Below are 57,262 nucleotides of genomic sequence, written 5' to 3'. Positions count from 1 at the left end.
CAAGTGATGCATCAGCAATGTCATGCTTTGGAAGAGTTGAAGTAACTGGAACGTTCACGTAAATCTCCTTAATTGGTAATCAAAGTATTAATTGGATACCTAAGGCGTAGGGCTCTACTGTGCTAGGCGGTTATAGGCATAGGTTACTGCCCTCTTGTGAAAAGCTCGTCATGGAAAACGGGGGTTAGCGGCGTATTAGTGCGAGAACCGCATCACGTACCGACTCCATTTGAGCCTGCGTAGAAGCCTCAACGTTAAGTCTTAGGAGAGGCTCGGTATTTGATGGGCGAAGGTTAAACCACCAGGTATCCCCATTGACTGTCAATCCATCAAGTTCATCAACCGAAACATCCTGAGACTGGTAACTCTTGCGAACATCCTCAGTTGCTTGCTGGGTATCTGAAACTTTTGAGTTGATTTCACCACTTGAGCTGTATCGAATAAATGGAGCTAGTAGCGCTGACATGGTGGCATTGCTTTCACCAAGGGCTGCGATCGCATGCAGAGCGGCAAGTGCGCCACTATCTGCCATCCAAAACTCTTTGAAGTAGAAGTGACCAGAATGCTCGCCACCAAAAATCGCGCCACTTTCAGCCATCATCTTCTTGATGTATGAATGACCAACTCGGCTACGTAAGCCTGTCCCGCCATTTTCTTGAATCACTTCCGCAACCGCACGGGAAGAAATCAAGTTATAAATAATCTTTGATCCTGGTCGCTTCTTTAATTCTCGTTGTGCAATCAAAGCGGTTAAAGCAGATGGGTTAACTGCGACGCCTCTTTCATCCACTAAGAAACAACGATCTGCGTCGCCATCAAAAGCCAAGCCAAGATCGGCTTTGTGATCAATCATCGCTTGCTTGAGATCTTTCAGTGTGGATTCATCCAGTGGGTTAGCTTCATGGTTAGGAAATGAACCATCTAATTCAAAGTACATAGGAATAACTTCACAGTTGAGTCGAGCAAAAATTGCAGGAGCGGTGTGTCCAGCCATTCCATTTCCAGCGTCAACAATGATTTTTAGGGGCCTAATCTTTGTGACATCAACTAACGATAAGAGATGATCTACATACTCATTGAGCATATCTCGATGCTTTTCAACGCCTACATTACGCAATGCAATAGGTGAACCCTCTCGAACAAAGTTCTCGATAGTCAGCAATCCTGACTCTTTACCTATCGGACGCGCTTTGCTTAAACACAATTTAATCCCGTTGTACTGAGCAGGGTTGTGGCTCGCAGTAAACATCGCCCCTGGCAGCCCCAGTTTTCCGGATGCGAAGTACAACATATCTGTTGAAGCTAAGCCGATTCGAATTACATCCATGCCTTGTGAAGTAACACCGGCAGAGAATGCTTCGACCAGTTCTGGAGATGATGGACGCATGTCCTCACCAATAACAATAGTTCCGGGTTCTCGCTCGATTTGTAAAAATCGGGCAAATGCCATTCCCGTTGCAAAGGCAAAATCTGCATCAATTTCGGTGTCTACTAAGCCTCTGATGTCATAAGCTTTAAAAATATTTGGAATTAGATCCATGATTTTTTATGAAGGAACCGCTCGCAAGTGACCACGGCGACCAATTTGTTGTTGCGCAGATGTTGATGGAGTTGGCGTAATTGGCTCCACTTCTTTTGAAGCAACTTCTCGCACTGCATCTGCAATCGCCATCAAGTCATCCTCACTTGGTCCTGGAGAAACACCATCAAGCTCCTGCTTGATAACACTCCAACCATGAGGGACCTTCAAGCGAGTTCCGTGAACTGCACACAAGTCATATGCATGTGGTTCAGAAAAGGTAGCTAATGGTCCAACTACAGCCGTTGATTCGGAATACACATACGTCAAGGTCATGGTTGCAAGAGATCTGCACCCTGCACGGGAGCACCCCCGCCCACCTTGAGTTCTCATAAGAGAAACATTAGTGGGAGCAGGTAGGAAAACTTGGGATTATCAAGGATTTAAAATGCGAATATTTGAATCAGGTACTTCAACTCTAGTAAGTACGCTTCCAGGTGCAATTGGGAAATAGCCATAGCCATTTACAGAAGACACTAATGCACCTGCATAAGTCTGCTTACCTACCTTAGTGATCGTAAAGGAACGAGCAGATCCTGGCACTTTCCATGTAACGATATCCGCCCCCTTGATGGCTTTCCGAACTACCTTGCCATTAACTAAAGTCACATCGACTGCCACGTTTATTTGCGCTCCTGTAAATGCAATCAAGGGTGCAAGACCCGTAACGGCCATTGTGAATGCAGATAACTCAGGTGCCGGGGTACTCCACGTGAAGTCTCTTCTTGCTCCTACAGCAACTGAGGATTCAACTGCAGCAACAACCGGCTCAGTTGAAGTAATTTTCAGTGCAAATACAGGTGAAGAAACACTTGGAGAAAAACTAAATTCAGTTACCAACCCTGCCGCAACATTTCTCGAATTAAGACCAACAGGAATGAAAACTCCATCTGCAGAAAGAAGTTCCACCGTGATGCTTGCATCAACTTCACCTGGAGTTAAAACTCTCAGAACATTAGTAGATCCTGTATTTTGTCCTGGCTTTTTCTTTTGATTAGGAATCGCTGGAATAACGAGAGTTTTGCTTGCAGAGGTTACTGGATTGATCAAATCTCCACCTAGTGCCCTCAGACCTTTACCCTGCTCATCTATCATGAATGAATTAATTCTGCCGGAGCGAGGTAGAACGTTGACAGTTAAAGTCTTGTCTCCGGGAGCAAGTGAATCAACAGGAATAACCAGATAGTTTTTAGATGGAACATTTAAAGTACGAAGAGGTTGCTTTCCATTTTCTGTAAACACAATCACATCAACCACGGCATTACTAAGCCCGCTGTTTACAACTATTAAACGACCTTTGGTAGTGATGTCTGCACTAGCCCCGACAAACCATTGCGATGAAGCAGGACCTGAACACAGTGCTCCTCCAGCCCAACTTCCAGAACGGCTTTGCCAAACCACGGGAGTTGAACCCTCTGAATTAAAGAGTAGAGAATCCTTCATGACAGGTAGGCGCAAAACCTTTACAGCTTTAGTTTTCGTGCTTCGATCCTGCAAAGTTTGGAACTGCGTTTTCTGCGAGGAAAGTGAGATTTGAGAGGCAAGACCAGGGAGAGTCGGTGGACATACAACAGCTGGATAGTTTTCAGAAAAACTCTTCTTAGTTACGGCAACATTGAGCGCCAATGCGATGGTAATCGCAGCTGCTATAAATGCAATAAAACGAAGCGGGCGGGAGAAGTTCATGCCAACTCCTTTTCTGAAATTTCACTCTTGCGACGACCCGCGGGAAGAGCCATTACAAGCACAACAACAAAGAAAATCAACTGCAATGACAACCAGGCACGACGCGTAGTTCCATCGTGGATTAGAGAGATCTCTCCGGCCTCAGTGACTTTAAAGGTTGGTAATCCCTGTTCATTCTTGCTTCGTTCTAATCGATATCCATTTTCAAGTACCTGCCATGAGCGGTTATATGTTTCAGTCAAAATAAGTGTTCCCGCAGATGGGACATAAGTTCGAGCCCCAACTTCGCCTGCTTGCAACTCTTTGCGAACCCCGTCTGTGCCAACAAACATCAGTCGTGAGGCAGGAGCAGTAACTTTCCATACAACACCTAACGAGGTTGCCGAGGTTCGTGTGAAGCCACCTAAGCCATCAATAGATCGAATGATTTCTCTTTTAAAGGGCGCTTTTACATAAAGATACTTCACGCCAAAATCACTAAGTGTTGAACTACTTGTAACGCCAGATCCATCAATTAGTCCACGCGCAGCTTCTGCAATCGCAGAACTTTGTGCAGGTGCAACATCAGGTTCTCCGAGTGAAATATCTTTACCCCGTGAAAGATGGTATTGAATCTTCCTTTGATCTTCACTTCCAACTTCGCGCAAGACAAGGATCTTGGTATCACTTTCAACGCTTAAGAATGCAGGCATTACAGTTTCGCGATTTGCCTGAACCAAAGAATCGGCACCTTTAGTGACTGACCAACCAATTGCTGCAACAGAATAAGCAAAAGTTGTAAAAAGAAGTAAAGCTGAAAGAATGTGACGATAATGCACATGGCTCAGAACTAATGTTTCACGTAATCGATCCAATAGCACCGTTCCCGCTGCGATCGCTGCAAGAGTCACTAAAACAATTACAGGACCTGACCAAACTTTGGAAGAAGCTTCATTTCCATGTGTTGAAATAGAAAGTGCAGACAGGATTACCGCTAAGACAAGTGCGCCGACGCCATATTCGGCGATGCGTCGTGCATGAGTTGATGAGAATAGTGAAACTATCAACACTAAAAGAATGGGACTTACTAACCACATTGGTAATGCATTTGCCCCACCTGGATTACCCAGTAAGGCTGAAATTGGACCTCCACCTGAAATAAGCAATCCAGGCTCAACTAACAAGCGACTTGGGTGAACCAACGCCTCTAGCGAATACGGCACATTCATCAAAAATGGGATGAAGATCAACGATGCGCGCTTTTGCAGGCGAAGTAAGTACAACTGTGGATTTGCCTCTTTTGCATGTTTCTCATAATCGCTCAATGTTGAAACCAAGCCCGCGACGAAACCAATCACAAAAATCATTAATGAGAAGCCATAAAGGGCTGCCAATAGCAGAGAGATGCCCGCAATCTTTCTCCAGCTAAATTGCTCAATCTTCTCAATATCGCGAAGTAAGAGCGCTGCATAAGGCGCAAGAATCAAGAACAGGACAGTTGCAATGTGGCCAGTAGAAACTGCTGCAATGGCAACCGGTGAAATGGCGTAAAGGAATGCTGCAGGAATCGATATCCAAGGGTTCTTGGTCAACTGCTTCAGTAGTTTCGATGCTGTAAACATCATGATGACAGGAGCCACCAAGAAGAAGGTTGTGATTAAGAATTGGACCTTACCTAAGAAAACAAGAGATGCCGTTGCTGTAATTGCAACCCACGTCGGTGTGGCAACTGAAGAACCCATTCCAACTTGATGCCACGATTGAAAATATGTTTGCCAAAGATCGGTGGCACCTGACGGAGAGATTGGTAGTGCTCCCCCAACGAGTGCGCCGAATCTATTGCGTGAATTAAGAATAGAAATTATTGCAATAAGTAGAAAGCCAATTACTTCAGGGCGCTTGAATACTGCAAACCAGTGAGTTGTATCTACCGGAGAAAGTAAATCTTCATCTTCGTTAGAGTCCAACACTGTTGGTTGAGAAACCTGTGCATTTTCAGGAAATAACCTTGAGCGAAGCGCATCAATAACACCTTCGGATGCAAGTCGAATCTGAGACCATCGTGGTGGAATGAATTCGGCAATAACTCGTGCTGAAACAAATCGTTGCTTTCTTCGAATCTTGCGAGCAGTGATCAATGAACCCGGTCGAATGATTAACGCTCCGACTGCCAAGATTTCATCAGCGGCATACCCTGGAAGTTTTGCAATTAAATACCCAATGGCCCTTGCAATTGCACTGCTAAGGATCTGAATAACTAGCCAAGGCAAAATCCACCAAGAAGAGTTCGCAAGCAATACATATGCAGCATTGCGTCGATCCAAAAGCAAAGGTCTGTGCAGGAAAGCGCCATCAACTTCTACAACTCTGCGCTCTGTAGCAGATGCTTGCGCGTGAAATGCAACTGCTCCGGTAGCAACCATTACTGAGTGACCAGCTGCGCGGGCACGCCATCCGAAGTCAACGTCATCCCTAAACAAAGTTAAATTAGGGTCTAGGCCACCTAGTTCTTCAAAGACATCACGACGAATTAGTGCACCGGCGGTGCTAACAGCCAAGACATCATAAATTCCATCATGTTGACCTTGGTCATATTCCAAAGGTTCAAGCCCTGTCCAACGTGCACCATTGCCAGCAATACTTATTCCGGCTTCAAGCAAATGTGTACGGTCATGCCATCCCAATAACTTTGGGCCAACCATCACAACTTGTGGGCGGTCATCAATTGCAGCTAGTAACTCTGCGAGTGCAGTTGGCGCTGGTGCGCAATCATCATGAATAAGCCAAATCCATTCATGATCTACAGCCCTTGGTAATTTATCGACGGCTAAAGAAACCGCTTCACCAAAACCTGTTTCAACATCAGCAGCGATAAATGGAATTCGTGCAGATTTTAAAAGTTTTGTAGACGCATCCTGCGATCCAGTATCGACTGCAGTAATGAGATCAATCGGACGAGTTTGCGAGGTTAGCGCTGCAACAACTTCGGGTAACCAAACCGCTCCATTGTGTGAAACAAGAACAGCGGTTACGCGATGCTTATCGACTGCGGCTTGGGAAGCCATAGTTATAACTCACTTTCTCGTGAGAGAAATGTGAACCTTACGCAGTGCGACGCTTTAAGCGACGACGTTCGCGTTCTGAAAGACCGCCCCAAATTCCGAAGCGCTCATCATGAGCTAGTGCGTACTCAAGACATTCGGAGCGAACATCGCATGAAAGACATACGCGCTTTGCTTCACGAGTTGAGCCACCCTTTTCTGGGAAGAAAGCTTCTGGATCAGTTTGCGCACACAGAGCGCGCTCCTGCCATGAAAGCTCCATGTTTTCGCCAGATGCGAGTGTGATTGTTGGACCTGAAGTGGGGATTGGGGAGTTCTGGGCTGCGGGTTGAATCGGCATAACGTCGATGCTCCATTAGCTAGATCTTGTCTCATCCCTCTTGGAAAAGACTTTCTTAAGAGTGAATTACACGCTTGTAACTCGCTCATGTCAAGCCCGAACAGAGCAATTCACGCTCGCGCTACTGAGGAATTGGAAGAATTTCACCTTTTGTGACAAATGTTGACCCTATTTTTGCTCCATCAGCGATGATCGCACCAGTGGCAACAAATGAGTCCTGGATGTCAACATCGCGGCCAATCACAGCTCCGGCCTCAACGATAGAGCCATTGATTCGAGTCCCAGCCCCCACTGAACTACCCCGGCCAATGCAGCTGCCCCCAGTAATCACAGCAGTGGAATCAACGTGAGCATCTGGCATAACTAAGCCAGGGCCACTGCGAAGGACGATATCTATTGATGCTTTGAGCAAAGCTTTTGGTGTTCCAATATCCAACCAATATGCATTTTCCAGATATCCGTAAATCTTTGCACCATTACTTACTAACTGCGGAAAAGTTTCACGCTCTACAGAAACAACTGTGTCTAATGGAATCGAAGAAATGACACGTGGATTAAAGACATAACATCCTGCGTTGATCTGATTTGTAACTGGGTTATCCATTTTTTCAAGAAATGCCGTAACACGTCCTTCTGAATCAGTTGGAACGCAACCAAAAGCACGAGCATCTTCCACTTGAGTTAAATGCAAAGTTACATCTGCATCATTAGCTTCATGACGGCGAATCTGTTCTGCTAAATCGTGAGCACTCAGTACATCTCCATTTAAAATCACAATAGATTCTTCAGAATCAAGCAACTGCGCAGCATTAGCAATTGCACCACCAGTGCCAAGGGGCTCTTTTTCAACAGCATATTTAATGCTCATCCCCCATTTGGAGCCATCTCCAAAATAGGGTGTAAAAACTTCTGATAGATAAGAAGTCGCCAAAACAATCTGTGTAATTCCAGCTTTTTTCGCCATCATTAATTGATGTTCTGTCACAGGAATCCCGGCAACTGTGAGCATGGGCTTTGGGGTATTGCGGGTTAATGGCATTAAGCGGGTGCCAAAGCCACCAACTAGAAGAATTGCGACAGCCATTATTAAGCCTTCAAACGTTGAACTGCATCTGCAATGTGGGCATCAGATGCGGTCATTGCAATGCGTATATGGTTTTTTCCTTGCTCGCCATAGAAGCTTCCGGGAGTTGCCAAGATTCCACGTTCTGCAAGCCAGGCAACGCTGGTCCAAGCATCTTCATTACGTGTGCACCACAAATACAAACCCGATTCGCTGAACTCAACTGTAAATCCTGCACTGGCCAAAGCTGGACGCATCGCATCTTTACGAGCGTTATAGCGAGCGCGCTGTTGGGCAACATGTTCATCATCAGCAAGTGCAACCGTCATCGCCTTTTGAACAGGAAGAGGAACCATCATTCCGCCATGCTTTCGAATCTCACGGATTCGAGCGATTAACGCACTATCTCCAACCATAAATGCTGCGCGATAGCCCGCCATTGATGAACGTTTGGATAATGAATGCACCGCAAGAATATTTGTGTTGTCACCGCCTGTTTGAGATAAGACTGAAACAGAGTGTGCATTTTGATCAAACTCGAGATAACACTCATCGGAAATCAAAACTGATTTGTTCTGACGGGACCATTGAATACAACGATTTACTTCTTCAACGCTATGAACTCGTCCAGTTGGATTAGAAGGCGAGTTCAACCATGCTAAATCAGCAACTGGCCAACTTTGTGCATCAATTGCAACCGGAACAGAATCAGCACCAGCCAGAACTGCTCCTACGTGATACGTGGGATAAGCAATTTCAGGAATTAATACACTTTTTGATTCAAGATATGTGGGAAGCCAAGCAACTAACTCTTTGGATCCAATAATTGGCAACACATCAAAATCACCAGTTGCACCTAAACGTTGCATTGCCCATTTTTTAATTGCGGCGCGAAGTTCTGGGGTTCCGGCGGTCACTGGATAACTTGGTGAGTTTGAAGCATCACGAAGTGCTTGTTGAATAAATTCAGGTGTTGGATCTACCGGCGTTCCTTGAGAGAGATCAATAATCCCTTGCGGATGGGCACGGGCTTTGTCACCAAATGGCGCTAACGCATCCCACGGAAAGTCTGGGAGCTGGGCACGCAATGGTTACTCGCTCTTTGGTGGGCGGGCTGCGATTGAAGCGTGATCGGTGCCGGTTGGGCCAACCTTGCTTGCACCACCTGGTGAACCGATTTCGATAAAGAATTCGGTATTGACCTTTCCAAACTCTTTCCATGGGCCAGGGACATCATCTTCGTAATAGATGGCTTCTACTGGACACACAGGCTCACACGCACCGCAATCCACGCACTCATCTGGCTGGATGTAGAGCATGCGATCGCCTTCATAAATGCAATCCACCGGACATTCTTCGATGCAGGATTTATCTTTTACATCGATGCATGGGTCTGCGATCACATAGGTCACGAGCTGCCTCCAAAGTGTTGGACATGGTGTCTGGTGAGGAATTCTAACGCCAAGTAACGCCGCTGCGCGATATTTACCGCTAGTTGATAATTGGCGGTGGTCGATATTTAACGGTGGGTTTATCGTTGTCTCATGCCAGAAGAGCTCGAATCACAATTCACTGAACTCATCGGCTCACGGGTAAGCATCAGGCTGCACGAGCCCGATGGGGGCTTTCGTGACATCTTGGGCCATCTGGTTACCCCACATTCATTGCGTAAGAAAAATGGAGAAGTTATCGAATTCTCTTATAGTGAGATTTTCGTCTGGAAGCAGGTGATTGAGAAGGTATGAAGTTATATGACACTCAATCCCGTCAACTAAAGGATATCGACGTATCGCAAGAACGTATTCGAATGTATTGCTGCGGACCAACGGTATATCGCGATGCACATGTCGGAAATCTTCGTACTTTTTTACTGTCAGATTTAATCGCCCGAGTAGTACGTCTAAACGGGTCGGTTCCATACCTGATTCAAAACATTACTGATGTCGGACACATGTCTGAAGATTTTGTAAATGATGACAAGATGTTGAGTCAAGCAAAGTTAGAAAAGATCGATCCATTTGAAATTGCTCGTAAATACGAAGCTAGATTTCATAACGACTTAGCCGCACTCAACATTGAACCTGCGGCTGCATATCCAAGGGCAAGTGAAAGCATCCAAATGATGTTAGATCTGATTGGAAGATTGATTGAGGCAGAGTTTGCATATGTTGGTTCAGATTCTTCGGTTTACTTTAGCGCTGAAAAATTTGCAACGTACGGCGCAATTAGTGGTAACAGACTTGATTCATTAAAGCCTGGACATAGATACGAATACACCGAAGACGGCGCAAAGCGATTTCATGCCGACTGGGCATTGTGGAAAGCAGCTGGAGATCGAACTGAGATGGTGTGGGATTCACCGTGGGGAAAAGGTTTTCCCGGATGGCATATCGAATGCTCGGCGATGTCATTAGAACTCTTAAATGGACATGTTGACATTCACGTAGGCGGAATAGATCTACGTTTCCCACATCATGAAAATGAGCGGGCACAGTCAAATGCTTTGATTAATCAGGAAGCCGTGGATCTCTGGGTACATGGTGAACACCTGCTTTTTGAGGGTAAAAAGATGTCAAAGAGTTCTGGCAATGTTGTCTTGCTCAAGGATGTCATTGAGCGCGGTTTTGATCCTTTAGCAATTCGGCTTTGTTTTCTAGAAAACAAGTATCGCTCACAAATGGATTTGACGTGGAATGCAATAGAAGCAGCTGCTGAGACTTTGAAGCGCTGGCGAATGAAGATGGCACAATGGGGAATAAGCACAGCGATCGTTAGCGATCCTGAAATTGAATTGGCACTTAACACAGATTTAGATACATCTCGAGTGATTATCCGATTGCGTGAAATTGAGAAAAGTTCCTTGCCAGACAAGGGTGCGATCTTTAAATATGCCGATCAAGTTCTTGGGTTAGATCTGGGGCGTCCAATAGTTGAAAAAGTTTTAACTGTAGAGATGCAGAAACTGCTAGCTGAACGCACACTTGCTCGAGCAGAAAAGCGATGGAGTGATAGTGATCAACTTCGCGGCGAATTAGAAAATCTAGGCCTAGAAATTAAGGACACTCCTGAAGGACAAAGCTGGAGTTAGAGTGGGGTAATTATTCCGATGACGATCGCAATAAAACCAAAATTAATCAAAGACTCACCAATTGCATCGCCTTGAATTAAATACTCCTCGTTAAGGCCTGGAAACCCTGCTCGAAGAACAACAAAGCCCCATGCGATTGAGGCAATAAATTTATAAGAACGCTTGCCCCACAACCTGCCGGTTGCCCAAATTCCAACAACGGTGGCAAAAAGGGAAACTATCAAACCGACCGGTGGATAAAAGCTATAGATAAAAACTGAACTTGCGCCCAGTGCGGCTCCAAATAACAGTGAATAAATGCCTTTTGTCACAGAGTTATGCCTGACGTTAAATCTGTTTCGCGGCCCTTAGTATCAAATGGTTCGCACTTATTGCCCTTAACTAAGGTGTAGTACTCATCGCCCCAAATTTGTAGTCCCAAATTGTTTGATAACGCAAAGAAGGGACCGTCCAGCGCAATCTGAGTTTCATGTGCCTTCATTGCCGCCATCTTTGCATCGACATATGCCCCGCCATCAATCAAAGTAGTTACAAACTCATCATCTTTAGCAAATGGAAGGTCATCAACACTTTCTGCACCAAAGAAATCAGAACCAATTTCTTTCATCTTTGAAATACCTTCAGCTAAAACTGATTTGGGCATTGTGTTCCAATAAATCTTTTGAATTTGCCAAGTAGCTAATTCTGATGCTCTCATTGCAACACGATGCGCTTGAATATGATCCGGGTGTCCATATCCGCCAATTTCATCGTAAGTAATCAAAATGTGTGGCTTAATCTCTTCAATTACTTTGACTAAAATCTGTGCAGCGGAATCAAGGTCTGCTTGCCAAAAAACATCTGGACGATTATTTGGATCTGTTCCCATCATTCCGCTGTCTCGAAATTTTGTCGTGGGTGCACCTAAGAATCGATAATCAGAAATACCAAGTGCCTTCATTGCATCAGCTAATTCAATCTCGCGATGTGCACCAAGTTGATCCTGCTCGCTACTTGCTAAATGAGAAAGTCCTGGAACCAAGACTTCGCCTTCTTCGCCGCGCGTACAGGTTACGAGCGTGACTTGAGCCCCACGATCTGCATACAAAGCCATTGTTGCCCCGTTATTGATGGTTTCATCATCAGGATGTGCATGCACCAGCAGGATGCGGAAGCCTTCATAGGAGCGGTTCATGATTGGTAATTCTGCCGTACGATTGGACCAATGAGTAACGTAGACACATCCAACAAGGCTCGCTTGCCTCGAGATGAGCGCCGAGCATTATTGCTCTCTGCCGCACTTGAAGTGTTTACGGCTGCGGGATATCACTCCGCTGCGATGGATGAGATTGCAGATCGCGCAAATGTTTCAAAACCAGTTTTGTATCAGCACTTCCCATCAAAGCTAGAACTGTATTTAGCGGTTTTGGATTTACACATTGATTCCTTGGTTTTTGAGATTCAAAAAGCAATTGCATCTACTCCTGATAACAAGGACCGAGTATTGGCAACAGTTAATGCTTATTTTGCTTTTATCGAAAAGGAAGGCGAAGCCTTCCGATTGCTTTTCGAGAGTGACATGAGTGTTGAACCACAGGTTCGTGAACGCTTAAATCGAATGACATACGACTGTGCAGCTGCGGTTAGCGCAGTGATTGCACTAGATACTGGCCTACCAAAAGAGGCATCAATGCTTTTGGGTGTTGGAATGATTGGTTATGCGCAAGTAACTGCTCGTCACTGGCTCGAACGAGATAGCAAGTTAAGTCGACAAGATGCAGTTGCATTGGTTTACAACCTCATGTGGCGTGGCATTTCAGGATTTCCGCGCAACTAAAATCGTTAGGATTAAATAAATATGGCAACAACATTTGCTGACCTGCCCCTGCGCAGTCAAACAATTGAGGCATTGCATGCCCACGGTTTCTTAGCACCATTTGCTATTCAAGAAATGGTTCTGCCAATTGCTTTGGCAGATGGTGACGTAATCGGTCAGGCTAAGACCGGAACTGGAAAGACGCTTGCTTTTGGCATTCCAGTTATTGAGCGAGTAATCGCTCCACAGGATCCAGAGTGGGCAGATTTTGATAAAAAAGGTTTACCTCAGGTTTTAATTGTTGTTCCAACACGAGAACTGTGTACGCAAGTAACAAAAGACATTGAAGAACTGGCATCTAACCGTGGAATTCGCACTGTTGCTGTTTATGGTGGACGCGCATTTGAACCACAAATCGAAGCGCTTCAGGCTGGAGTTGAAATTGTTGTTGGAACACCTGGGCGCCTACTAGACCTTTCTCGTCAAGGTCAGTTAAAGCTTAAAGAGGTTTCCCGATTAGTTTTGGATGAAGCTGATGAAATGTTAGACCTTGGCTTTTTGCCCGATGTAGAAAAGATTTTATCTAGCACGCCTAATCGTGCTCAGACCATGTTGTTTTCGGCCACTATGCCGGGTGACATCATTGCTCTTGCACGTCGTTTTATGAATCAACCAATTCATATTCGCACACAAGATAGTGAAGATGAAGGCGCAGTTGTGACCCGAATCAAACAGCATGTTTTACGTGCACATGCATTAGACAAAATTGAAATGCTAGCCCGAATTTTGCAAGCTGAAGGACGTGGACCAACGATGGTCTTCTGCCGCACAAAAAGAACTGCGCAAAAAACAGCGGAAGATTTGCTAGAGCGCGGATTTAATGCAGCACCTATCCACGGTGATCTTGGACAAAGTGCACGCGAAAAAGCGCTCAGCGACTTCAAGGCTGGTAAATCTGATGTGCTTGTTGCGACCGATGTTGCGGCGCGAGGAATTGATATTGATGGGATTACTCACGTAATCAATTACCAATGCCCAGAAGATGAAAAAACTTACGTACACCGCATTGGACGTACCGCGCGTGCCGGTGCACATGGAATTGCAGTTACCTTTGTTGATTGGGATGAACTTGCTCGTTGGAAAATGATTAACCAAACGCTAGAACTTGGTTTAGCTGAGCCTGAAGAGACTTATTCATCATCGGAACATCTCTATGAAACCCTAAACATTCCTGCAGGTTCTTCTGGTCGCTTGGTTAAAGCTAAACCGATTGCAAAAGTTGAGAGCAAGGAATCGCGACCAGCCCGTACAAAACAGGAAGCACCTAAACCCCGTACTGAAAGAAACAGAACTCGTACCAAGAAGTTTAAAGAAAGCTAAGCAGTAACAAAGACGCGAATCGCATCCACAAGCATTTGTACAGCGATTGCTGCAAGCAATAAACCTGCGATTCGAGCGACAAGTGTCACACCCGCTTCTTTAATCACCTTAAGGATTGTGGTCGATGCCATCAGTGCGATTGCAATCGCGATGTGAACCGCCACAACAGCTGCCGTTAAACCTAGTGCCATCGCAGTTGAATCCACCTGCTGAACGAAGATCATCGTTGCAACAATCGCGCCAGGGCCCGCCAATAGTGGAGTTCCAAGTGGCACCAAGGCAATATTTGAATCACCATTTTCGCCATGCTTGTTGGTATTTCCAGTTAATAACTCCAGGGCAACAAGGAGTAACAAGAGTGCACCTGCTGCTTGTAGCGCTTCCATAGAAATGTTGAGGTAACTCAAAATTGCGCGACCAAATAAGGCAAAAATAGAAATAACTAGTAGTGAAACACCTGCGGCCTGAACCGCCAAAATTCTGCGGACCTTAGGGGATTTATCTTTAACCAAGCTTAAGAAAATTGGGGTCGCTCCGGGTGGATCCATGATTACAAACAGCGTGACAAATGATTGGACTGCGAATGTAATTGCGCTTATGTCTTTCACGCTGAAACCACCCTTCGAGCATTGGATTGAGACTCTAACTTCTCCCATTGTTCCCTACGGGTATGGTTTTCTGCTAATGAATTAAGTTTTCCAGTACCGTGATAATCACTGCTTCCAGTAATAACAAGATCTAATTCCTGTGCAATAGTTCGCAACAAGGCTCTTTCATCAGGATTTTGGTCTCGATGATCGACTTCAATACCGTTTAAGCCAGCGGCAACTAATTCTGAAAAATCCTCAGGTGTAAGAATTTCTCCACGATGTGAAGCAAATGGATGTGCGATTACTGCAACTCCCCCAGCTCTTCGAATCAAAGCAATTGCTTCGATAGGAGTAGGCGCAGCATGAGAGACATAAAAACGTGATTCGTTATGTAACAAATTCGTAAAAGCTTCATCTCGTGATTTCACAATTTTCTTTGCAACTAGTGCATCAGCCAAGTGTGGTCTGCCCATGGTTGCGCCCTTTGGCATAGCTAGCTCAACATCTTGAATCGAAATATCAATGCCTTCAGCTCGCATTTTTTCAATCATCTTTCGCATTCGTGGAAGTCGTCCATCGCGAGTTTCTTCAAGCACACGCTGCATTTCCTCATGTTCAGGATCAAAGAGCAGGCCCAACATATGAACGCTCACACCATCATTTGTTAAACAAGAAATTTCAGAACCCAGTGCTAACTTCAGTGAGCCGCGAAGTGATTCGGTCGCCTCAGCCCACCCTGATGTTGTGTCGTGGTCTGTTATTCCTAATACTTCTAATCCCTGAACAATCGCCTTATTAACAAGTTCGCGGGGCGAATCGGTTCCATCGCTGCAATTAGTGTGGGTGTGTAGATCAATCACTCTTTACACTCCTTGTTCTAGTTACAACCAATATACAACCGATCAAAATTAACGCGATTCCTGGAATTACACCAATAGGAGGGGTTTGATCTAACCACCAAGCCGCAAGTACTGCACTAACCGGCACTTCGAAAAACACGATGAGAGAAACTACCGCAGGTGAAACTCGCTTCAGTGCTGAATTAAACATCGTATGTCCTAATAATTGAGCGCCAAGAATTAGGCCCAACAGAATCAACCACTCATTTTGTTCGAAAGAAAAAATCTCATTTCCAGCGATTAAAGCCACCGGTAGTGCGGTCATGGCACACACAAAATAGCAAACCGTTGTATATGTACTTGTCTCTAGTGTTCGTTGTGCTTTTGAACCAGCAATCATGTAAGCCGCAGCTAAAGCTGCTGAAACAAGTGCAGCAATATCACCCAGAAAAGCTCTCAGTGAAATAGTTAGATCCACACCGGAAACAAGAACTACTCCCACAAAACTAACGACCATTCCTAGCCAAGCTTTTGATGGAATGTGCCCGCCGCTAAACTTTACAAACAATGCTGCAAAAATTGGTTGCAGGGCAACAAGTGCGGTACCTGCTGCAACGGTTGTCATGCGCATAGCTAAGAAAAATCCAACAAAGTGAAGTGCTAGTAGCACTCCGGCAATGACTGCCCATTTCATTCCTGTGCGATCGCGTGAATGACGCAACGCAAAAGGCAAGGTGATAAGCGATCCACCCAAGTTGCGCCAAAAAATTAATGTCAGGATTGGCATCGCACTCATTGCAATTAATGGACCAGATGTTCCGATGCCAATGATTCCAAGTCCCAATCGAATCAGGTCAGGCTTAGCAGGTATCGCCGTATGTTCATTAATACGTTCACCTGGATTCATAAGAGAAAGGTACCCTTAACCCATGAGCGGAAATCTCTTAAACCGAGTATTTCTCGCCCGTCTTGCTGGCACCGCGGTCTTTGACCCAAATGGTGATCCCGTCGGAAAGGTGCGAGATGCTGTCGCGACCCTTCGAACTAACAATCAACAGCCTCGCATTCTCGGATTAGTAGTTGAAGTTCCATTGCGACGTCGTGTTTTTGTTCCCATTACTCGAGTTACTTCAATTGAAAGTGGCGCGGTTGTAATTACGGGTCTACTGAATATGCGCCGTTTTGATACGCGTCCAGGTGAAGTCCTAGTTCTTGGCGAAATGCTAGATCGTTCAATTACTTTGGTTGAAACTTCTGAAGAAGTTGTTGTTGAAGATATGGGTATGGAGCAATCTCGAAATGGTGATTGGTTGATTGCCAAAGTTCACATCATGCGTAAAGGCAGAGGCTTCCGACGAAAGGGAGCAACTTCTACAGTTGCATGGGAAGAAGTTGTCGGTTTTGCTAATCCTGAACAAAATCAAGGTGTTGCTAATCTACTTTCAACTTTGGCCAATCTACGTGCTGCAGACCTTGCAGCTGTACTACAAGACTTAGCTCCCAAGCGTCGTATCGAAGTTGCTAGTGCTCTTGAAGATGAGCGACTTGCCGATGTTTTAGAGGAAATGGATGAAGAAAATCGCGTTGCACTTCTTGCAGAGCTCGAAGGAGAACGTGCTGCCGATGTTCTAGGCGAGATGGATCCCGATGATGCAGCAGATTTGTTGCGCGAAGTTGGTGAAGAACGTGCAAATGCACTTCTAGATCTAATGGAACCTGAAGATGCTGAAGACGTTTTACGTTTGATGACTTACGAGGATTACTCAGCTGGTGGAATGATGACAACAGAGCCAATAGTTCTAACCGCAGATTCCACTGTTGCAGATGCGCTTGCAGCGGTACGCCAGAAAGAAATTTCTCCAGCCCTTGCTTCACAAATTTACATCTGTCGCCAACCAGTTGAAACTCCAACAGGACGCTTTATTGGCGTGGTTCACTATCAACGTTTACTTCGCGAACCACCTTCTACGCTGCTGGGTTCAATTGTTGATACAGATACAAGAGGTGCAAATCCTGATGCCACCTTGCACGAGGTTTCTTCGCATTTGGCCAGCTACAACATGCTTTCTTTGCCGGTTGTAGATGCCAATGAGCGTCTTTTGGGAGCTGTGACAGTTGACGATGTTTTGGATCACTTGTTGCCTGAAAACTGGCGACATGATCACCGCGAAAAGTCACCAGTTTCTTTCGAATCAGAGAGTATTTAAGGAGGTTTCACGATGGCACGTAACAATGACTTAGATACACCACGCGAGACTCGACGTTCACTTCGTCTAAATTATGACCCTGAAGCTTTTGGTCGTTTGTCAGAACGTTTTGCACGATTCTTAGGTACTGCGCGTTTTCTGGTGTACATGACAATCTTTATTTCTTTTTGGGTCATTTGGAACTTTGCAGCACCTACTGATTTAAGGTTTGATAATTATCCATTTATTTTTCTTACTTTGATTTTGTCTATGCAAGCTTCATATGCAGCACCTTTGATTCTTCTTGCACAAAATCGCCAAGCAGACCGTGATCGTATTCAACTCAATGAGGATCGTGGGCAGAATGAACGATCTATTGCAGATACTGAATACTTAACCCGCGAACTTGCGGCACTGCGTAATTCACTCGGTGAAGTTGCTACTCGAGATTTTGTGCGTACTGAACTTGCAGACCTGGTTGACGAATTAGCTAAGGAGTTACGTCGAGACACCCAATCGGACTCCGAGTAAAGACTTACTACGCTTCATTAGTTTCTCGGCAACATCAGAAATTGCAATTGCAGCAGGTGAAGTTGGATCGGCATCAACAATTGGTGCGCCTTCATCTCCACCAGTACGTAGCGCAGGGCTAAAGGGAATCTTGCCAAGTAGCGGTACATCAATACCTACAAGTTGTGACAGTCGGCGAGATGTTTCATCTCCTCCGCCTTCTCCAAACAAAGAAATCGTGTCGCTGCAGTTTGGGCATGGAAAGGCTGACATGTTTTCAATAACACCTATGACATGTTGGTGAATTTGGTGTGCGATGCGTCCAGCACGCTCTGCAACCTCTGCTGCTGCAATCTGTGGCGTTGTTACGACCACAATCTCTGAAGTTGGAATCAGTTGGCCCAAAGAGATCGCTAAATCTCCAGTTCCGGGTGGCAAATCAATAAGGAGAACATCCAAATCTCCCCAATAGGCATCAGAAAGTAGCTGCTCCAGCACTCGGTGAAGCAACGGACCTCGATAAGCAACTGGGTCGGAGCGTTCTGGCTTAAACATTTCCATTGAAACTGTTTTTACGCCATAAGACTCGAGTGGAATAAACATCTGGTCGATTGCCGTTGGTCGCTGTCCCATCAATCCCATCAGACGCGGAATTGAGTGACCGTAAACATCTGCATCCAAAATTCCAACAGTCAAACCATTTTTAGCCATAGCAACCGCCAAATTTGCAGTTACTGATGACTTTCCAACTCCACCTTTTCCAGATGCGATACCTATGACACGTGTCAAAGAATCTGGCTGGGCAAAAGGAATAAACTTTTCACGTCCACCACGGACAACTTTTTTCACAAAGTTGCGTTGCTCTTCATTCATGACTCCAAACAAAAGTTCCACACCTTGCACACCCTGAACTGATTGCACCGCACCTGTAATGTCGGTCCGCAGTCGATCCTGCATCGGACACGCTGCGATAGTCAGCAATACCTTTAGTGAAATGGAACCATTAACTTCAGAAAGGTCTTCAATCATTCCCAGCTCTGTTATTGGTTTGCGAAGCTCTGGATCATTAACCTTTGAAAGCGCTTCTGTAACTTGCTCCAGAAGTGTCATAGTAAATCTGGGTCAATCATTGCAGTAGGTTTCTTAACCTTTGGCTTAGGTGTTTCTTCATCTAACAAATCTGAAATTTGCTTCTTTACAAAAGTCTTTGGATTCAAATCCTTGGGTTGCAAGTCTTCAAACCCTGGTCCCAGATTATCTCGAAGTTCAGTTGTTGCTTTATTTGCTAAGCCACGAAGTTTCTTGACCCATTGCGCAGCTTCTACGGCAACTTTTGGCAGACGCTCTGGTCCGACAAGCAGCATCGCAAGGATTGCAAGCCCTAAAACTTCACCTGCACCCAGATCAAAGAACATTTCTGTAGCCTACGCCAATTATTTCTTAGCCGCGATTAGAGTTAAAGAGATAGTTCTTTCAACACCATCGCGCTTATAGGTCAGGGTTACAACATCACCAACATTCTTGGATCGAACACTGACAATGAGCTCTTCTGGGCCGTTAATAGGCTTTCCATCCAGAGCAATGACAATGTCTCCGCCACGCAGGCCAGCCTTTTCTGCAGGACTGCCAGCCAAGATTCCGCGACCTGAAGTAGCAACTTGGGCACCTTCACCCATGTAATTCATATCTAATGAGATTCCAATTACTGGATAGGTAGCAACACCATTTTTAATTAATTGATCTGCAGTCTTTCGGGCTTGGTTGATTGGGATTGCAAAACCAAGACCAATCGAACCAATTCGAAGACCAGATCCCAAAGAAGCAATCGCAGAGTTGACACCAATTACGGCGCCAGTTGAATCAACTAGTGGACCACCGGAATTTCCTGGATTAATTGCAGCGTCGGTCTGTAAGGCGTTAATGAAAGAGCTTTCATTATCTGAATCCCCTGCAGTAACTGGGCGATCCTTAGCGCTAATGATTCCAGTGGTGACAGTTCCAGATAATCCCAAGGGAGAACCAATAGCAATGACTGCATCACCAACTGCAACTAAATCACTGTCGCCAAATTGCATCGCCTTCAAACCTGATGCCGCAATCTTCAAAACCGCTAAATCATACGATGCGTCTCTGCCAACAACTTTTGCAATAAAGGTTCGTCCGTCGTTGAGCTTGACTCGGATGCTTCCACCTGATTGCGCGGCTGAACTAATGACATGGTTATTAGTTAAAATATAGCCATCGCTATCAATGAAAAATCCTGATCCTGTACCCGCACCCGTAAGCGAACGAGTTTGAATCGACACTACAGACGGCAAAACTCTTTGCGCAGTCCCGGCTACTGAATCCGGTGCACGTTCAATGGTGCTGGTAGATGAAACGAGATTAACTCGATTAAAAAGTGATGCACCTGATGCATTAACACCCAGAATTCCACCAACTGCTCCTGCTAAAACTGCGATCAGCGCAATAGATCCCTTTGAATTTTTTGAGGAGGTGTTTGCCTGCCACCAAGGGGCTGGCACGGGAGCAACTTTTTTGCGAGGAAATATCATGGCGCTATTTTGCTACAACTTTGTTGCGATCAGTAATCCATCGCCGACTGGCACTAAGGAACTCACCCAATGATCAGTGTCATTCTTGATGATTTTCCCAGTATCTCTGAGGGCGACTGTGCGAGGATCGCGCTGGGCTGCATCACAGACCTTGCCGCCACCGTAATAATTATCTATCACCAGGGCTCCACCGCTTCGCAGAATCCGTTGCGCTTCATTGATGACGTAACCTAAATCTTTCGGGTTATGGCGAACAACAACTAAGTCATAGGCACGATCGGTGAGCTTTGAAATAACTTCAAGGACAGAGTTAGTAATCAAGCGATATCGACTTGGTGCAATGTCTGCATCTGCGAAAGCAAGTTTAGCAATTTGTGAATGTTCCATCTCATCATCTATTGAAGTCAAAGTTCCGCTTGGAAGCATTCCATCAAATAACCACAAGCTACCAACGCCAGAACCTGTTCCTACTTCAACTACTGATTGTGCCTTTAAAGTAGAAGCTAAGAATTTTAGAAATGCTCCGGCTCCAGGTGTTGTATCCACTGTTCCTAATTCAACACCGCGAGCGCGAGCCTGCGATTTAAAGTGATCTTCGGGAATGAAATTCTCGGCGAAAGTATGTGGATCTACTCTCATGACAATGAGGTTATCCACTCGGTAAGAAGGCGCACACCGAATCCGGTTCCACCCTTAGAGTTCTCACCTGCATCAACTTCGCTGCGCGCAGTTCCTGCAATATCTAAATGAACCCAACGTCTAGTTGATGTGAAGTTTTCAAGAAACAGTGCTGCAGTCACTGAACCCGCAGAAAACTTACCTTTATCTGCTGTGTGATTTAAATCCGCGATATCACTGCGCAAAGCATCCTTGTAATCATCAACTAACGGCATATGCCAGACGCGATCACCGGTTGCTTCGCCAGCCTTTGAAAGCGCTGCAGCTAAAGAATTGTCGCGGGTATACATCGCTGCATATTGACGACCTAATCCAAGTGTCGCTGCTCCCGTTAAGGTTGCAATATCTACTAAATAATCTGGATCTAAATTGGCATCTGCATACGCCAAGCCATCGGCCAAAACTAAACGTCCTTCAGCATCGGTATTAATTACCTCAACCGTTGTTCCACCGTAATGCTTGATGACATCACTTGGGCGTTGCGCTGTGGCAGAGATAGCGTTTTCAGCCATCATCATTAATGCTGTCACTTGAACATTTGGCTGTAGATGTTCAAGCGCCGTCAGGGTTCCAAGAATTGCAGCAGAGCCTGCCATGTCACTCTTCATTGCCATCATCGTGTCATACGGACGCTTCAGCGAAACTCCGCCTGTATCAAAAGTGATTCCTTTGCCCACTAAAACAATGTGTGGCAAAGCCTTCGCTGACTTTTTCTTCGATTTTGGCTGATATGTAACTTGAATCATTCGTGGTCCTGGCTTGGGTGATGAGCCACCTACTGCACGAAGACCGCCGAACTCTTTCAGTGCCGCACCTGCAAATATCTTGACCGTTAGGCCAGTTCCCTTTGCAAAATCTTCTGCTTGCTTACCCATCCATGCTGGATTTTTGATGTTTGCTGGAGTGTGAACTAAATCGCGAGTTCTGCAGATTGCGTTGGCAATTGCTGCTGCATCTTTAATCGTCTGAGCATCTTTGCTTGCAATAAAAATTGTTGGCTCTTCTTTTTTCTTGTCTGTCTTTAGATTCCAGACCCAAGCCCCTAAGGAAACCGAAATTGCAAAGGACTTAATCTCTGAGACAACACATGCTGAAAATACTGTTGTGTTCTTTCCCCGTACTTTGCGACCAACCGCGGCTCCTGCTGCGCGCGCAGCGGTACCGCTTTGATCACCAATTCCCACCAAAAATAATCGATCTGTTTCAGAATTTTCAGCGCTGACTGGAACCTCAAAAAGCTCTCCAGCTTTGCCAGTTGGTGCAAAAAAAGTTAATTCATCAACAAGGTTAAGGGCGAAGAACTTTTCCACCTCGGCTGCAAGGGGTGAGACAAATTCGAAATTGCCATCTAGGTTTTTAAAGAATCCAAGTGCAATTGAGTGAGCACTGGCAGCCTTTGAAATCTCAAAAGATGCGTATTGAGGTAGCGCTGACATGATTGGTAAGGCTAGTGCCTTTAAATGTAAATTACTTCTTAACGAGAGCAACAGCTGCGTGTAGAGCTGCGCTGAGATTGTTTGCTTCTTCGGCGTTCATCTCGACAACTAAGCGTCCGCCACCTTCAAGAGGGATTCGCATCACTAGGGAGCGGGCTTCCTTTGTGACCTCCATTGGACCATCACCAGTACGGGGTTTCATGGCTGCCATGGGGAGACTCCTCTAAATCGTTGGTACTGCTATGTGTAAAGCAAGGGGGTAAGTATCTCGCAGAATGAGCCGTAGTGCGAATTCGAGATTGGCCTAAATGCCCAGAATCGCGCTCAATCGGGCTTTACCTTGGCGAATTATTGCCTCAACAGACCTGTCTGGAACACCAAGCATTGATGCGATTTCTGAGGCGCTCATCGACTTCAGATAATGCATGGTCAAGATGATTCGTTCTTCTTCGGGCAATGTGGCAAGGGCTTGCGCCAGTGTTTGCGGTTGCTTGCCCATGAGGCAACTTTACTTCCTTTGCTGCAACTGGCGGCGCAAGGCCGACAGTGAGATGCGTACTCCTACGTACAAACCTGGTGCAATAAGAAGGAATAGCGCTCGCGGAGCAAGAACCTCTTCTGACCAATCAAACCGTGTCGATTGTGGCGTGAGCTCAGTTAATTCAAATCGCCCGGTGCCCTTAATAATTTTTCCTGTATGAACGACATCGCACACAGTTGGTGGATTCCACGCAGTCACAGTCATGTGATCCATGATTCCTAATTTTCCAATTCCTGTAAAAGCTGCAATCGATGTACCAACTCCTTCGTGAATATCAGAAGTAACTTCAACTGTTGTTTGCAGCATCCAGTCACTTTGTGATTCCCAATCAGCTAATGCCGCCCACACTGTTTGGATTGGAGCATCAATGACAAGACTCATTGCGATGTGATTACTTCTCAAGCTTGGCACGCTCGCAATGCTTCATCGACAGTTGTTGTCCATTGAACAATCTCACGCATTCCAGGCTTTATAAATTTCTCATCTTCTAAATGAATGATTAATTCATGTAAAGGTGCATAGATTCCAAATGGATCAAGAATTACAACCGGCTTGGTATGAAACTTTAAATAATGCCCAACCCAAATTTCAAAAAACTCTTCAAGAGTGCCCGCACCGCCAGGCAAAGTCACAAACGCATCTGAAATGTCGGTAATCATGTGCTTTCGTTGCCCCATAGTTTCGACAACATGCAATTCATCGTTGTCATGATCTGCAAACTCAATATCCACCAATGCTTTTGGAATCACGCCGATTGTCTTGCCGGCAGCATCACGTGCTCCCCTAGAGACCGCACCCATCATCGAAATGTGACCACCACCAGTGACTAACTCATTAGAAGAGGTAGCGATTCCCTTGCCTAACTCGTAAGCAAGCTCTACATACTTGTTATCGATCGAGGGTGAGGATGAACAAAAGACGGCAATACGCATGCGGCTAACAATAGAGGCTACGCTTGGCTCATGACGACCATCGCATCTGGCCACGGGATTGCAACTATCGCTAAGGGTGCAACCCTTGATGTCTGGTTTCCATCCCCTGCCTTGTCGCAACTTTCAGCATCCGTCCCGGCAGAGTTATCTGCACTTGTTGGTAATGATGATGCGCGCGCAGTTTCGCGTGAAGTTGTAAGTATTGAAATTGATGTTTCAAAAGCACCAGCCAATGCAGCAGATGCTTACTTGCGACTACATCTGCTTTCACATCGACTCGTGAAACCACACGGGCTGGCACTTGATGGAATATTTGGAATCCTGAGCAATGTTGTTTGGACTTCTGTGGGTCCATGCGCAGTAGAAGATTTTGAAATCACTCGCGCACGATTGAAAGCAGCACATGGACATGTCAGTGTTTATGGTGTCGACAAGTTCCCGCGAATGGTTGATTATGTAATTCCGTCAGGTGTTCGAATTGCTGATGCTGATCGCGTGCGACTAGGTGCTCACCTAGCTTCAGGTACAACGGTGATGCATGAAGGTTTTGTTAACTTTAATGCCGGAACACTTGGAACTTCAATGGTAGAAGGAAGAATTTCAGCTGGCGTGATTGTTGGAGATGGGACCGATGTTGGTGGTGGTGCCTCAATCATGGGAACACTTAGCGGTGGCGGCAAAGAAGTTATTTCAATTGGCCAGAAATGCTTACTGGGTGCAAATTCAGGTTTGGGTATTTCTTTAGGTGATAACTGTGTGATTGAAGCTGGTACTTACATAACGGCTGCAGCAAAAGTTAAGTTACCTGATGGTGAAATAGTTAAAGCCGGAACACTTTCTGGAGCAAGCAATTTATTATTCCGCAGAAACTCACTCGATGGTGGCCTTGAAGTTGTCTTAAGGACTGGGACTTGGGGTGGGCTCAACAGCGTTTTGCACGCTAACTAAATCAAAATAGGCAGATGGAATCCTTGTTCGGCTTCTAAATGTTTCTCCACGAAGACTTTTTTGAATTCCTGTACTAGATGTTGCTCTAATTGTTGCAACAGTTCCGCTCAGATTTTTTGAAACAATCTCAAGCGAAACGACATCAGGCAATGCAAAGGCAAGGGCAACTGAAGCTTGGGTGACTGAACGTTTCCAACTGAAGAAATTTGGATTGAGCTTTGGATCTTGACTTCCGGGATCAGCAATAATCTGGGTATAGGTACGCTCGCTACCCCACGCATTAAGTGCCGTTTCAGTTAAGCCACCGGTAGAACTCCCAAAATATGCCGCAATAGGTAGGTTGTTCTGGGTCAGAGTTAATCCTGCGGTATTGGTAACCGCAGCCTTCCAAAACTTTCCCCACCCTTTTTCAGTTTCTTTGGCAAAACCAAGAAACTTTTGATCAGAAATTTCACCATATAAATCGCAATCGCAACGGGCGCGATAGATACCTGCTTTATTCAAAGCATATGTACGAGAAGCAATTGCTTGGGCTTCAAGAGCTGCCATTGGCCACGAAGAAGGGACTTCACTTATCCCCCACAAATATTCATCGGCCAAACGAACTGAGTTGGTCACTTCTAGTCGAAAGCCCAGAGTTGAAGCTTTAACTGCTCTAAATTGCATTTGCCCATATCGATATCTAGTTGTCAATGATGAATGGGTTAGTGAAACGACTCCATCGACACCGGGTAAATATCGAGTTCCGCTCCATCGAACTGTAAAGACTCGATTTCTTGGCAAACTCGTAGTCTGTTTTCCAGTGACAACACTTGGTACAACTGTAGAGCCCAGAATGGAAAAATTTAACGAACTATTGACTGGGACAACTGCAAGAGGTGCTATTTCTTGAGCATCTCCAATATCTCCACTAAAGATTTGAAGTGTCGCATCAGGAGTTCTTGTTGCAATCCTTGCGGTACTAAGTAGATGACCTACATTTACTCGCAGAATCTTTGAATCATCCATAGGTTGAATTAATACATCTTTGTAATAGTAATTTAGGATCGCAGTAGGTGTCTCGCCGGCAAGGGCTTTAGAGCGAGCACCGATTTGGCTTAGCCCTACTCCGTGCCCATAACCCGCACCTGTAATCGCAAATTCAGTTGGAATCTCTACAGCAGAAGCTTGTTGCGGAGTGAAAGCAACTAAGGCTAAAAGTAAAACGAGCGGCTTAAACATCCTCATCAATTGCTGCACTCTTTCCAAGATGTAGAAATTCTTGATATGCATCGATTACTTGATTTGGTTCACCGCGTTGAATCAACTTTCCCTTATGCAGCCACGCCACATCGTTACAAGTATCTCGCAATGTTTGCATTGCATGGCTTACAAGGATCAGTGCGCGATCATCACTTCTCAACTCTTTGATTCGGTTGAGACTCTTTTCTTTAAACTTTGCGTCTCCTGTACTGAGTGCTTCATCAATTATCAAAATATCTGGTCGTACGGTTGCAGCCACTGAAAAAGCTAGGCGCGCATACATTCCTGAGGAATAAGTTCGCATGGGAGCATCTATGGCATCACCTAGCTCTGAAAAGTCAGCAATCTCATCGAAGTGTCCTTGGATTTCTTCACGAGACATTCCTGCAGCCAAGCCACCCAAAAAGACGTTATCGCGTCCTGACATAGATGGATTAAATCCGACACCTAGTGCTAACAAGGTACTTACAGATCCATACACTTCGATGCGGCCTTGTGATGGTGGCAGGATTCCTGCAACACAGCGCATCAACGATGATTTACCCGCGCCATTAGTTCCAATTACACCTAATACTTGACCATATTCAACATCAAGATTTATATCATCGAGTGCACGAACAACCCGAGTTTGTTTTCCACCGCGTCCGAAAGCTTTGACGCGCGCTTTTAAGGTGGGTCTGCGATCGATTGCAGTCGTGTAAGTCAGACCAACGTTTCTAATTGAAACAGCTAGTTCATTTGTCTTGTGAAGTTTAGAGGCGGACAGCGAACTCACGCTCCCTCGACAAAAAGAAATAAGTACCAATAAAGAAGATACCTGTTGCCCAAGCCAATCCCTGAAGCAGGCTTGATGTTTCTGGGGCTACACCCTGCACTAAAGCGCGTGACCAAGAATCCAATATAGGAAACAGTGGATTAACAATTTCAAGGGCCTTGAGGTTTGGATCTAACGCAGATGCTGTGTACAAGATTGGAGACAAGTAGAGAAGTGTTCTAGTCAAGTAAGGCAAGAAATTTGCGATATCTCTGAAATAGACATTGATGCATGAAATAGTTATGGCAAGGCCAAGTGCCAGAAAAATCGTAATGAGCAGTACTGGAATTGCCCATAACATCTCTATAGAAAATGGTGAACCAACAATCGCCTTAACAACGAAGAAGACAATTAAAGTTGGAATAAATTTAAAGATTGCAATAATAACCGCTGACAAAGGCAACATGATTCTAGGAAAAGCGGTATTCAAAATGAGCCGTTGCCCTGCAGTAATTGACTTTACGCCGCCGGTTAATGAGTTAGCTACTAAGTAAAAGAGAAAAAGGCTTGCAGTCAAGTGCACATAGCGCGAACTATCGGTTGATCCACCGATAATCACGATCAAAATAAAGTAAACCCCTGATAGCAATAATGGATTTAGGACAAGCCATAACTGCCCAAATACTGAATCAAAATGCTGCTCGCGCAGTTCGGATTTGGAGTATTCAGAAATAAATGTTCTGCGGGACCACAGGGACTTCCAGTACTTCCCGAGCTTAGGTAGGCCAGCCCTAAATGGCTCATAAACCTGCAATGGGGTACTCACGGAGACAAGGTTACCGCAGGGGCAAGTGACTTCGGTGATGTGAGAAATCCAAGCCCCCATGAAATATGCATTGTGAGCAAGATTGTTGGTAAACAAAGAATCTCACCCATGCTCTTACCAATAATTATCGAAGCCCCCAGGATAAACACCGAATACACAAGTGCGGGAATGAAGAACAATGGCCCTAATACTGCACCTGCAATTAGTGATAGCGAAGTTGCAATAACTGTAAATGGTGGAGCCAAATATCTGTAGTTAATGCTTCCTTTATGTCTTCTTGAAACAACTCGTCTCCAGCGACCGTATTCGAAGTACTGCTTAGCAAGGGCTTTGATTGTCGAGCGGGGACGATATGTCACCTGCAATCGTGGATCAAAATAAACAACTCCTCCACTTTCGCGTAAACGAAAGTTGAGTTCCCAATCCTGTGCTCGAGTAAATCTTTCATCAAATCCACCTGCCGCCAGTAATGCTTCTTTTCTAAAACAGCCTAAGTAGACAGTATCTGATTCTCCCGCACCTCCTCCTGTATGAAAGCGAGATGCACCAACACCAAGTGGGCTGCGCATGGCGCGAGCAACAGAACGTTCAAAAAGTGACACACCTTTAGCGGCCATGATTCCACCAACATTTACTGCGCCAGTTTCACTAAGAATCTGAAAAGCAGTTTCACAATAATCATGCGGAATCTGTGAATGTCCATCAACCCGTACGATGATTGAGTAACGAGCTGCAGCGATAGCAAGATTTAAGCCTGCAGCGGTTTTCCCTGTGGGATTTTCAACTACGACAACACGTGAATCTCTGGATTGGATTGACTGCGCGATTTTCATCGTTTCATCCTGTGAAGGCCCCACTGCAAGAATTACTTCGATTGCTCCAGAAAAGTTCTGGGACAAGATCGAATTCACAGAATCCTCGAGATGCTTCTGCTCGTTCAGGACAGGCAGGATCACCGAGATTTCCCGCTTCGGTGAGCCATATAACGTGTTCGCTGATGTCGACATAACGCGTACACGCTATCGCTCAAGTACTCTCTGACAGTGAAATCAACGCGGGCAATTCGGATTATTACCTCACTATCTGTGGGAGTAGTTCTGATTTCCGCCTTTTCTTGGCTGGGGCTGGGACAAGTCAGCAGCGCAATCGATCGCATCGATGCCTTTGGATCAATAACCAACCGACCAGATAAGCCAAATAAAGCGCTTAACTATTTATTGGTTGGCTCTGATACTCGTGAAGGTCTGACTAAAGAACAAATGAAGTTACTCCGCGTAGGTAGCACAAAAACTGCTGCCGGTTCGCGATCAGACACCATGCTCATTGTTCATATTTCTAAAGATCGCAATAAGGCAACAATTATTTCTATTCCACGTGATTCTTTAGTAACTATTCCAGAACATCCTTCATCGTTGAACAAAGAGAAAATTATTCCAGCTGCACTTGGAAAAATTAACGCCGCCTTTGCATTTGGTGGAGCTCCGCTCTTGATTGAAACTGTGGAAAATGAAACCGGAATACGCATTGATCACTACATCGAAATCGGCTTTGCTGGTTTTGCCGGAATGGTTGATGCACTTGGTGGAATCGAAGTCTGCACCAAGCGCGATATTGATGATCCTGGTAGCCACTTAGTTCTTCCCGCAGGTGTTCACACACTTAATGGTGTTGAATCACTCAAATATGTACGAACACGTGATTTTGACGGAATGGGCGATCTAGGTCGCATGCAACGCCAGCAGCAATTCATGAGCGCAGTCCTTCGTAAAGTTACAAGCACTGGAGTTTTACTTAATCCAGTTAAACTCGTAAATTTCTTCAATGCAGCGATTGAAACAATTAAGACAGATTCAGAACTCAATAAGAGCGATCTCTTGACACTTGCAAAGCAAATGAAGAATCTTTCTTCAAGCAACGTCCGAACTCTGACTATTCCATTGGGAAATACCAATGCGCGAGTTGCAGGAGTTGGATCCGTGGTTACTTGGGATTCAGAGCTAGCGCCAGAACTATTCAATCGAATTCGTGAAGATTTGCCGCTCACCGATGAGGTAACCCCTTCTCCTTCCGCATCAACAACGGGTAAGCCAACTGTGATCGATAAATTCAAGACTCGTACCGCTGATGAAAATCCTTGCGGAGCTCTGAAGTAAACTCTCAGGCATGACTTTAACTCTCTCGGTAGTTGGCTGCGGTTATTTAGGAGCCACCCATGCTGCATGTATGTCTTCTTTGGGTTTCACCGTTGTTGGCGTGGATACCGATCCTGAAAAGGTGGCACTTCTACAAAGTGGAAAGTTGCCTTTTTATGAGCCAGGGTTAGACACCTTGTTGGAACAAGAGATGAAAACTGGACGATTGTCTTTTACAACAGATTTTTCAGCTGTTAAAGATGCAGATGTTCACTTTGTTTGTGTTGGAACCCCTCAGAGTAAAGATGGGCTCGCGGCAGATTTAACATATGTGAAAGCTGCTGTTGCTGCGATCGCCCCACACTTAAAAGATGGCGCTCTAGTTGTTGGTAAGTCAACAGTGCCAGTTGGTACTGCACAAGGTTTGCGCGATGAATTAGCAAAAATTGCACCACAAGCCGATCTAGCATGGAATCCAGAGTTTCTTCGTGAAGGTTTTGCCGTAGAAGATACTTTGACTCCTAACCGCTTAGTTGTTGGTGTCGCAAATGACCGTGCAGAAGAAATCCTCAAAGAGGTTTATCAGCCGGTTATCGCTCTAGGTACTCCATGGATTCGTGCAGATCTGCCAACTTCAGAATTAGTAAAGGTTGCTGCAAATTCATTCCTTGCCACAAAAATTTCATTTATTAATGCAATGGCTGAAGTCTGCGAAGCTTCAGGTGGCGATGTCACTGTCTTGGCAAAGGCAATCGGCTATGACCCACGTATTGGAAATCGCTTCTTGCAAGCCGGTATTGGTTTTGGTGGAGGCTGCCTTCCAAAGGATATTCGTGCATTCATGGCGCGCGCAGAAGAGCTAGGCGCAAAGCAAGCACTCGAATTCTTGCGCGAAATCGACGCCATTAATCTTCGTGCTCGCCAACGAGTTATCGATGTTGTACGCGGTGAACTTTCAGAGGATTTAACCAAGTACAAAATTGCCGTGCTCGGTGCGACATTTAAGCCCGACAGTGACGATGTCCGTGACTCCCCAGCTCTTGATATTGCTGCTCAGTTACAAGCTGCAGGTGCAATCGTTGTAGTTCATGATCCACAAGGAATCGAGCCTGCACGTAAGCGTTTTCCTAATCTTGAGTACCAAGAAGTTGTTACAGATGCTCTTAAAGATGCTGATTTGATTCTGCACTTAACTGAATGGAAGGAATACCGCCAAATCGATCCAGCGGCTATCGCTTCTCTTGTTAAATCAAAGATCATTATTGATGGACGCAACATGTTAGACCGCTCTTTATGGCGAAAAGCTGGTTGGAAGTTCCACGCTTTAGGTCGAACCGATTAATTCCAAAGAAACAATTGATGCGGTTCTGTCTTTAAAGACATGGGCTGTGGTTGGACTAAGCAACAACCCTGATAGAGCAGCGTTTGGTGTTGCGCAGCTTTTGCAAGACAAAGGTCATCACATCATTCCGGTACACCCTAAAGCCGAAGCCGTTCATGGCGAAAATGCTTACACCACGCTGTCAGAGATTCCGGTTCCAATAGATGTTGTTGATTGTTTTGTAAATTCACAATTAGTTGGCTCAGTTGTTGATGAAGCAATTGCAATCGGTGCGAAAGCAGTGTGGCTTCAGCTTGATGTAATTGATGAAGAAGCGATTGCGCGGGCGCAAGCAGCAGGTTTGTTAACTGTTATGGATCGCTGCCCAGCAATCGAGTATCGATCTCGGGGTTAGAAACCAGTCTTCTGATTTCGGCGCGAATTCAAAGATTCACCTTTTTCCTTAGCAATTTTATTAATCTCCTGTAAACCCTGAATGACCTTGCCAGAAATTGCTTTGTCAGAAACCCCTAATATCCGTGCAGCAAGTAGTGCGGCATTTTTAGCGTTGCCAATACCCACTGTTGCAACAGGTACGCCTGCCGGCATTTGAACTATAGAAAGCAGAGAATCCATGCCATCTAAATTTTTCAAAGCAACTGGAACACCAATCACTGGTAGCGATGTTATTGATGCAACCATTCCAGGCAAATGCGCCGCACCACCTGCACCTGCAATAATTACTTTGTACCCCTTAGAAATTGCAGTCTGAGCAAACTCAACCATTTCTAGCGGCATGCGGTGAGCTGAAACAACATCAACGGTGTAACTAATTTCAAGTTGATCAAGGAGTTTTGCTGCATCCTCCATGATCGGCCAATCTGAGTCTGATCCCATGATGATTGCTACATCACTCATCGATTTCTCCGCTCATGTAATCCAACGCATGCTTAACCTCTTGGATTAATTCTACGAGGTCTTGACCCAACAAAGTTACATGACCAATCTTGCGACCTGGGCGTACCTCTTTCTTGTAATGATGAAATTTAAGCCCAGGTGTTCGAGCCATCAGATGGAGGTAGGGACGATACATGTCCTGCTTATTTGAGCCAAGAATATTTCCCATGACTGCAAAAGGTGCCGTCATCACAGGATCCCCTAACGGTAAATCCAAAATTGCTCGCAGGTGCTGTTCAAACTGACTGGTTTTCGAACCTTCAATCGTCCAATGCCCAGAATTGTGGGGACGCATTGCGAGTTCATTAATGAATAATTGATCTTCTTTGACAAACATCTCAACCGCCATTACTCCGACGACTCCAACAGCTGCAGCAACTTCAAGTGCTAACTTCTGAGCTTTTTCGCTTAGTTCAAAGCTAACTTGCGGAGCAGGTGAAATAGTCAGGGTACAGATTCCATCATTTTGAATTGTTTGAGTCGGAGCCCAGGTTGTAGCTTGCCCATGAGGAGAACGGGCAACCAAGACGGCAATTTCATAATCAAAATCGATAAGTTCTTCAACTAATAACTTGTTGGTTTGCTGAAGCAGTTTTGCTAGCTCAGGCTGATCGGAAACTTTCCAAACACCCCGACCGTCATACCCCCCAGAAATCGCCTTAGCTATAACGGGAAATTCACTCACCTGATCTGCAGATGTAACTAATTGCCAGTGTGGCGCTGGAAAACCACTTAACTTTTCTCGCATCGCAGATTTATCCTGCGAAAAAACAAAAGCAGAAGAGGATGGGCGAACAACTACGCCATCAGCTTCTAAAGCTTTGACAATACTCAAGGGGATTAATTCATGCTCAAATGTCACAACATCACATTTTTGAGCAAAGGCTCGCACTGTCTGTAAATCTTTGTAGTCACCAACTATGTGGTTTGTAACTTGAGCGCCCGAATCCAGCGAATCACCAGCTAGAAGTAAGAGTTCAACACCTAAGGCGGTTGCGGGGGCTCTACTCATTCGTGCCAGCTGTCCAGCACCAATTACACCAACAATGGGAAAAGAATTTCTCACCCTCATATCGTAGATGTATCGTCCGGAACTTGGTACCGATACCCTTGGCAACGCAGGCAAAAATTTCATTACAAATAGAGCCAAGGGTTTAATCACCATGACAACAATTGTTTTAGCTTCACAATCAACTAGCCGTCGTCGCCTATTGGAGTCGGCTGGGTTATCTCCAAAGATAATTGTTAGTCATGTAGATGAAGAAACTGATTTTTTTAACTCACTTTCTCCTGCCGATATGGTGATCGCACTGGCGATTACTAAAGCGCACACAGTGCGCGAACAAATTGATTTCCCAGCAATCATTATCGGCTGTGACTCGACCTTTGAATTTGATGGCCTATCTCTGGGAAAGCCAGGTACGCCTGAGATTGCAATTGAGCGTGCAAAGCGAGTGCGTGGAAATTCTGGGTTGTTACACACGGGTCATTGCATTATTGATACCGCAAAAGACATTGAGATTTCAGATCGGGTAACTACTCGGGTGAGCTTTGATCACATGAGCGATGAAGAAATTGCAGATTACGTTGCAACTGAAGAACCTTTACATGTTGCAGGCGGGTTTACCTTGGACGGTTTTAGCTCTCCCTTCATTCCATCAATCGAAGGTGATTACACAAATGTGGTGGGAATATCTATGCCATTTGTTCGAAAGGCTTTTGCAAACCTTGGGTACAGCTGGCCTGAAGCAAAGAGAATGAAATAAATAACCGCATGCGCCACCTTTATGACATTATTGCCGCATGACACAGACCGAACTTCTCTATAAAGACCCGCTGGCGGCGGCTGAGCAAGCTGCAAGTGAGATTGCAGCAAAGACAGGAATTGCTCAGCATGATGTCGCGCTCGTTATGGGATCAGGTTGGGTCAGTGCAGTTGATGCACTTGGAACACCGGCATTTGAATGCAACGCTGAAGATTTCACTGGATTTTTCGCTCCTGCTGTCGAAGGTCATTCGGGCAAAGTCCGCTCATATGAAATCGAAAGCAATGGAAAAAAGTTACGTGCTTTAGTTTTCTTAGGCAGAACACACTTATACGAAGGTAAGGGGATCGAACCTGTCGTACATAGCGTCCGCACCGCAGTTAAAGCTGGTTGCAAAGTGGTTATTTTGACTAATGCTTGTGGAGGAATTAACACTGCATACAAAGTTGGTCAACCAGTCTTGATTCGTGATCACATCTCTCTAACCGCTGTTTCTCCGCTCTCTGGTGCAACATTTGTTGATTTAACGGATCTGTACAGCAAGCGAATTCGTGAGATTGTAAAGAAAGAGGATTCATCACTACAAGAAGGTGTTTACGTGCATTGGCGCGGACCAACATATGAAACTCCTGCTGAAATTTTAATGATGCGAACAATGGGCGCAGATCTTGTTGGAATGTCTACTGTTCCAGAAGCGATCGCTGCACATGCATTAGGTGCTGAAGTTCTAGGCATTTCATTAGTCACTAATGCTGCAGCTGGAGTCACTGGCGAAAAACTCAACCATGAAGAGGTAATCGCAGCAGGTAAAGCCGCTGCTGATCGCATGGGCGCACTTCTCAAAGGTGTTATTCCGAAGTTACTCTAAGCATATGGATCACTCACTGGAGCAGGAAGTAAAAGCCTGGATTGCAGATGATCCAGATCCAGTAACCGCTGCACAATTACAACAATGGCTTGATGCGGGTAATGAAACTGAACTACGCGCATCCTTTAATGGTTTTCTGCAGTTTGGAACCGCGGGTTTACGTGGACCGGTTAGACCTGGGCCATCTGGAATGAATTGCGCAGTGGTTGGTCGTGCGGCATCAGGAATTGTTGCTTACATGAAGGAACGCAATTTAACCTCAGTTGTAATTGGCCGTGATGCCCGTTATGGATCTGAAGATTTCACCTTTGAAACCGCTGAAATAATGAGTGGTGCAGGCATGAAGGTTTTTGTTTTGCCCCGCCCCTTGCCAACACCAGTTTTAGCTTTTGCAACAAATCAACTGCAATGTGATGTCGGCATCATGGTTACCGCCAGCCATAACCCGCCGCAGGACAATGGTTACAAGGTATATCTCGGTGGCACCGTTGATGGAATTCATTACCGAGGATCTCAAATTGTTTCTCCAACAGATGAAGCAATCGCAGCAAAAATTGACTCAATCACATCTTTGAAATCACAACCGCGGGGAAAAGTATGGGAAGTACTGGGCGAAGAAATAGTTGAGCAGTACATCAACCGAACCGCTTCTTTGGCAGGTGCCCCTGGATCTCTGCGAATTGTTTATACCGCTATGCATGGAGTTGGTACTGAAACAATTCAACAGGTCTTTTACAAAGCGGGATTTCAGTCACCAATCTTGGTTCAAGCTCAAGCAGCTCCAGATCCTGACTTTCCCACGGTTGCTTTTCCTAACCCCGAAGAACCAGGTGCAATTGATTTGGCACTTGAAACCGCTCGAACATTTGATGCGCATTTAGTGATTGCCAATGATCCTGATGCAGATCGATGCGCAGCTGCGATTAATGATCCAGCAATTGGGTGGAGAATGCTACGCGGAGATGAGTTAGGCGCGATTTTTGCTGAATCTATTGCGCGAAAGATCGATTCAGGAATATTTGCAAACTCAATTGTTTCATCATCAATTGTTCGAAAAATCGCTGCTCACTACCAACTAGATTTCAAAGAGACGTTAACTGGCTTTAAATGGCTTGCAAAAATTGAGAATTTAACATTTGGATATGAAGAGGCACTTGGCTACGCCGTTGATGCAGCAACAGTAAATGATAAAGATGGAATTTCTGCGGCGATTACTTTGGCGCAAATTGCAACAGACCTGGCAGCTGAAGGTAAAACTCTGCTCGATTTGCTGGATGAGATCTGGGCTCGACATGGTTTTCATGCAACAGAACAAATCTCCATTCGTTTAAGTGATCTTTCTAAGGTGGGAGTAATCCTGGGCGGTTTGCGCGCCAAACCACCTAAAGAGATCGCTGGTCGATTAGTTACCTCGATCGATGATTTAGCAACACCAACTGATGGCTTGTCACCAACTGATGGAATTCGAATCTGGCTCGATGGGGGTGTGCGAATCATCATTCGTCCTAGCGGGACCGAAGCAAAGATGAAGTGTTACATTGAGGCAATTGAAAGGGATTCCAAGGCAGCCCAAGCAGTTTTGGATCAACTACGACCACCGCTTAAGGAATTGTTATCGTGAGTTTTTACGGCTTAGTTGATGGCAGTGATGCCTCACTAAAGAGTTACCTCAACAATCTTTCAGGTGTGGATCAAGTTGGCGCAGATGCTCGCGCCGCAATGCTTGCCACTCGAAGCATTAAAACCAGTTCTAAGCGCTGGGCGATCGAAACTGCAATCACCATGGTTGATTTAACAACGCTCGAAGGTGCCGATACGCCAGGCAAGGTCAAAGCTTTGTGCACCAAAGCGGTGCGTCCAGATCCAACTGATTCAACGGTCCCAAGTGTTGGAGCGGTGTGTGTCTATAACGACATGGTTTCTGTTGCTCGAACCCATCTAGATTTGATTGGTGGGCAGCATGTTCCGGTAGCTGCAGTATCAACTGCATTTCCATCAGGGCGAGCATCAATGCCAGTAAAGATTCAAGATACCCAAGATGCAATTGATGCAGGAGCTGCGGAAATTGACATGGTGATTGATCGCGGTGCATTTCTTGCAGGACGGTATATCGATGTCTTTAATGAGATTGTACAAATTAAACAGGTGTGTGGAGAAAAAGCACATCTTAAGGTGATTTTTGAAACGGGCGAGCTTGTCACTTATGACAATGTTCGCAAAGCTTCCTTCTTAGCAATGGCAGCTGGTGCCGATTTCATTAAGACTTCGACCGGAAAAGTTGCACCTGCGGCTACTCCCCCAGTTGTATTGGTGATGCTTGAAGCAGTGCGTGATTTCTATGAAATGACCAATACTCGTATCGGTGTAAAGCCAGCAGGTGGAATTAGAAACACAAAGGATGCAATCAAACAATTAGTTTTGGTCAATGAAACTGTTGGACCAGATTGGCTCAATCCGAAGCTATTTCGTATTGGTGCCAGTGCTTTGCTCAATGATCTATTGATGCAACGTATGAAGTTGGATGAAGGTTATTACTCAAGCCCTCAGTATGTGACGATGGATTAGTGGAGAGAACAATGAGCTTCGAATACGCACCAGCACCTGAATCACGCGCCGTGGTTTCAATTAAACCAAAGTACGGCCACTTCATTGGTGGAAAGTTTGTGGCAGGAAGTAAGCACTTTCCGACAATAAACCCCGCTACCGAAGATGTGCTGAGTCAGATTGCATTGGCAGGCAAAGCCGAAGTTGATGCTGCGGTCAAGGCTGCACGCAAGGCGTACACATCAACCTGGTCAAAGATGTCAGGTAAAGAGCGAGGAAAGTACCTGTATCGCATCGCTCGAATCATGCAGGAGCGTGCTCGCGAATTTGCAGTGCTAGAGACTCTTGATAACGGAAAGCCAATTCGCGAATCTCGTGACACAGATATTCCACTAGCTGCTGCTCATTTTTTCTATCATGCAGGCTGGGCAGACAAGCTTGAATACGCAGGTCTTGGTACCTCACCTAAGCCACTTGGTGTTGCGGGTCAGATTATTCCTTGGAACTTTCCCTTATTGATGTTGGCCTGGAAGGTTGCACCGGCTCTTGCAACTGGAAACACCGTCGTTCTTAAGCCTGCTGAATCAACATCATTAACTGCGTTGTTATTTGCTGAAGTGTGTCAGCAAGCTGAACTTCCTGCCGGGGTTGTCAATATTGTGACTGGTGATGGCTCAACCGGTGCGCTGATTGTTAATCACCCAGGCATCGACAAAATTGCATTTACTGGATCTACTGAGGTCGGAAAGATTATTGCTCGCGCGGTTGCACCAACTAAGAAGAGTGTCACCCTAGAACTTGGTGGAAAAGCTGCCAACATTGTTTTTGATGACGCACCAATTGATGAAACTGTTGAAGGAATTATTAACGGAATCTTCTTTAATCAAGGACATGTGTGCTGCGCAGGATCACGCCTGTTATTGCAGGAAAACGTCGCTGAAGAAGTACTGCATAAGTTAAAGAACCGCATGGAAAAGATTCGTGTTGGAGATCCGATGGATAAGAACACTGATGTTGGTGCGATCAATAGCAAAGAACAGTTGGCAAAGATCACAGAGCTTGTAGCTGCAGGCAATGCCGAAGGTGCAGAACGCTGGAGTCCAGCATGCAAGCTTCCGGGTAAGGGCTTCTGGTTTGCACCAACAATCTTTACTGGTGTCACCCAAGCACATCGCATCGCTCGTGAAGAAATCTTTGGTCCAGTTCTTTCGGTGCTCACATTTAGAACCCCACAAGAAGCGATCGAAAAGGCCAATAACACTCCATTTGGCTTGTCCGCGGGCATCTGGAGCGAAAAGGGTTCACGCACTTTATGGGCATCGCAACAGCTTCGCGCTGGTGTTATTTGGGCAAATACCTTTAACAAGTTTGATCCAACATCACCGTTTGGTGGGTACAAAGAATCGGGGTGGGGCCGCGAAGGTGGACGCCACGGCCTGTCTGCATACTTGAAGGGAGTTAGCCATGAGTAATCGAATCGATGTCAAGAAGACTTATAAGTTATATATCAATGGTGCATTCCCTCGGACAGAATCTGGACGTACATACGAGGTAAAGAACGCCAAGGGAAGCTTTATTACTAACCCATGCTTGGCATCTCGTAAAGATTTACGTGAAGCAGTTGTTGCAGCACGTGCTGCACATTCTGGTTGGAACAAAGCAACTGCTTACAACCGTGGACAGATTTTGTATCGCATCGCTGAAATGCTCGAAGGTCGTCGCGCGCAATTTGTTGACGAGATCATGCAGGTTACCGGTTTAACTAAGGTCAAAGCTGAAAAGGAAGTATCTGATTCAGTTGATCGTTTAGTTTGGTATGCAGGTTGGACAGATAAAATTGCATCCCTTTCAGGATCAACTAATCCGGTTGCTGGACCTTTCTATAACTTTACAATTCCAGAAAGCATGGGAGTCGTTGCAGCTATTGCGCCTGAAACACCTTCACTTCTTGGCTTTATTGATGTGGTTGCACCGATTATTACCTCTGGAAACACAGTTGTTGTGTTAGCAAGTACAAAAGCACCATTGTCTGCGATGACATTTGCAGAAGTTTTGGCAACGAGTGATCTGCCACATGGAGTCATAAATATCTTGACCGGTAAGAAGGAAGAGATTGCCCCATGGATGGCGTCTCACATGGATATTGATGCGTTAGATATCTCTGGTCTGCCTGCCAAACTGCATTCAGAAGTTAAGATTGCTGGAGCTGAGAATTTAAAGCGTATCCACGCATTTAAATCTGCAGATCCTGGTCGAATCATCGCCTTCATGGAGGCAAAGACCGTTTGGCATCCAATTGGTTTGTAGAAACTAGGCCTATAAAGCCTATGAATTAATGGTTGTAAGCCACAACTGTTCTACGCCATTTACATCCAGATCTAAAGTAACTCGAACCTTGGCTGAGTCCTCAAGGTCTAAAGGTTCTAGCTCTTTCAGGAATGCATCACGTCGATCAACAATTGTTTGACCACGTGCTGGGCCTGAAGATGTGTCTACAACAACATCAAACATTTCAGTTGTAAACAGATCTGGGCGAATCACACTCGCCACTGCGCCATAGTCGCCAAGGGTTACCGGAGAAACACCAAGACGTTCCATAAATGCCAGCGCAAGTGACCCACCAAATTGTGCAGCCGCGTTATCTGAATTTTGCATGTGTGTTGCTTGTTCCCGGTTGATACCTGGACGCATAAATACATCTAAGCCATACATAGTTATTGGAACACCACTTTGGAAAACTATGGCGGCGGCTTCTGGATCATGCCAAACATTAAATTCTGCAGCAGCTGTTGCATTACCCGCAGAAGCAGAGCCACCCATCAAAACGATTCGATGAACTTTTTTGGCTGTTTCTGGAAAAGCACGCAAAAACAAAGCGATGTTTGTCAGTGGCGCTAAGGGAACTATCGTTACAGGTTCGGGTGATTGTTCAACTAGATCTCGGAGCAGTTCAATTGCAGAACGAGAATCTACTTTTCGCTTTGATGGTGCAATTCCTAAATCGCCCATTCCATCGGCTCCATGAACATACTCGGCATACTGACTCTTACCAAGCAGTGGCTTCAATGCTCCTCGTGCAACTGGAATATCAGGTGCTCCTGCGGCATCTAGCACTTTCAGGGTGTTAGCTACTACTTGATCAATATTTGTGTTTCCATCAACACAAGTAATACCCAAGAGATTGATATCTGGATGCAGCGCAGCAAAAAGAACTGCAAATGCATCATCAACGCCAGTATCCACATCCAGAATGATTGAAGTTTTACTCATAACCGCTAGCCTAGCGTTATGAGACCGTCAGTAATAGTTGTCGTAGGCAGCGCCATGATGGATTTAACTGCCTATGCCGATGTGCTTCCAGAGCCAGGCCAAACCCTAGCGGGGCAGCTCTTTACCACTGGGTTTGGTGGCAAAGGAGCAAACCAAGCTGTTATGGCGGCGCACTGTGGAGCCCAAGTTCATTTCATTGGAAAATTAGGTGATGATGTATTTGGAAAGGCAATTGCTGAGAACTTTGTCAAAGTTGGAATCAATTCACGATTTGTAGAAACCAGCTCTACTCCCAATGGTGTTGCCCACATCTGGGTCGATGGCAATGGTGAAAACCGCATCATCATCATTCCTGGTGCAAACCATGAAATCGAAGTTACCAAGGCGGTCGAAGCGATTAATTCGATTCAGGATCTAGCAATTGTGGTTGCCCAGTGCGAGATTAAACAAGAGGTCACACTTGCTGCTTTCAAGGCTGCAAAAGCTCTTGGCTGTACAACAATTTTGAATCCTGCGCCTTACCAAGAATTATCAGCCGAGCTACTTGAAATGACAGATTGGTTGATTCCTAATGAGACCGAATTCCGTGAGCTTCATGGAACTTTGCCAGCAAGTGATGATGTTTTGAAAAGCTTTAGACCAGGTAAGAGCACCATTGTTACTTTAGGTAGTCAGGGTGCTGTGTACATAAGCCCGACTGCCGAACTTCACCGTGCTAGTGCGCCAAAAGTTATAGCTGTTGATACCACAGGTGCTGGAGATGCTTTTGTTGGAAGTTTTGCCTACGCCCTTGCAAGTGGCAAGGATCCAATTGATGCCATGAAGTTTGGAATCTCAATTGCATCCTTAAGCGTTACTCGAAAAGGCGCACAGTCTTCGTACCCACATCAAACAGAGATAGCAACGCTTTCATAACCTCGTAACACAAAGGTAGGGCGACGCACAGGCTCTGAAGCTAACTGCATGGTTGGATACTTTTCCCATAAAGCAGGCAAGGAAACACTCATTTCCAATCGAGCAAGCGGTGCACCAAGACAAAAGTGAATGCCTGCCCCAAAACCAATATGTGGGTTGGGATCACGGCTTAAATCCATGGTTTCAGGGGCTGAAAACACTGATTCATCACGGTTTGCAGAGCCAATCAGAGCAGCGATCTTTTGCCCTTCCTGTATCTGCACTCCCCCGATTTCGGTGTCAGCAGTTGCTGTACGTTCAAACAAATGAAGTGGTGCATCAAAGCGCATGAACTCTTCGAGTGCTGTGTTTGTAATCTCGCGTGGAGTTTCCCGAAGCAGCTTCACTTGATCTGGCCGTTGCAAGGCAGCCACCATGCCGTTACCAAAAGCATTAACACTTGCCTCATGGCCAGCATTGAGCAACAACACACAAGTGGCAACTAACTCATGCATATTGAGCTTTTCACCATTTTCTTCGACACTTGCTAAATCGGAAATCAAATCCTGACCGGGATTCTTTTTACGACTCTCTGCCAAATCTCGTACATACTGGGCAAATTCACTGGCTGCCAACTTTGCCTCAGTTTGATACTGCACCGATGGATTAACTTCGTACATCTTCACAATAGCTTGTGACCAAGGGCGCAATAGGTGCTCTTCTGAATCTGGAAATCCTAGAAGGTCGGCAATAATTTTTACCGGCAAGGGTTCGGCGTAGTCTGCGATCAAATCAAAATTCTCGCCCGCCTTAACTTTAAGATCTATGGCATCCAACAATTGTTCAGTGATGCGCTCGACGGCAGGTCGCATTCCTTCAATCTTTTGACGATTGAAAGCCTTGGCTACTAAAGAACGTAAGCGAGTGTGCTTTGGTGGTTCACTATCAAGAATCGAATCCGCGTGTAACCAATTAAAGATTTCCCATTCAAAGTCGGGGGTTTTCTCTTTGAAAATTCTGCCTAAAGACTTATTGCGAAAAACATCATTTGCATCACCGTGTCGTGCGGCCAAGAACATATGCATCTCTTCGTGCCACACCGGACCCGGTGCATTTCTTAACTCTTTCAGCGCTGGATAAGGATCTGCAACAAAATGTGGATCGGTAAAATCAATCATGAACCAGCTGAAACCTTGGCATACCCTGGCTTGATGACCTGATCGATAATCGCTAGACGCTCTGGATAAGGGATGAATGCGCTTTTCATAGCGTTAATTGTGACTCTTTGCAGCTCGGCAAAGTCCCACCCAAAAGCCTTTACCGCTTCTTCCATCTCAAAAGACAAAGAGGTTTGACTCATTAAACGGTTGTCAGTATTTAGCGTGACACGAAAACGTAATTTAGCTAGAACACCAATAGGGTGTTCGGCATAACTTGCTGCTGCACCAGTTTGAAGATTTGATGTTGGGCATAGTTCAAGTGGAATACGACGATCACGAACATAGGCTGCTAGACGACCTAATTTTGGTTCAGGACCGGAAAAATCAATGTCATCGATGATACGAACACCGTGACCTAGTCGTTCTGCTCCGCAGATTTGGATGGCTTCCCAGATTGAGGGGATTCCATACGCTTCACCAGCATGGATAGTAAAATGGGCATCTTCTTTACGAAGATAATCAAAAGTATCTTTTTGATCAGATGGCGGGAAACCATCTTCAGGACCAGCGATATCAAAGCCTACGACTCCTTTGTCTCGGTACTTAACAACTAATTCAGCAACTTCTTGGGATCTTTTGTTCTGACGCATTCCGCATAACAAAGAACGCACAACAATTGTGAATCCTTCTGCTTTTGCTTCCTGCATTCCTTGCTTGTAACCTTCTAATGTCGCTTCCACAACATCAGACATTGACAATCCTTTTTCTGTAAACAACTCTGGTGCGCCGCGGACTTCGGCGTAGACAACACCATCTCGAGCAAGATCTAGTGCACACTCTCGTGCAACGCGCACAATGTCTTCATGACGCTGCATTACTGCGATTGTGTGTGAAAAAGTTTCAAGGTAGCGAACTAATGAACCTGAATCACAGGATTCGCGAAACCAGGTTGCAAGCTCTGCTGCATCATCTGTTGGTAGAGCCGTGTACCCAATCTCTTTGGCAATATCGATGATTGTTTGCGGACGTAATCCGCCATCTAAGTGATCATGCAACATGACCTTAGGAACAACTTTGATCTGCGCCTTAGTCGGAATGCTGTTCATGCTCATCTGGCCTGCTCCTTAATCAACGATACGTTCAACAATAAGCGGAAGTCGATCAATTCCGCTAACCGGCATTTCACCTATTGTCACAGAGTTATCCAGTGACTCTAAAGCGCGCGTAAAGGCGGCTGGAGTGTCTGTATGGAGCGTGTAAAGGGGCGCCCCAGCGGTAATGGTGTCCCCCGGCTTGGCGTGAATCTCGATTCCAGCCCCTGCTTGAACCGCTTCACCTTGGCGGGAGCGTCCTGCGCCTAAGCGCCATGCCGCCATGCCAACTTTCATTGCATCCATTGAAAGAATTGTTCCGGTGCTTTGTGCAGTAACAATGGTGTTCTCGCGCGCAACTGGAAGCTTTGCATCTGGATCTCCACCTTGCGCCGAAATCATCTGACGCCAAACATCCATTGCTTTTCCATTTTTCAAAGCAGCTGCAGGATCGGCGTCTTTTATCCCAGCAAGTTCCAACATTTCTTGTGCCAGCAAAACGGTTAGTTCGACAATATCTGATGGTCCCCCACCAGCTAGCACTTCAACTGATTCGCGAACCTCTAAAGCATTTCCGGCGGTCAATCCAAGTGGAACATCCATCGCGGTTACTAAGGCAAGAGTTTTTACTCCAGCACGTTTTCCAAGACCCACCATGACATGGGCTAACTCTTTTGCTTTTGCTGGATCGCTCATAAATGCACCAGCGCCAGTTTTCACATCTAAAACAAGTGCACTTGTTCCTTCGGCAATCTTCTTACTCATGATTGATGAAGCAATAAGTGGAATTGCTTCGACCGTTGCAGTCACATCACGAAGTGCGTACAACTTCTTATCTGCTGGTGCTAAACCAGCACCTGCTGCACAAATCACCGCACCACAATCTTGCAAAACTTTTAACATTTCTTCATTAGATAATGATGCGCGCCAGCCAGGAATAGATTCCAGTTTGTCTAAAGTTCCACCGGTGTGGCCTAATCCGCGACCTGATAATTGAGGAACCGCAGCACCGCATGCCGCAACAAGTGGTGCTAAAGGCAAGGTAATCTTGTCGCCAACTCCACCAGTTGAATGCTTATCAACTGTTGGCCGAGATAAAGCCGACCAATTCATTCGTTCGCCGCTATTGATCATGGCATCGGTCCAACGAGAAATCTCGCGGTTTTCCATACCATTGAGCAAGATCGCCATCAGCAGCGCTGACATTTGCTCATCAGCAACAGCCCCACGGGTGTATGCATCAATTACCCAGTCAATCTGTGGGTCTGTCAATGAATGGTGATCACGCTTTGCCGCAATGACTTCTGCGGCGGAGAAGGCTTCTAGCATTTAGCGCTCGTTGCGATCTAGATCCTCGGGTCCAAATGCCCACGGAAGCATCGCTGACATCTTTTGTGGACCATCATCGGTCATAAGTAGCGCTTCAGGGCCACCATGTTCGAACAAAAGCTGACGACAACGGCCACACGGTGCAAGGTAATTTCCTTGACCATCTACGCAGACAATTGCAATTAAGCGACCGCCGCCTGTTGAACATAGATTTGAAACTAAACCACATTCGGCGCACAAGCCAACGCCGTAGCTAGCATTTTCAACATTGCAACCTGTGACGATACGTCCATCATTAACTAATGCAGCAACTCCAACCGGAAACTTTGAATATGGCGCATAGGCCATCTTCATCGCACCGATAGCTGCCTGGTGAATCGAATCCCAGTTAATTGTTGTCATCGAAGTCCACCGCGACGATATGGAATTCCATCTGCCGCCGGCATTCGCAATCTTTGAGATGCAAGTGCCATGACAAGAATTGTTGCAATGTATGGAGTCATTGTTACCAACTGACCTGGAAGCTCTTCAACTGCGAAGTAGAACCACAAAGTAAATCCAGCTGCTGCAAGAGCAATTACTGCACCGATCTGTTTGCCACTCTTGAACTTTCTAAATGCAACAAAGGCCAAGATAACCACGATAAACAAGAGAAGTGCGTGGATCGCCGCTGAATCGCGAAGCTGTAGCGCATCGGCAAAACCAAACAATCCAGCACCTGCGAGCAATCCACCTGGGCGGTAATTTCCAAACAGAAGCGCTGCAAGACCAATGTATCCGCGACCTGCAACTTGATTCTCTTGGTAATTACTTGCGGCAACGATTGCTAAGAAACCGCCACCTAATCCAGCTAAACCACCTGAAATAAGTACACCTGCATACTTCATTGCATAAACGTTGACACCTAATGATTCTGCTGCAACTGGTGCTTCACCTGCACTTCGAAGACGCAAACCAAAGGCGGTACGCCACAAAATGAAGTAAGCCAGTGGGACAAAAGCTATTGCAACCATCGTTACATAGGAAACATCTCCAGTTAAGCCGCGAAGAATCGATGCTAAATCTGAGACAAAGAACCAATTCAGGTTTGCAATCGATCCCAAAAGATCTGGACTCTTCCATCCAAAGTATTGACCACCGGACAAGATTGGCAATCCGTTGACTGAAATTGTCTCAATACCTGGAGATTGAGATGGCCCTGGCCACGCTCCACTCTTGTACATAAGCGTCGATAAGTAGCGAACTAAACCAGCGGCAATAATGTTAATTGCAACGCCTGATACAACATGATCAACACCAAAAGTAACAGTTGCTACTGCATGGATTAGTGCACCAACAGATCCAAAGATCATTGCAGCCAATAATCCAGCCCAAGGACCATGTTGCGAACCAATGTAACCACCAGCCCATGCACCCATGATCATCATGCCTTCAAGACCAATATTCACAACACCTGCACGTTCTGAGAACAAACCGCCCAGCGCCGCTAAAACAATTGGCACCGAAAGAAGCAATGCGGCAGATGCTGTACCCGTACTTGTTAGATCCGATGCACCTGTGATGACACGAATTGATGCCAATACAAAAACCAGCATTACGGCATAGCGCAAGATCTTCATAGCTTTCATGCTGTGACCACCTTTGCTAGTTCTTTGCTTTGCAAAGTCAACTTAAAGCGTCGAACCACTTCATAGGCAATAACAGCGCTCAAAAGAATTGAACCCTGCATAATCACATAGGTTTCGGGTGCGATATCGATCAGTTCCAATGCACGAGAACTTACTTCAAGGAATCCAAAGAGAAGTGCACTAACGGCCATTCCGCCAGCAGAGTTACGACCTAACAGTGCAACTGCGATTGCAGAAAAACCAATACCTGCACGGAAGCCCAAGTTGTATGTGTGAGTCTGACCTAGAACTTCGGGCAACCCTGCTAATCCTGCGATTGCCCCAGAAATTACTAGCGCCAAAAATGTCATCTTCTTTGAGTTAACACCACTGACACGGGCTGCGATTGGGTTTAAGCCTGATGCGCGAAGTTCAAAACCAAAACGGGTGCGATTAACGACAAACCAGAAAATTAGACCTAGCGCGACAGCTACAAAGAACATTCCGTAGACGCCACCACCTGGTTGATCTTCAATGCCAACCTTGCGCAATAGTGGCATCAGATCTGGAACCTGCGCAGATGCAGGTAGTTCTTTTGTTTCAAGATTGTTTGAGCCTTCTTCAAATACTGCAAAGTGCTTTGAAAGCAGATAGGCAGACAGGCCACCTGCCAAAGCGTTGAGCATGATTGTTGAGATAACTTCATTCACGCCGCGCTTAACCTTGAGGTAGGCAGCAATCGCGGCCCACAAGCCACCAAAAGTCATTGCAATAATGAAGACCACAGCAACATGTAAAACTGGTGGAAGCACAAACATTGCTCCGATATAGCAACTAAACAAGGCACCTAGGCGTAACTGTCCTTCTACACCAATATTAAAAAGACCCGCTCTAAAAGTTACTGCAATCGCAATTGCAGCGATGTAATAAGGAGTTGCCGTATTAACAATTTCCATTAGAGACCCGGTTTCGGTGCCGTAATCCCACATAGTCTTGAAAGCTTCAACAGGCGATTTCTTACTTGCTATAACGGCAAGGCTTGAAATAAGAATTGAAAAAACAGCTGCTGCCAAAGGCGCTGCAACTGCTAGCCCAACCTTGCTCGGTGAAAACTTTCTTGTAAATGTGTTACTCATGCCGCACCTGTCATCGCAGAACCTAGTTGCTCAGGCGTAGTTTTTGCTGGATCAAGTTCAGCGGTGATAGTTCCGCGTAACATCACTAGCAGACGGTCAGACATTCCAATTAACTCTTCAAGGTCTGCCGAAATCAAGACGATTGCCATTCCCTTTTCACGCGCTTTGCGAAGAACATCCCAAATCGCACCTTGCGCACCCACATCAACTCCACGAGTTGGATGCGATGCCACCAACAATGCCGGTGCCTTGCTCATTTCGCGACCAACAATAAACTTTTGCTGATTTCCACCAGAAAGGGCTGCCGCCAAAGTGTCTGGGCCAGGTGCTCGCACATCAAACTCTTGCATGATCGTGCGAGTACTTTCGAATGTTGCTTTTTTGTCAATAACAAAACCGCGCATAACTGGCTTACCGCGTTGATGTCCCAAAATTCTGTTTTCCCACAATGGTGATGTCATCATCAATGCTTGACGCTGACGATCTTCAGGAATCAAACCAATTCCTAGATCATGACGATCGGCCACACTTAGTGAGTCAATTGCACTGCCATGGAATTCAATAGAACCGGTGTAATCACGTAGCCCCATAATGGCTTCAACAAGTTCGGCTTGGCCATTTCCTTCGACACCTGCAATACCGACAACTTCACCTGCATGTAAGTCAAAGCTGATATTTGAAATCAAATCGCGACTTCCTGGTGCAGGAACGGAGACACTCTTGAGCGCCAAAGTAATTTCTTCGCGGCGAGTATGTCCCAGGGTTGAAGGCTTTGGAAGCTCGCTTCCAACCATGAGCTCAGCTAATTGGCGAGCAGTTACATCCTTTGATTTAACTTCTGCCACAGTTGAACCCTGTCGAACAACCGTTACCTCGTCAGCAACACGTAAAACTTCATCCAATTTGTGAGAGATAAAGATGACCGCCATGCCTTGTGCGCGCAAACCTTCTAGAGCTTTGAAAAGATCATCAACTTCTTGTGGAACCAATACCGCTGTTGGTTCATCAAAGATCAAAATATTTGCACCGCGGAATAAAACTTTTAGAATTTCTACACGTTGACGCTGGCCAACGCCTAGCTCTTCTACCAAAACATCTGGGTTGATCTCTAATCCATACTGAGCTGCCATTTCTACAATCTTCTTGCGGGCAGCTGCAAAATCAATTGTTGCTCCATGCGTTGGTTCGGAGCCTAAAATAATATTTTCGAGAACTGTGAAGTTGTCAGCCAACATAAAATGCTGGTGAACCATACCGATGCCGGCATCGATTGCATCATTTGGGTTCTTAAAATTAACCTCTTTGCCATTTACTAAAATCTCGCCGCTATCTGGGCGTTGCATGCCATACAAAATCTTCATGACTGTTGATTTACCAGCGCCGTTTTCTCCAACTAGCGCGTGAACAGTTCCGGTTTCAACCTTGATTGAAACATCTTTGTTCGCAATCACGCCGGGAAAGCGCTTACTGATGTGCCGCAGTTCTACTGCTACTGACACTGTCAATCTCCTTTGACTGTTGCGGTGCGAAAAACATTTGGCCCAACAAGGAGATTTAACTCCATTGTTGGGCCAAACGCCACTTTCTAAGTAGATCTAAGCAACAAAGCGATTATGGCTTTGTTGGAACCTTGATCTTTCCTGACTTGATTCCAGCAGCAGCTCTATCGATCTGTGCCTTGTACTTGTTGATGTATCCACCTGAGTATGAAACTCCAACACCGTTAAGTGATAGGTCATATACACGGCCGTAGATACCTGACTCATCAAGTACGTCGTTTACAGATGAACCTGCAACAGCTGTTGCAATAACATCGTAAACAGCACGGTCAACACGCTTGATCATTGATGTGAGCATGTTCTTCTTCTCAGCTGCTGAAGCTGTTTGCCACTGATCAGAGTCAACTCCGATAGTCCAAACCTTCTTGCCAGCCTTTGCAGCATCTGTTGCAGCTGCGAAGTTACCCGCACCTGATCCACCTGCTGCAGAGTAAATAACATCTGCGCCCTTATCGATCATTCCCTTAGCAATAACCTTTGCCTTAGCTGGGTCATTGAAACCACCGAAATCAGGTGGCTCTGTGACGTACTTGACGTCAACAGTTACTGACTTCTTTGTTGCCTTAACACCAGCAACGAATCCTGCTTCAAACTTCTGTAGTAGAGGAATACGAACTCCACCGATGTAACCAACCTTGCCTGACTTTGTTGCAAGTGCTGCAGCAACTCCAGCTAGGTATGAACCTTCGTGCTCAGCGAATACAAGACCAGCAACGTTCAGTAGATCTACTGAAGCATCGTCGATGATTGCGAACTGAACATTTGGATAATCAGATGCAACAGCTTTGATTGGTCCCGCGTATAGGAAACCAACAGCAATGATTGGGTTGAACCCAGCCTTAGCGAGCAAGCGAAGCTTGTCTTCGCGCTCTGAATCTGAACCCTGAGTAACTGTTACTTCACGAGCAGTAACCTTTAGGTTCTTCTTTGCAAGATCAAGACCTGCTGCTGCTGAGTCGTTGAATGACTTATCGCCACGACCACCGATGTCATAAGCAAGGCCTACTTTTACCTTAGTTGCCGCTGTTGCTGGAGCAACAAAAGTTGTTGCAGCCATTACAGTTGCAGCAACAACTGCTACAAGACGAAATACTTTCTTCAATTTTCCTCCAAGGATTCAAGGGGATCTTCAATAACTCACTTTTACAAGGTAATTATGGAAGCTTTGTGTAATTGGGAGCCTATTACTTGCGCATGAATAAACTCAACACGCAAGGGCTGATTTTGATATCGGGGGTGTAACGTTTTGGAAAACTCTCAACTTGGGGTTGAGAGGCTGGGCTGATTACTTCACTAAACCCAGGTTCTTATAGGTATCTGAGAGCGTCGCACCGGCTACAACCCGGGCCTTTTCGGCCCCATTGTGAAGCAAATCAATCAAGTGCTTTTCATCGTCCAGCAGTTCTAACGCCTTGGCACGAATCGGGCGCAGGTATTCGACAACTACTTCTGCCACCGCGCCTTTGAAGTCGCCGTAGCCCTTGCCTTGAAACTCATTTTCTAGCTCTGAAATTGAACGTCCAGAAAGTGATGAATGAATTGTTAGCAAATTGCTAATGCCAGGCTTTTCTTTTTCATCAAACTTAACTTCACGGCCTGCATCTGTTGCAGCGCTTTTAATCTTCTTCGTATTTGCCTCTGGTGTATCCATAATTTCGAGAACACCTGAAGTAGATCCTGAGGATTTACTCATCTTTGAAGTTGGCTCTTGAAGATCATAGATCTTTGCTCCAGCCTTCAAAATGTAACCTTCGGGCAATCTAAATGTTTCACCAAATCGTGAATTAAATCGTGTAGCTAAATCGCGGGTTAGTTCAATGTGTTGGCGCTGATCTTCTCCAACTGGAACAAAGTGTGCTTGATACAAAAGAATATCTGCAGCTTGCAGCATTGGATAAGTAAACAAACCAACACGTGCGCTGTCTGCTCCTCCCTTTGCCGACTTATCTTTGAACTGAGTCATGCGACTTGCTTCGCCAAAACCTGCAAGACATTCCATGATCCAGCCCAGTTGGTTGTGCTCTGCAACATGGGACTGGACAAAGAGCGTTGATTTTTCGGGTGAGATGCCAAGAGCGATTAACTGGGCAGCCGAAGCCAAGGTGCGCTTTCTAAATAGCGCAGGCTCTATCTCACCGGTTAGGGCATGAAGATCCACGATGCAATAAAAAGCATCGTTGCCATCTTGAAGTTCAACCCACTGCTTAAGTGCACCTAAGTAATTGCCCAGGTGGAAGGAGTCACTTGTTGGCTGTATGCCTGAAAGAACTCGCTTCTGTGTCATGGGCGTAATTCTTTCACACAGATGCTGTTCGCGAGATCAATAGCTGCCCCGCGCGCTTGCCTTCCATGGTTAATACGGTGATTCGTAGGCCATTAACGTTGACGACATCATTTACTTGAGGAATTCGACCTAAGAAGTGCATGACAAAACCGCTGGCGGTTTCGTACGGGCCTTCAGGAATATCAAGCTTGGTCTCTTCAATTAAATCGTCAATTGAAATCAAGCCATCTATTTCGAAATCGCCTGTTCGCTCTTCGACGGAAACTTCGTTTTCATGCTCATCGTATTCATCGCGAATATCGCCAATAAGCACTTCTACAAGGTCTTCCAGGGTCACGATTCCATCGGTGCCGCCGTACTCATCCAAAACGATTGCCAGGTGTTGACCTTGCGTGCGCATCTCAGAAAGTGCAGGCAAAATACCTTTAGTGCCAGGTAAGAACATGATGTTTCTTGCCAGTTCCACAATCTTGGTGCTCTTATTTGCAAGAGATGTATCCAAAAGATCGCGAACATGGATGAAGCCAACAACTTCATCAGAAGATCCGCGAACAACTGGGTAACGAGAATGTGCCTTATCTACCGCTAGCTCAATCGCTTTTCCAACAGTTAATGAAGCATCCATGAAATCAACTTCGGTGCGCGGAACCATGACCTCGTGAACTTGACGTTCAGAGGCGTTAAAGACTTCTTCAACAATGTCGCGCTCTTCATCGGTCAGAGCAGCGTGGCCAGTAACCAGGTCGAGCAACTCTTCTTCAGACATTTGGCTGCGTTGCACCTTGGGGTCAACGCCAAATGCACGCAAAACAATGTCAGTAGATCTAGAGAGCAGCCAGATTAGTGGGCGGAAAATATTGGCAACCACATTAATGATTCCGGCAGTTGCCATGGCAATCTCTTCAGCTCTAAATAAAGCTACTCGCTTTGGAACTAGTTCGCCGAAGACCAAAGAGAAATAAGCGATCACCAAAGTGACGCCAATTAGAGAAATGGTTGTTGCCCAAGCGTTTGCAATGCCCAAAGATTCCAGCCAAGGGATTACATAGTCACCTAATCTATCGGCACCAAGGGCGGCAGAGAGAAAACCGCTGACAGTTACACCAATTTGGACGGCAGCCAGCAATCGGTTGGGGTGTGCGGCTAGGGCTGCAACGCGAGCGCCACGTTTGCCACGGGTCGCGATTTCTCGGACTTGGCTATCTCGAAGTGAGATGAGGGCGATTTCAGCTGCTACGAAGAATGAGGCCAGAACAATCAGGCCAGCAATAGTTGCTAGATCAAGAAATAGTGAAGCCAACGAGGGAGGTTCCATTATGTGCCAAGTATACATTCTCACAGCCGTGGCGGAAAGCGAGATCTTCCCTTACGCCGGGTTTGTGCGTAATCTTGCCCCGTTGGCCAACCGGCCATCACCTTCATCCTCGGACCGTCGGGCACGTACCTGCCCGGAGAAGGAGAGCAATCTCATGGCATCAGTAGTTTTTGATGGCGCATCACGTATCTATCCAGGAACAACAGCACCTGCAGTCGACAAGTTAAATCTCACCGTAAATGACGGAGAGTTTCTAGTTCTTGTTGGACCGTCAGGTTGCGGTAAGTCAACATCACTTCGTATGTTGGCAGGACTTGAAGAAATTGATGGCGGCCGCATTTTAATTGGCGATCGCGATGTAACAAATGTTGCACCAAAAGATCGTGACATTGCGATGGTGTTCCAGTCTTATGCACTGTATCCACACATGACAGTTGCAGAGAACATGGGCTTCGCACTAAAAATCGCAGGAACTCCAAAGGAAGAACGTGATCGTCGTGTTCTTGAAGCAGCAAAGTTGCTAGACCTTGAGCCATACCTAGAGCGCAAGCCAAAGGCTCTATCAGGTGGACAGCGTCAGCGCGTTGCTATGGGTCGCGCAATTGTTCGCGAACCTCAGGTATTCCTTATGGATGAGCCGCTATCAAACCTTGATGCGAAGTTGCGTGTAGCAACTCGTACACAGATCGCTGCATTGCAGCGTCGTCTAGGAATCACAACTGTTTATGTAACGCACGACCAGGTTGAAGCTATGACTATGGGTGATCGCGTTGCAGTATTGAAGGATGGTCTGCTACAGCAAGTTGATACTCCTCGTAATCTTTATGACAACCCAGCAAACGCTTTCGTTGCAGGCTTCATTGGTTCACCTGCGATGAACCTACTTATCGCTCCAGTGAGCGGTGGCAAGGCAATGCTTGGAGATCTAGCAATTGATGTTCCTGCATCTGCCGGATCATCCGTAACAGTTGGTGTTCGTCCAGAAGGCTTCACACCATCATCAAAGGGATTCCACGTTCTTGTTGAAGTTGTGGAAGAGCTTGGTTCAGATGCTTTCGTTTACGGAAAGCCAGCTGACAGCAATGTTAAGTTCGCAAATGCAACAGATGAAGGCGCGCAAGTAATTGTTCGCTGGGATCCAAAGAATCCTCCAAAGCCAGGCGACACAATTACTGTCGAAGCGGTTAAGGGATCCGTTCACTTGTTCAACTCAACTACTGGTGAGCGCGTTTAATTCATTTCTTTCATAAGAAAAGCCCCGCTGGAAACAGCGGGGCTTTTCTTATTCTTTAATACAAGAAGGATTAAGCCATGGCCTTCTTTAGGTTCTCGTCGATTGAATTCAAGAACTCCTGTGTTGTTTGGTATGGCGCATCCTTTGAGATAAGAAGTGACAAATCCTTTGTCATCTTTCCTTGCTCAACAGTTTCAATACATACGCGCTCAAGAGTTGCACAGAACTTTGCAAGCTCTGGGTTGTTATCCAGCTTTGCACGGTGTGCCAGACCTTGTGTCCACGCAAAGATTGAAGCGATTGGGTTTGTAGAAGTCGCCTTACCTGCCTGGTGATCACGGTAGTGACGTGTCACTGTTCCGTGAGCTGCCTCTGATTCACAGATCTTTCCATCTGGAGTCATTAACACTGAAGTCATCAAACCAAGTGAGCCGTAACCCTGTGCGACGGTGTCTGATTGAACATCGCCGTCATAGTTCTTACATGCCCAGACATATCCACCCTCCATACGAAGTGACATGGCAACCATGTCATCGATCAAGCGGTGCTCGTACCAAATTCCTGCAGCATCAAATTGAGCCTTGAACTCTTTTTGGTAGATCTCTTCAAAAATATCCTTAAAGCGACCATCGTAGGCCTTAAGAATTGTGTTCTTTGTTGAAAGATAAACCGGGAACTTGCGAAGAAGTCCGTAGTTCAAAGATGCGCGTGCAAAGTCGCGAATTGAATTATCAACGTTGTACATCGCCATTGCAACACCTGAAGATTCAAAGTTGAAAACTTCAGTGTTAATCGGTGCAGAGCCATCTTCAGGAACAAATGAGATTGTTAGCTTTCCTGGACCTGGAACCTTGAAGTCTGTCGCACGGTACTGATCACCAAATGCGTGACGGCCGATAACAATTGGCTTAGTCCAATGTAGGACCAAACGAGGAACGTTGCTAATAATGATTGGCTCGCGAAAGATCACGCCACCCAGAATGTTGCGGATAGTTCCGTTAGGAGACTTCCACATCTTCTTAAGACCGAATTCTTCAACACGTGCCTCATCTGGAGTGATAGTTGCGCACTTAATACCAACGCCATGCTTCTGGATTGCGCGTGCTGAATCAACAGTTACTTGATCATCAGTTGCATCACGGTGTTCCATGCCTAGGTCGTAGTACTCAAGATTTACATCTAAGTAAGGAAGGATCAATGAATCCTTGATGAACTGCCACATGATGCGTGTCATTTCATCGCCATCTAGTTCGACGACAGTTCCCGTTACTTTGATCTTGCTCATAGTCTCCCCTTTATCAACTTTTGAAAATTACTTAGAGTGTTTGGACATCTGCTTGTTTTGCACGAACTGCTTCAGCGGCCTCTTTAAGGGCTGCAACCTCTGAATCAGTCAATGAACTTTCAACAACCTTTTTGATACCTGAGCGACCAATCTGGGCTTCAACGCCAAGATAGACCCCAGAAATTCCGTATTCGCCATCAACCCACGCGCATACCGGCATAACCGCGCCAGAATCTTCGATGACCGCTTTCGCCATACGAGCTGCCGCTGCAGATGGTGCGTAGTAAGCAGAACCTGTCTTAAGAAGTGCAACAACTTCAGCGCCGCCGTTACGTGTGCGGTCAACAAGATCTGCAATCTCTGCTTGAGAAAGTAGATCGCTTAATGGCTTGCCATCAACTGTGCAGCGACTTGGAACTGGAACCATTGTGTCTCCATGAGAACCAAGTGTCAGAGTCTTAACTGATGCAACTTTTACTGAGAGCTTTTCTGCAACAAAGTTTGTAAAGCGCGCAGTGTCCAACATTCCTGCCTGACCCATTACACGGTTCTTCGGAAAGTTGGTAGCAATCTGAGCCAATGCGGTCATTTCATCCAATGGGTTTGAAACAACGATGATGACAGCATTCGGAGAATGCTTTGCGATATTTTCAGCAACGCCTCGAACGATTCCAGCGTTGACACCAATTAAATCCATGCGGCTCATTCCTGGCTTGCGTGGAAGGCCTGCGGTAATCACAACTACATCTGAATTTGCAGTGGCTTCGTAGCCAGCACCTTCAGGAGTTGTTGTTGCACCAATTAGCTTTGTCTCAAATCCTTCAATCGAACGAGACTGGTTCATGTCAAGAGCCAAACCTTCTGACTTTCCTTCAAGGATGTCAGTTAAAACAACGGTGTCGAAAACATCATATTCAGCTAAGCGAAGAGCTGTTGTTGAACCGTAAAAACCTGCACCGACTACAGTGACTTTGCCACCCATCGTGACTCCATTCATGGCTAATTGCGAATGGGGCAACTCTACCGCCCGCGAGGAAGTGCAATTGCCAGCACAAAAAGTGCAATAGCTATAGCAAGCGGAAGGTAAAACTCAATGCGGCGAAAATCTCGTGATTTCAGAGCTATGCCGACGGTCCCAGCGGCGATAAAAAGTGATCCGCCTCGCACTACTCCGAAAACCCCTAAAACCACACCGGTTAGGACTAGGCCATAACTTATGAGGGTAAGCAGTCGATTATTTAACTGCATGCATCAACCACATTTGTCAGCAACATTGCTCGAGTCATGGGACCGACTCCCCCAGGCATTGGAGAAACATATGAAGCCTTTTCATATACACCTGGACACACATCACCATCTAAACCATGTTCTGTTCGAGAAATTCCAACATCAATTACAACTGCGCCATCTTTGATCATTTCTGCTTTCAGAAAATGTGACTGCCCAATAGCTGCAACAATAATGTCGGCCTTTTTTGTGTGCAGTGTTAAATCCTTTGTGC

General features: G+C 45.8%; 61 protein-coding genes (2 of these 61 cut by a window edge). 18 read left to right on the top strand and 43 right to left on the bottom strand.

The window, feature by feature from the left end:
- The 9 genes from ahcY to fdxA all read right to left on the bottom strand — a co-directional run.
- Positions 1-58 carry the 5' portion of an adenosylhomocysteinase gene (gene ahcY, locus AC9UC2_RS06080; RefSeq protein WP_509526459.1) on the bottom strand. 1,229 nt of this gene lie to the left of the window's left edge, so only the first 58 of its 1,287 coding nucleotides appear in the window; its start codon is at positions 56-58; its stop codon lies beyond the left edge, outside the window.
- 126 nt (positions 59-184) lie between these two features.
- Complete coding sequence (locus AC9UC2_RS06075) at positions 185-1,540, bottom strand: phosphomannomutase/phosphoglucomutase (protein ID WP_509526457.1); 1,356 nt, start codon at positions 1,538-1,540, stop codon at positions 185-187.
- Between the two features lie 6 nt (positions 1,541-1,546).
- A complete protein-coding gene (locus AC9UC2_RS06070) occupies positions 1,547-1,912 on the bottom strand; it encodes a DUF3499 domain-containing protein (RefSeq protein ID WP_509526454.1) in 366 nt (121 codons plus the stop codon).
- A gap of 42 nt (positions 1,913-1,954) precedes the next feature.
- Positions 1,955-3,265, bottom strand: a complete 1,311-nt coding sequence (locus tag AC9UC2_RS06065) for a DUF5719 family protein (protein WP_509526451.1) — start codon at positions 3,263-3,265, stop codon at positions 1,955-1,957.
- Positions 3,262-6,309, bottom strand: coding sequence for a glycosyltransferase family 2 protein (locus tag AC9UC2_RS06060; protein ID WP_509526449.1), 3,048 nt, complete (start codon positions 6,307-6,309; stop codon positions 3,262-3,264). The genes AC9UC2_RS06065 and AC9UC2_RS06060 overlap by 4 nt, the downstream gene beginning before the upstream one ends.
- Positions 6,310-6,346: 37 nt before the next feature.
- Positions 6,347-6,568 (bottom strand): WhiB family transcriptional regulator, encoded by a 222-nt coding sequence (locus AC9UC2_RS06055; protein WP_445835370.1) that lies wholly within the window; start codon positions 6,566-6,568, stop codon positions 6,347-6,349.
- A 199-nt stretch (positions 6,569-6,767) separates the two neighbouring features.
- Positions 6,768-7,730, bottom strand: coding sequence for a nucleotidyltransferase family protein (locus AC9UC2_RS06050; RefSeq protein WP_509526446.1), 963 nt, complete (start codon positions 7,728-7,730; stop codon positions 6,768-6,770).
- 2 nt (positions 7,731-7,732) lie between these two features.
- Positions 7,733-8,797, bottom strand: a complete 1,065-nt coding sequence (gene dapC / locus AC9UC2_RS06045) for a succinyldiaminopimelate transaminase (RefSeq protein ID WP_509526444.1) — start codon at positions 8,795-8,797, stop codon at positions 7,733-7,735.
- A 3-nt stretch (positions 8,798-8,800) separates the two neighbouring features.
- Positions 8,801-9,121, bottom strand: a complete 321-nt coding sequence (fdxA, locus tag AC9UC2_RS06040) for a ferredoxin (RefSeq protein ID WP_509526442.1) — start codon at positions 9,119-9,121, stop codon at positions 8,801-8,803.
- 132 nt (positions 9,122-9,253) lie between these two features.
- Here fdxA and AC9UC2_RS06035 point away from each other — a divergent pair, with 132 nt between their 5' ends.
- Together AC9UC2_RS06035 and cysS are read left to right on the top strand one after the other, a co-directional pair.
- Positions 9,254-9,454, top strand: a complete 201-nt coding sequence (locus tag AC9UC2_RS06035; RefSeq protein WP_509526439.1) for a hypothetical protein — start codon at positions 9,254-9,256, stop codon at positions 9,452-9,454.
- Entirely contained in the window at positions 9,451-10,797 is a 1,347-nt protein-coding gene (gene cysS, locus AC9UC2_RS06030) for a cysteine--tRNA ligase (protein ID WP_509526437.1), read from the top strand. The genes AC9UC2_RS06035 and cysS overlap by 4 nt, the downstream gene beginning before the upstream one ends.
- Here cysS and AC9UC2_RS06025 read toward each other — a convergent pair.
- Together AC9UC2_RS06025 and mshB are read right to left on the bottom strand one after the other, a co-directional pair.
- The gene (locus tag AC9UC2_RS06025) at positions 10,794-11,108 is read right to left on the bottom strand and encodes a hypothetical protein (protein WP_509526434.1); all 315 of its coding nucleotides are present in this window, start codon (positions 11,106-11,108) and stop codon (positions 10,794-10,796) included. The two genes, cysS and AC9UC2_RS06025, sit on opposite strands and share 4 nt — an antisense overlap.
- Positions 11,105-11,971: an N-acetyl-1-D-myo-inositol-2-amino-2-deoxy-alpha-D-glucopyranoside deacetylase gene (mshB, locus tag AC9UC2_RS06020; protein ID WP_509526431.1), complete on the bottom strand. Its 867-nt coding sequence runs from the start codon at positions 11,969-11,971 to the stop codon at positions 11,105-11,107. The genes AC9UC2_RS06025 and mshB overlap by 4 nt, the downstream gene beginning before the upstream one ends.
- Before the next feature lie 30 nt (positions 11,972-12,001).
- On the opposite strand from mshB, the gene AC9UC2_RS06015 reads away from it, so the two are divergent.
- A complete protein-coding gene (locus tag AC9UC2_RS06015; RefSeq protein WP_509526428.1) occupies positions 12,002-12,613 on the top strand; it encodes a TetR/AcrR family transcriptional regulator in 612 nt (203 codons plus the stop codon).
- Between the two features lie 21 nt (positions 12,614-12,634).
- On the top strand, positions 12,635-13,972 hold the full coding sequence (locus tag AC9UC2_RS06010) for a DEAD/DEAH box helicase (RefSeq protein ID WP_509526425.1): 1,338 nt from the start codon (positions 12,635-12,637) through the stop codon (positions 13,970-13,972).
- On the opposite strand, the gene AC9UC2_RS06005 is transcribed toward AC9UC2_RS06010, so the two are convergent.
- The 3 genes from AC9UC2_RS06005 to AC9UC2_RS05995 are packed head-to-tail and all read right to left on the bottom strand — an operon-like array spanning position 13,969 to position 16,308.
- Entirely contained in the window at positions 13,969-14,628 is a 660-nt protein-coding gene (locus AC9UC2_RS06005; RefSeq protein WP_509526423.1) for a MarC family protein, read from the bottom strand. The genes AC9UC2_RS06010 and AC9UC2_RS06005 overlap by 4 nt on opposite strands.
- Entirely contained in the window at positions 14,577-15,422 is an 846-nt protein-coding gene (locus AC9UC2_RS06000; protein ID WP_509526421.1) for a PHP domain-containing protein, read from the bottom strand. The genes AC9UC2_RS06005 and AC9UC2_RS06000 overlap by 52 nt, the downstream gene beginning before the upstream one ends.
- Entirely contained in the window at positions 15,415-16,308 is an 894-nt protein-coding gene (locus tag AC9UC2_RS05995) for a DMT family transporter (protein WP_509526418.1), read from the bottom strand. The genes AC9UC2_RS06000 and AC9UC2_RS05995 overlap by 8 nt, the downstream gene beginning before the upstream one ends.
- Before the next feature lie 22 nt (positions 16,309-16,330).
- Here AC9UC2_RS05995 and AC9UC2_RS05990 point away from each other — a divergent pair, with 22 nt between their 5' ends.
- Positions 16,331-17,608 (top strand): magnesium transporter MgtE N-terminal domain-containing protein, encoded by a 1,278-nt coding sequence (locus AC9UC2_RS05990; protein WP_509526416.1) that lies wholly within the window; start codon positions 16,331-16,333, stop codon positions 17,606-17,608.
- Positions 17,609-17,620: 12 nt separating this feature from the next.
- Positions 17,621-18,118, top strand: coding sequence for a DUF1003 domain-containing protein (locus AC9UC2_RS05985; protein WP_509526413.1), 498 nt, complete (start codon positions 17,621-17,623; stop codon positions 18,116-18,118).
- On the opposite strand, the gene AC9UC2_RS05980 is transcribed toward AC9UC2_RS05985, so the two are convergent.
- The 9 genes from AC9UC2_RS05980 to AC9UC2_RS05940 form a co-directional block, all read right to left on the bottom strand.
- Positions 18,086-19,207, bottom strand: coding sequence for an Mrp/NBP35 family ATP-binding protein (locus tag AC9UC2_RS05980; protein WP_509526410.1), 1,122 nt, complete (start codon positions 19,205-19,207; stop codon positions 18,086-18,088). The genes AC9UC2_RS05985 and AC9UC2_RS05980 overlap by 33 nt on opposite strands.
- Entirely contained in the window at positions 19,204-19,512 is a 309-nt protein-coding gene (locus AC9UC2_RS05975) for a sec-independent translocase (protein ID WP_509526408.1), read from the bottom strand. The genes AC9UC2_RS05980 and AC9UC2_RS05975 overlap by 4 nt, the downstream gene beginning before the upstream one ends.
- A gap of 18 nt (positions 19,513-19,530) precedes the next feature.
- The gene (locus tag AC9UC2_RS05970) at positions 19,531-20,652 is read right to left on the bottom strand and encodes a S1C family serine protease (protein ID WP_509526405.1); all 1,122 of its coding nucleotides are present in this window, start codon (positions 20,650-20,652) and stop codon (positions 19,531-19,533) included.
- Positions 20,653-20,664: 12 nt separating this feature from the next.
- Positions 20,665-21,291: an O-methyltransferase gene (locus tag AC9UC2_RS05965; protein ID WP_509526402.1), complete on the bottom strand. Its 627-nt coding sequence runs from the start codon at positions 21,289-21,291 to the stop codon at positions 20,665-20,667.
- Complete coding sequence (locus tag AC9UC2_RS05960) at positions 21,288-22,766, bottom strand: leucyl aminopeptidase family protein (RefSeq protein ID WP_509526400.1); 1,479 nt, start codon at positions 22,764-22,766, stop codon at positions 21,288-21,290. Before AC9UC2_RS05960 ends, AC9UC2_RS05965 begins: the two co-directional genes overlap by 4 nt.
- Positions 22,767-22,797: 31 nt before the next feature.
- Positions 22,798-22,977 (bottom strand): DUF3117 domain-containing protein, encoded by a 180-nt coding sequence (locus AC9UC2_RS05955; protein WP_445860428.1) that lies wholly within the window; start codon positions 22,975-22,977, stop codon positions 22,798-22,800.
- Positions 22,978-23,070: 93 nt separating this feature from the next.
- Positions 23,071-23,265, bottom strand: coding sequence for an RNA polymerase sigma factor (locus AC9UC2_RS05950; RefSeq protein ID WP_509526398.1), 195 nt, complete (start codon positions 23,263-23,265; stop codon positions 23,071-23,073).
- A gap of 9 nt (positions 23,266-23,274) precedes the next feature.
- Positions 23,275-23,688, bottom strand: a complete 414-nt coding sequence (locus tag AC9UC2_RS05945) for an SRPBCC family protein (protein WP_509526396.1) — start codon at positions 23,686-23,688, stop codon at positions 23,275-23,277.
- A gap of 17 nt (positions 23,689-23,705) precedes the next feature.
- Positions 23,706-24,239: an LOG family protein gene (locus tag AC9UC2_RS05940; protein ID WP_509526394.1), complete on the bottom strand. Its 534-nt coding sequence runs from the start codon at positions 24,237-24,239 to the stop codon at positions 23,706-23,708.
- 30 nt (positions 24,240-24,269) lie between these two features.
- On the opposite strand from AC9UC2_RS05940, the gene dapD reads away from it, so the two are divergent.
- Complete coding sequence (dapD, locus tag AC9UC2_RS05935) at positions 24,270-25,187, top strand: 2,3,4,5-tetrahydropyridine-2,6-dicarboxylate N-succinyltransferase (protein WP_509526392.1); 918 nt, start codon at positions 24,270-24,272, stop codon at positions 25,185-25,187.
- On the opposite strand, the gene AC9UC2_RS05930 is transcribed toward dapD, so the two are convergent.
- From AC9UC2_RS05930 to AC9UC2_RS05915, 4 genes are read right to left on the bottom strand one after another with little or no spacing between them, the layout of a single operon-like run.
- A complete protein-coding gene (locus tag AC9UC2_RS05930) occupies positions 25,137-26,414 on the bottom strand; it encodes a SpoIID/LytB domain-containing protein (protein ID WP_509526390.1) in 1,278 nt (425 codons plus the stop codon). The genes dapD and AC9UC2_RS05930 overlap by 51 nt on opposite strands.
- Complete coding sequence (locus tag AC9UC2_RS05925; RefSeq protein WP_509526388.1) at positions 26,401-27,204, bottom strand: ABC transporter ATP-binding protein; 804 nt, start codon at positions 27,202-27,204, stop codon at positions 26,401-26,403. Before AC9UC2_RS05925 ends, AC9UC2_RS05930 begins: the two co-directional genes overlap by 14 nt.
- A complete protein-coding gene (locus AC9UC2_RS05920) occupies positions 27,182-28,009 on the bottom strand; it encodes an ABC transporter permease (RefSeq protein WP_509526386.1) in 828 nt (275 codons plus the stop codon). The genes AC9UC2_RS05925 and AC9UC2_RS05920 overlap by 23 nt, the downstream gene beginning before the upstream one ends.
- On the bottom strand, positions 28,006-29,016 hold the full coding sequence (locus AC9UC2_RS05915; RefSeq protein WP_509526384.1) for a glycosyltransferase family 2 protein: 1,011 nt from the start codon (positions 29,014-29,016) through the stop codon (positions 28,006-28,008). The genes AC9UC2_RS05920 and AC9UC2_RS05915 overlap by 4 nt, the downstream gene beginning before the upstream one ends.
- Positions 29,017-29,052: 36 nt before the next feature.
- Between AC9UC2_RS05915 and AC9UC2_RS05910 the strand changes: the two genes are divergently transcribed.
- Genes AC9UC2_RS05910 through AC9UC2_RS05900 form a run of 3 tightly spaced genes read left to right on the top strand, consistent with a single transcriptional unit; the run spans position 29,053 to position 31,877 of the window.
- Positions 29,053-30,162, top strand: coding sequence for an LCP family protein (locus tag AC9UC2_RS05910; protein WP_509526381.1), 1,110 nt, complete (start codon positions 29,053-29,055; stop codon positions 30,160-30,162).
- 10 nt (positions 30,163-30,172) lie between these two features.
- Positions 30,173-31,483, top strand: a complete 1,311-nt coding sequence (locus AC9UC2_RS05905; RefSeq protein ID WP_509526378.1) for a UDP-glucose dehydrogenase family protein — start codon at positions 30,173-30,175, stop codon at positions 31,481-31,483.
- 46 nt (positions 31,484-31,529) lie between these two features.
- Positions 31,530-31,877, top strand: coding sequence for a CoA-binding protein (locus tag AC9UC2_RS05900; protein WP_509526375.1), 348 nt, complete (start codon positions 31,530-31,532; stop codon positions 31,875-31,877).
- Here the strand turns inward: AC9UC2_RS05900 and purE are convergent.
- Together purE and AC9UC2_RS05890 are read right to left on the bottom strand one after the other, a co-directional pair.
- The gene (gene purE / locus AC9UC2_RS05895) at positions 31,874-32,380 is read right to left on the bottom strand and encodes a 5-(carboxyamino)imidazole ribonucleotide mutase (protein WP_509526372.1); all 507 of its coding nucleotides are present in this window, start codon (positions 32,378-32,380) and stop codon (positions 31,874-31,876) included. The two genes, AC9UC2_RS05900 and purE, sit on opposite strands and share 4 nt — an antisense overlap.
- Positions 32,373-33,491: a 5-(carboxyamino)imidazole ribonucleotide synthase gene (locus AC9UC2_RS05890; protein WP_509526369.1), complete on the bottom strand. Its 1,119-nt coding sequence runs from the start codon at positions 33,489-33,491 to the stop codon at positions 32,373-32,375. Before AC9UC2_RS05890 ends, purE begins: the two co-directional genes overlap by 8 nt.
- A 7-nt stretch (positions 33,492-33,498) precedes the next feature.
- Here AC9UC2_RS05890 and AC9UC2_RS05885 point away from each other — a divergent pair, with 7 nt between their 5' ends.
- Genes AC9UC2_RS05885 through AC9UC2_RS05860 form a run of 6 tightly spaced genes read left to right on the top strand, consistent with a single transcriptional unit; the run spans position 33,499 to position 39,904 of the window.
- The gene (locus AC9UC2_RS05885) at positions 33,499-34,185 is read left to right on the top strand and encodes a Maf family protein (RefSeq protein WP_509526366.1); all 687 of its coding nucleotides are present in this window, start codon (positions 33,499-33,501) and stop codon (positions 34,183-34,185) included.
- A 37-nt stretch (positions 34,186-34,222) separates the two neighbouring features.
- Entirely contained in the window at positions 34,223-35,053 is an 831-nt protein-coding gene (locus AC9UC2_RS05880) for a purine-nucleoside phosphorylase (protein ID WP_509526364.1), read from the top strand.
- 4 nt (positions 35,054-35,057) lie between these two features.
- Positions 35,058-36,674 (top strand): phospho-sugar mutase, encoded by a 1,617-nt coding sequence (locus tag AC9UC2_RS05875; RefSeq protein WP_509526362.1) that lies wholly within the window; start codon positions 35,058-35,060, stop codon positions 36,672-36,674.
- Positions 36,671-37,618, top strand: a complete 948-nt coding sequence (gene deoC, locus AC9UC2_RS05870) for a deoxyribose-phosphate aldolase (protein ID WP_509526359.1) — start codon at positions 36,671-36,673, stop codon at positions 37,616-37,618. The genes AC9UC2_RS05875 and deoC overlap by 4 nt, the downstream gene beginning before the upstream one ends.
- An 11-nt stretch (positions 37,619-37,629) precedes the next feature.
- Positions 37,630-39,069 carry an aldehyde dehydrogenase family protein gene (locus AC9UC2_RS05865; protein ID WP_509526356.1) on the top strand — a complete coding sequence of 480 codons (1,440 nt, stop codon included), beginning with the start codon at positions 37,630-37,632 and terminating at the stop codon, positions 39,067-39,069.
- The gene (locus AC9UC2_RS05860; RefSeq protein ID WP_509526353.1) at positions 39,062-39,904 is read left to right on the top strand and encodes an aldehyde dehydrogenase family protein; all 843 of its coding nucleotides are present in this window, start codon (positions 39,062-39,064) and stop codon (positions 39,902-39,904) included. Before AC9UC2_RS05865 ends, AC9UC2_RS05860 begins: the two co-directional genes overlap by 8 nt.
- 18 nt (positions 39,905-39,922) lie before the next feature.
- Here the strand turns inward: AC9UC2_RS05860 and AC9UC2_RS05855 are convergent, their stop codons facing one another.
- The gene (locus tag AC9UC2_RS05855) at positions 39,923-40,867 is read right to left on the bottom strand and encodes a nucleoside hydrolase (RefSeq protein ID WP_509526350.1); all 945 of its coding nucleotides are present in this window, start codon (positions 40,865-40,867) and stop codon (positions 39,923-39,925) included.
- Between the two features lie 18 nt (positions 40,868-40,885).
- On the opposite strand from AC9UC2_RS05855, the gene AC9UC2_RS05850 reads away from it, so the two are divergent.
- Complete coding sequence (locus tag AC9UC2_RS05850) at positions 40,886-41,782, top strand: ribokinase (protein ID WP_509526347.1); 897 nt, start codon at positions 40,886-40,888, stop codon at positions 41,780-41,782.
- On the opposite strand, the gene AC9UC2_RS05845 is transcribed toward AC9UC2_RS05850, so the two are convergent.
- The 10 genes from AC9UC2_RS05845 to AC9UC2_RS05800 form a co-directional block, all read right to left on the bottom strand.
- Positions 41,755-42,939, bottom strand: coding sequence for a cytochrome P450 (locus tag AC9UC2_RS05845; protein ID WP_509526345.1), 1,185 nt, complete (start codon positions 42,937-42,939; stop codon positions 41,755-41,757). The two genes, AC9UC2_RS05850 and AC9UC2_RS05845, sit on opposite strands and share 28 nt — an antisense overlap.
- A complete protein-coding gene (locus AC9UC2_RS05840) occupies positions 42,936-44,033 on the bottom strand; it encodes an adenosine deaminase (RefSeq protein WP_509526342.1) in 1,098 nt (365 codons plus the stop codon). The genes AC9UC2_RS05845 and AC9UC2_RS05840 overlap by 4 nt, the downstream gene beginning before the upstream one ends.
- A gap of 12 nt (positions 44,034-44,045) precedes the next feature.
- On the bottom strand, positions 44,046-45,341 hold the full coding sequence (locus AC9UC2_RS05835) for a thymidine phosphorylase (RefSeq protein WP_509526339.1): 1,296 nt from the start codon (positions 45,339-45,341) through the stop codon (positions 44,046-44,048).
- Positions 45,342-45,743, bottom strand: a complete 402-nt coding sequence (locus AC9UC2_RS05830) for a cytidine deaminase (protein WP_509526337.1) — start codon at positions 45,741-45,743, stop codon at positions 45,342-45,344.
- A complete protein-coding gene (locus tag AC9UC2_RS05825) occupies positions 45,740-46,969 on the bottom strand; it encodes an ABC transporter permease (RefSeq protein WP_509526335.1) in 1,230 nt (409 codons plus the stop codon). Before AC9UC2_RS05825 ends, AC9UC2_RS05830 begins: the two co-directional genes overlap by 4 nt.
- On the bottom strand, positions 46,966-48,084 hold the full coding sequence (locus AC9UC2_RS05820; protein ID WP_509526332.1) for an ABC transporter permease: 1,119 nt from the start codon (positions 48,082-48,084) through the stop codon (positions 46,966-46,968). Before AC9UC2_RS05820 ends, AC9UC2_RS05825 begins: the two co-directional genes overlap by 4 nt.
- Positions 48,081-49,583, bottom strand: coding sequence for an ABC transporter ATP-binding protein (locus AC9UC2_RS05815; protein ID WP_509526330.1), 1,503 nt, complete (start codon positions 49,581-49,583; stop codon positions 48,081-48,083). Before AC9UC2_RS05815 ends, AC9UC2_RS05820 begins: the two co-directional genes overlap by 4 nt.
- Before the next feature lie 112 nt (positions 49,584-49,695).
- The gene (locus tag AC9UC2_RS05810) at positions 49,696-50,745 is read right to left on the bottom strand and encodes a BMP family lipoprotein (protein ID WP_509526326.1); all 1,050 of its coding nucleotides are present in this window, start codon (positions 50,743-50,745) and stop codon (positions 49,696-49,698) included.
- A gap of 183 nt (positions 50,746-50,928) precedes the next feature.
- Positions 50,929-51,927, bottom strand: coding sequence for a tryptophan--tRNA ligase (gene trpS / locus AC9UC2_RS05805; RefSeq protein ID WP_509526323.1), 999 nt, complete (start codon positions 51,925-51,927; stop codon positions 50,929-50,931).
- A 13-nt stretch (positions 51,928-51,940) separates the two neighbouring features.
- Positions 51,941-53,242 carry a hemolysin family protein gene (locus AC9UC2_RS05800; RefSeq protein ID WP_509526321.1) on the bottom strand — a complete coding sequence of 434 codons (1,302 nt, stop codon included), beginning with the start codon at positions 53,240-53,242 and terminating at the stop codon, positions 51,941-51,943.
- Positions 53,243-53,396: 154 nt separating this feature from the next.
- Between AC9UC2_RS05800 and AC9UC2_RS05795 the strand changes: the two genes are divergently transcribed.
- Positions 53,397-54,476 (top strand): ABC transporter ATP-binding protein, encoded by a 1,080-nt coding sequence (locus tag AC9UC2_RS05795; RefSeq protein WP_509526318.1) that lies wholly within the window; start codon positions 53,397-53,399, stop codon positions 54,474-54,476.
- Positions 54,477-54,546: 70 nt separating this feature from the next.
- Here AC9UC2_RS05795 and AC9UC2_RS05790 read toward each other — a convergent pair whose 3' ends face one another.
- The 3 genes from AC9UC2_RS05790 to AC9UC2_RS05780 all read right to left on the bottom strand — a co-directional run.
- The gene (locus AC9UC2_RS05790) at positions 54,547-55,761 is read right to left on the bottom strand and encodes an NADP-dependent isocitrate dehydrogenase (protein WP_509526316.1); all 1,215 of its coding nucleotides are present in this window, start codon (positions 55,759-55,761) and stop codon (positions 54,547-54,549) included.
- Between the two features lie 31 nt (positions 55,762-55,792).
- Positions 55,793-56,743: a malate dehydrogenase gene (mdh, locus tag AC9UC2_RS05785; protein WP_509526313.1), complete on the bottom strand. Its 951-nt coding sequence runs from the start codon at positions 56,741-56,743 to the stop codon at positions 55,793-55,795.
- A gap of 256 nt (positions 56,744-56,999) precedes the next feature.
- On the bottom strand, positions 57,000-57,262 hold the final stretch of the coding sequence (locus tag AC9UC2_RS05780; protein ID WP_509526311.1) for a bifunctional methylenetetrahydrofolate dehydrogenase/methenyltetrahydrofolate cyclohydrolase. Its footprint extends 577 nt past the window's final position; the window shows 263 of its 840 coding nt (coding positions 578-840); its start codon lies beyond the right edge, outside the window — the gene reads right to left on this strand; it ends in the stop codon at positions 57,000-57,002.

The sequence above is a fragment of the Candidatus Planktophila sp. genome (genome assembly GCF_036734405.1).
In the GTDB taxonomy this organism is placed as follows: Bacteria; Actinomycetota; Actinomycetes; order Nanopelagicales; family Nanopelagicaceae; genus Planktophila.
The sequence above is the reverse complement of the archived record's forward strand: the minus strand, read 5'-3'. Positions and strand labels throughout refer to the sequence as shown.

Coding starts and splice junctions, on each gene's coding strand:
- AC9UC2_RS06065 (WP_509526451.1), bottom strand. CDS start 3,265: ATGAACTTCTCCCGCCCGCTTCGTTTTATTGCATTTATAGCAGCTGCG.
- AC9UC2_RS05865 (WP_509526356.1), top strand. CDS start 37,630: ATGAGCTTCGAATACGCACCAGCACCTGAATCACGCGCCGTGGTTTCA.
- trpS (WP_509526323.1), bottom strand. CDS start 51,927: ATGACACAGAAGCGAGTTCTTTCAGGCATACAGCCAACAAGTGACTCC.
- AC9UC2_RS05940 (WP_509526394.1), bottom strand. CDS start 24,239: ATGCGTATTGCCGTCTTTTGTTCATCCTCACCCTCGATCGATAACAAG.
- AC9UC2_RS05990 (WP_509526416.1), top strand. CDS start 16,331: ATGAGCGGAAATCTCTTAAACCGAGTATTTCTCGCCCGTCTTGCTGGC.
- AC9UC2_RS06060 (WP_509526449.1), bottom strand. CDS start 6,309: ATGGCTTCCCAAGCCGCAGTCGATAAGCATCGCGTAACCGCTGTTCTT.
- AC9UC2_RS05950 (WP_509526398.1), bottom strand. CDS start 23,265: ATGGGCAAGCAACCGCAAACACTGGCGCAAGCCCTTGCCACATTGCCC.
- AC9UC2_RS06070 (WP_509526454.1), bottom strand. CDS start 1,912: ATGAGAACTCAAGGTGGGCGGGGGTGCTCCCGTGCAGGGTGCAGATCT.
- AC9UC2_RS05945 (WP_509526396.1), bottom strand. CDS start 23,688: ATGAGTCTTGTCATTGATGCTCCAATCCAAACAGTGTGGGCGGCATTA.
- AC9UC2_RS05850 (WP_509526347.1), top strand. CDS start 40,886: ATGAGACCGTCAGTAATAGTTGTCGTAGGCAGCGCCATGATGGATTTA.
- AC9UC2_RS06010 (WP_509526425.1), top strand. CDS start 12,635: ATGGCAACAACATTTGCTGACCTGCCCCTGCGCAGTCAAACAATTGAG.
- AC9UC2_RS06055 (WP_445835370.1), bottom strand. CDS start 6,568: ATGGAGCTTTCATGGCAGGAGCGCGCTCTGTGTGCGCAAACTGATCCA.
- AC9UC2_RS05980 (WP_509526410.1), bottom strand. CDS start 19,207: ATGACACTTCTGGAGCAAGTTACAGAAGCGCTTTCAAAGGTTAATGAT.
- cysS (WP_509526437.1), top strand. CDS start 9,451: ATGAAGTTATATGACACTCAATCCCGTCAACTAAAGGATATCGACGTA.
- AC9UC2_RS06005 (WP_509526423.1), bottom strand. CDS start 14,628: ATGGGAGAAGTTAGAGTCTCAATCCAATGCTCGAAGGGTGGTTTCAGC.
- mshB (WP_509526431.1), bottom strand. CDS start 11,971: ATGAACCGCTCCTATGAAGGCTTCCGCATCCTGCTGGTGCATGCACAT.
- AC9UC2_RS05825 (WP_509526335.1), bottom strand. CDS start 46,969: ATGAAAGCTATGAAGATCTTGCGCTATGCCGTAATGCTGGTTTTTGTA.
- AC9UC2_RS06015 (WP_509526428.1), top strand. CDS start 12,002: ATGAGTAACGTAGACACATCCAACAAGGCTCGCTTGCCTCGAGATGAG.
- AC9UC2_RS05845 (WP_509526345.1), bottom strand. CDS start 42,939: ATGATTGATTTTACCGATCCACATTTTGTTGCAGATCCTTATCCAGCG.
- AC9UC2_RS05835 (WP_509526339.1), bottom strand. CDS start 45,341: ATGCTAGAAGCCTTCTCCGCCGCAGAAGTCATTGCGGCAAAGCGTGAT.
- AC9UC2_RS05880 (WP_509526364.1), top strand. CDS start 34,223: ATGACACAGACCGAACTTCTCTATAAAGACCCGCTGGCGGCGGCTGAG.
- AC9UC2_RS05875 (WP_509526362.1), top strand. CDS start 35,058: ATGGATCACTCACTGGAGCAGGAAGTAAAAGCCTGGATTGCAGATGAT.
- mdh (WP_509526313.1), bottom strand. CDS start 56,743: ATGGGTGGCAAAGTCACTGTAGTCGGTGCAGGTTTTTACGGTTCAACA.
- AC9UC2_RS05975 (WP_509526408.1), bottom strand. CDS start 19,512: ATGTTCTTTGATCTGGGTGCAGGTGAAGTTTTAGGGCTTGCAATCCTT.
- AC9UC2_RS05890 (WP_509526369.1), bottom strand. CDS start 33,491: ATGAGGGTGAGAAATTCTTTTCCCATTGTTGGTGTAATTGGTGCTGGA.
- AC9UC2_RS06075 (WP_509526457.1), bottom strand. CDS start 1,540: ATGGATCTAATTCCAAATATTTTTAAAGCTTATGACATCAGAGGCTTA.
- AC9UC2_RS05955 (WP_445860428.1), bottom strand. CDS start 22,977: ATGGCAGCCATGAAACCCCGTACTGGTGATGGTCCAATGGAGGTCACA.
- AC9UC2_RS05860 (WP_509526353.1), top strand. CDS start 39,062: ATGAGTAATCGAATCGATGTCAAGAAGACTTATAAGTTATATATCAAT.
- AC9UC2_RS06050 (WP_509526446.1), bottom strand. CDS start 7,730: ATGGCTGTCGCAATTCTTCTAGTTGGTGGCTTTGGCACCCGCTTAATG.
- AC9UC2_RS05960 (WP_509526400.1), bottom strand. CDS start 22,766: ATGTCAGCGCTACCTCAATACGCATCTTTTGAGATTTCAAAGGCTGCC.
- AC9UC2_RS05855 (WP_509526350.1), bottom strand. CDS start 40,867: ATGAGTAAAACTTCAATCATTCTGGATGTGGATACTGGCGTTGATGAT.
- AC9UC2_RS06035 (WP_509526439.1), top strand. CDS start 9,254: ATGCCAGAAGAGCTCGAATCACAATTCACTGAACTCATCGGCTCACGG.
- AC9UC2_RS05915 (WP_509526384.1), bottom strand. CDS start 29,016: ATGTCGACATCAGCGAACACGTTATATGGCTCACCGAAGCGGGAAATC.
- AC9UC2_RS05800 (WP_509526321.1), bottom strand. CDS start 53,242: ATGGAACCTCCCTCGTTGGCTTCACTATTTCTTGATCTAGCAACTATT.
- AC9UC2_RS05965 (WP_509526402.1), bottom strand. CDS start 21,291: ATGAGAGTAGATCCACATACTTTCGCCGAGAATTTCATTCCCGAAGAT.
- AC9UC2_RS05995 (WP_509526418.1), bottom strand. CDS start 16,308: ATGAATCCAGGTGAACGTATTAATGAACATACGGCGATACCTGCTAAG.
- purE (WP_509526372.1), bottom strand. CDS start 32,380: ATGAGTGATGTAGCAATCATCATGGGATCAGACTCAGATTGGCCGATC.
- dapD (WP_509526392.1), top strand. CDS start 24,270: ATGACGACCATCGCATCTGGCCACGGGATTGCAACTATCGCTAAGGGT.
- AC9UC2_RS05985 (WP_509526413.1), top strand. CDS start 17,621: ATGGCACGTAACAATGACTTAGATACACCACGCGAGACTCGACGTTCA.
- AC9UC2_RS05820 (WP_509526332.1), bottom strand. CDS start 48,084: ATGAGTAACACATTTACAAGAAAGTTTTCACCGAGCAAGGTTGGGCTA.
- AC9UC2_RS05930 (WP_509526390.1), bottom strand. CDS start 26,414: ATGAGGATGTTTAAGCCGCTCGTTTTACTTTTAGCCTTAGTTGCTTTC.
- AC9UC2_RS05905 (WP_509526378.1), top strand. CDS start 30,173: ATGACTTTAACTCTCTCGGTAGTTGGCTGCGGTTATTTAGGAGCCACC.
- AC9UC2_RS05885 (WP_509526366.1), top strand. CDS start 33,499: ATGTATCGTCCGGAACTTGGTACCGATACCCTTGGCAACGCAGGCAAA.
- AC9UC2_RS05795 (WP_509526318.1), top strand. CDS start 53,397: ATGGCATCAGTAGTTTTTGATGGCGCATCACGTATCTATCCAGGAACA.
- AC9UC2_RS05790 (WP_509526316.1), bottom strand. CDS start 55,761: ATGAGCAAGATCAAAGTAACGGGAACTGTCGTCGAACTAGATGGCGAT.
- AC9UC2_RS05840 (WP_509526342.1), bottom strand. CDS start 44,033: ATGAGCATGAACAGCATTCCGACTAAGGCGCAGATCAAAGTTGTTCCT.
- AC9UC2_RS05970 (WP_509526405.1), bottom strand. CDS start 20,652: ATGATATTTCCTCGCAAAAAAGTTGCTCCCGTGCCAGCCCCTTGGTGG.
- AC9UC2_RS05830 (WP_509526337.1), bottom strand. CDS start 45,743: ATGACAACAATTAACTGGGATTCGATTCACCAGGCAGCTATCGGTGCG.